Origin of the sequence: Paenibacillus sp. 2003, assembly GCF_031455635.1 — a bacterium.
Lineage (GTDB): Bacteria > Bacillota > Bacilli > Paenibacillales > Paenibacillaceae > Paenibacillus > Paenibacillus amylolyticus_B.
This window is the reverse complement of the sequence record NZ_JAVDTB010000014.1, coordinates 1-57,671: the sequence shown is the minus strand read 5'-3', so window position 1 is coordinate 57,671 and position 57,671 is coordinate 1. Positions and strand designations below refer to the sequence as shown.

57 protein-coding genes and 1 riboswitch (1 of these 58 running past the window's edge) are annotated in these 57,671 nt (G+C 47.2%); of the genes, 54 read left to right on the top strand and 3 right to left on the bottom strand.

The features are described from left to right. Positions 1–467, top strand: the 3' portion of a protein-coding gene (locus tag J2X75_RS29205; RefSeq protein ID WP_310343041.1) for a tRNA1(Val) (adenine(37)-N6)-methyltransferase. 313 nt of this gene lie to the left of the window's left edge; the window shows 467 of its 780 coding nt (coding positions 314–780); its start codon lies beyond the left edge, outside the window; its stop codon occupies positions 465–467. Then, positions 468–1,352, top strand: coding sequence for a 16S rRNA (cytidine(1402)-2'-O)-methyltransferase (gene rsmI / locus J2X75_RS29200; RefSeq protein ID WP_307540904.1), 885 nt, complete (start codon positions 468–470; stop codon positions 1,350–1,352). Positions 1,353–1,581: 229 nt separating this feature from the next. Here the strand turns inward: rsmI and J2X75_RS29195 are convergent, their stop codons facing one another. After that, positions 1,582–1,836, bottom strand: coding sequence for an AbrB/MazE/SpoVT family DNA-binding domain-containing protein (locus tag J2X75_RS29195; protein ID WP_024633700.1), 255 nt, complete (start codon positions 1,834–1,836; stop codon positions 1,582–1,584). A 317-nt stretch (positions 1,837–2,153) separates the two neighbouring features. Here J2X75_RS29195 and J2X75_RS29190 point away from each other — a divergent pair, with 317 nt between their 5' ends. The 14 genes from J2X75_RS29190 (at position 2,154) to J2X75_RS29125 (ending at position 15,111) form a co-directional block, all read left to right on the top strand. After that, positions 2,154–3,431, top strand: coding sequence for an HD domain-containing protein (locus tag J2X75_RS29190; protein ID WP_310343037.1), 1,278 nt, complete (start codon positions 2,154–2,156; stop codon positions 3,429–3,431). A 332-nt stretch (positions 3,432–3,763) separates the two neighbouring features. After that, positions 3,764–4,534, top strand: coding sequence for a TatD family hydrolase (locus J2X75_RS29185; protein ID WP_190945000.1), 771 nt, complete (start codon positions 3,764–3,766; stop codon positions 4,532–4,534). Positions 4,535–4,775: 241 nt separating this feature from the next. Continuing rightward, positions 4,776–5,029: riboswitch (cyclic di-AMP (ydaO/yuaA leader) on the top strand. A gap of 273 nt (positions 5,030–5,302) precedes the next feature. Beyond that, the gene (locus J2X75_RS29180) at positions 5,303–6,487 is read left to right on the top strand and encodes a resuscitation-promoting factor (protein WP_124118798.1); all 1,185 of its coding nucleotides are present in this window, start codon (positions 5,303–5,305) and stop codon (positions 6,485–6,487) included. Between the two features lie 155 nt (positions 6,488–6,642). After that, a complete protein-coding gene (gene rnmV, locus J2X75_RS29175; protein ID WP_017691379.1) occupies positions 6,643–7,188 on the top strand; it encodes a ribonuclease M5 in 546 nt (181 codons plus the stop codon). Positions 7,189–7,192: 4 nt separating this feature from the next. Further along, the gene (gene rsmA / locus J2X75_RS29170) at positions 7,193–8,095 is read left to right on the top strand and encodes a 16S rRNA (adenine(1518)-N(6)/adenine(1519)-N(6))-dimethyltransferase RsmA (RefSeq protein ID WP_310343029.1); all 903 of its coding nucleotides are present in this window, start codon (positions 7,193–7,195) and stop codon (positions 8,093–8,095) included. Positions 8,096–8,154: 59 nt separating this feature from the next. After that, positions 8,155–9,051, top strand: coding sequence for a sporulation peptidase YabG (yabG, locus tag J2X75_RS29165; RefSeq protein ID WP_091018332.1), 897 nt, complete (start codon positions 8,155–8,157; stop codon positions 9,049–9,051). 153 nt (positions 9,052–9,204) lie between these two features. Beyond that, on the top strand, positions 9,205–9,480 hold the full coding sequence (veg, locus tag J2X75_RS29160) for a biofilm formation stimulator Veg (RefSeq protein WP_017691376.1): 276 nt from the start codon (positions 9,205–9,207) through the stop codon (positions 9,478–9,480). A 250-nt stretch (positions 9,481–9,730) separates the two neighbouring features. Beyond that, complete coding sequence (locus J2X75_RS29155) at positions 9,731–9,907, top strand: small, acid-soluble spore protein, alpha/beta type (RefSeq protein ID WP_310343024.1); 177 nt, start codon at positions 9,731–9,733, stop codon at positions 9,905–9,907. Positions 9,908–10,056: 149 nt separating this feature from the next. Next, on the top strand, positions 10,057–10,911 hold the full coding sequence (gene ispE / locus J2X75_RS29150; protein WP_036606140.1) for a 4-(cytidine 5'-diphospho)-2-C-methyl-D-erythritol kinase: 855 nt from the start codon (positions 10,057–10,059) through the stop codon (positions 10,909–10,911). Between the two features lie 97 nt (positions 10,912–11,008). Further along, complete coding sequence (gene purR / locus J2X75_RS29145; protein ID WP_017691373.1) at positions 11,009–11,836, top strand: pur operon repressor; 828 nt, start codon at positions 11,009–11,011, stop codon at positions 11,834–11,836. A gap of 188 nt (positions 11,837–12,024) precedes the next feature. Next, a complete protein-coding gene (spoVG, locus tag J2X75_RS29140; RefSeq protein WP_017691372.1) occupies positions 12,025–12,309 on the top strand; it encodes a septation regulator SpoVG in 285 nt (94 codons plus the stop codon). A gap of 83 nt (positions 12,310–12,392) precedes the next feature. Further along, complete coding sequence (locus tag J2X75_RS29135; protein WP_124118801.1) at positions 12,393–12,587, top strand: hypothetical protein; 195 nt, start codon at positions 12,393–12,395, stop codon at positions 12,585–12,587. Between the two features lie 77 nt (positions 12,588–12,664). Then, positions 12,665–14,056, top strand: coding sequence for a bifunctional UDP-N-acetylglucosamine diphosphorylase/glucosamine-1-phosphate N-acetyltransferase GlmU (gene glmU / locus J2X75_RS29130; protein ID WP_260633062.1), 1,392 nt, complete (start codon positions 12,665–12,667; stop codon positions 14,054–14,056). A gap of 101 nt (positions 14,057–14,157) precedes the next feature. After that, a complete protein-coding gene (locus tag J2X75_RS29125; protein ID WP_017691370.1) occupies positions 14,158–15,111 on the top strand; it encodes a ribose-phosphate diphosphokinase in 954 nt (317 codons plus the stop codon). A 195-nt stretch (positions 15,112–15,306) separates the two neighbouring features. Here the strand turns inward: J2X75_RS29125 and J2X75_RS29120 are convergent, their stop codons facing one another. Next, on the bottom strand, positions 15,307–15,507 hold the full coding sequence (locus J2X75_RS29120; protein ID WP_024633712.1) for a hypothetical protein: 201 nt from the start codon (positions 15,505–15,507) through the stop codon (positions 15,307–15,309). Positions 15,508–15,646: 139 nt separating this feature from the next. Here J2X75_RS29120 and pth point away from each other — a divergent pair, with 139 nt between their 5' ends. The 37 genes from pth to J2X75_RS28935 all read left to right on the top strand — a co-directional run bounded on the left by pth (position 15,647) and on the right by J2X75_RS28935 (position 55,922). After that, positions 15,647–16,207: an aminoacyl-tRNA hydrolase gene (gene pth, locus J2X75_RS29115; protein ID WP_036606126.1), complete on the top strand. Its 561-nt coding sequence runs from the start codon at positions 15,647–15,649 to the stop codon at positions 16,205–16,207. Positions 16,208–16,305: 98 nt separating this feature from the next. Further along, entirely contained in the window at positions 16,306–16,536 is a 231-nt protein-coding gene (fin, locus tag J2X75_RS29110; RefSeq protein WP_210110415.1) for an anti-sigma-F factor Fin, read from the top strand. Between the two features lie 272 nt (positions 16,537–16,808). Beyond that, a complete protein-coding gene (mfd, locus tag J2X75_RS29105; RefSeq protein ID WP_310343018.1) occupies positions 16,809–20,336 on the top strand; it encodes a transcription-repair coupling factor in 3,528 nt (1,175 codons plus the stop codon). Continuing rightward, positions 20,320–21,468: a peptidylprolyl isomerase gene (locus tag J2X75_RS29100; protein WP_124118805.1), complete on the top strand. Its 1,149-nt coding sequence runs from the start codon at positions 20,320–20,322 to the stop codon at positions 21,466–21,468. The genes mfd and J2X75_RS29100 overlap by 17 nt, the downstream gene beginning before the upstream one ends. Positions 21,469–21,799: 331 nt before the next feature. Continuing rightward, on the top strand, positions 21,800–22,342 hold the full coding sequence (gene spoVT / locus J2X75_RS29095; protein ID WP_036606123.1) for a stage V sporulation protein T: 543 nt from the start codon (positions 21,800–21,802) through the stop codon (positions 22,340–22,342). A 166-nt stretch (positions 22,343–22,508) separates the two neighbouring features. Further along, on the top strand, positions 22,509–24,257 hold the full coding sequence (locus J2X75_RS29090; RefSeq protein ID WP_310343012.1) for a putative polysaccharide biosynthesis protein: 1,749 nt from the start codon (positions 22,509–22,511) through the stop codon (positions 24,255–24,257). 147 nt (positions 24,258–24,404) lie between these two features. Further along, complete coding sequence (gene yabN / locus J2X75_RS29085) at positions 24,405–25,898, top strand: bifunctional methyltransferase/pyrophosphohydrolase YabN (protein WP_310343010.1); 1,494 nt, start codon at positions 24,405–24,407, stop codon at positions 25,896–25,898. 309 nt (positions 25,899–26,207) lie between these two features. Beyond that, complete coding sequence (locus tag J2X75_RS29080; protein WP_017691362.1) at positions 26,208–26,480, top strand: HU family DNA-binding protein; 273 nt, start codon at positions 26,208–26,210, stop codon at positions 26,478–26,480. Further along, positions 26,480–26,758, top strand: a complete 279-nt coding sequence (locus tag J2X75_RS29075) for an RNA-binding S4 domain-containing protein (RefSeq protein ID WP_017691361.1) — start codon at positions 26,480–26,482, stop codon at positions 26,756–26,758. Before J2X75_RS29080 ends, J2X75_RS29075 begins: the two co-directional genes overlap by 1 nt. A 173-nt stretch (positions 26,759–26,931) precedes the next feature. Continuing rightward, the gene (gene yabP, locus J2X75_RS29070) at positions 26,932–27,216 is read left to right on the top strand and encodes a sporulation protein YabP (RefSeq protein ID WP_105602444.1); all 285 of its coding nucleotides are present in this window, start codon (positions 26,932–26,934) and stop codon (positions 27,214–27,216) included. Then, complete coding sequence (gene yabQ, locus J2X75_RS29065; protein ID WP_076329917.1) at positions 27,213–27,782, top strand: spore cortex biosynthesis protein YabQ; 570 nt, start codon at positions 27,213–27,215, stop codon at positions 27,780–27,782. Before yabP ends, yabQ begins: the two co-directional genes overlap by 4 nt. Positions 27,783–27,793: 11 nt before the next feature. Next, positions 27,794–28,129, top strand: a complete 336-nt coding sequence (locus tag J2X75_RS29060) for an FtsB family cell division protein (protein WP_076254642.1) — start codon at positions 27,794–27,796, stop codon at positions 28,127–28,129. A 198-nt stretch (positions 28,130–28,327) separates the two neighbouring features. Continuing rightward, a complete protein-coding gene (locus J2X75_RS29055; protein ID WP_017691357.1) occupies positions 28,328–28,858 on the top strand; it encodes a S1 domain-containing RNA-binding protein in 531 nt (176 codons plus the stop codon). 473 nt (positions 28,859–29,331) lie between these two features. Then, the gene (spoIIE, locus tag J2X75_RS29050) at positions 29,332–31,839 is read left to right on the top strand and encodes a stage II sporulation protein E (RefSeq protein WP_310342999.1); all 2,508 of its coding nucleotides are present in this window, start codon (positions 29,332–29,334) and stop codon (positions 31,837–31,839) included. A gap of 85 nt (positions 31,840–31,924) precedes the next feature. Then, positions 31,925–32,677, top strand: a complete 753-nt coding sequence (locus J2X75_RS29045) for a VWA domain-containing protein (RefSeq protein WP_310342997.1) — start codon at positions 31,925–31,927, stop codon at positions 32,675–32,677. Continuing rightward, the gene (locus tag J2X75_RS29040) at positions 32,661–33,608 is read left to right on the top strand and encodes a serine/threonine protein kinase (protein ID WP_310342994.1); all 948 of its coding nucleotides are present in this window, start codon (positions 32,661–32,663) and stop codon (positions 33,606–33,608) included. The genes J2X75_RS29045 and J2X75_RS29040 overlap by 17 nt, the downstream gene beginning before the upstream one ends. Before the next feature lie 44 nt (positions 33,609–33,652). Next, positions 33,653–35,092, top strand: coding sequence for a tRNA lysidine(34) synthetase TilS (tilS, locus tag J2X75_RS29035; protein ID WP_310342992.1), 1,440 nt, complete (start codon positions 33,653–33,655; stop codon positions 35,090–35,092). A 52-nt stretch (positions 35,093–35,144) separates the two neighbouring features. After that, positions 35,145–35,684, top strand: a complete 540-nt coding sequence (gene hpt / locus J2X75_RS29030) for a hypoxanthine phosphoribosyltransferase (RefSeq protein WP_017691352.1) — start codon at positions 35,145–35,147, stop codon at positions 35,682–35,684. 100 nt (positions 35,685–35,784) lie between these two features. Next, entirely contained in the window at positions 35,785–37,830 is a 2,046-nt protein-coding gene (gene ftsH, locus J2X75_RS29025) for an ATP-dependent zinc metalloprotease FtsH (RefSeq protein ID WP_036606115.1), read from the top strand. A 297-nt stretch (positions 37,831–38,127) separates the two neighbouring features. Then, positions 38,128–39,066, top strand: a complete 939-nt coding sequence (nadA, locus tag J2X75_RS29020) for a quinolinate synthase NadA (protein ID WP_017691350.1) — start codon at positions 38,128–38,130, stop codon at positions 39,064–39,066. Positions 39,067–39,101: 35 nt separating this feature from the next. After that, positions 39,102–40,742, top strand: a complete 1,641-nt coding sequence (nadB, locus tag J2X75_RS29015) for an L-aspartate oxidase (protein WP_310342987.1) — start codon at positions 39,102–39,104, stop codon at positions 40,740–40,742. Then, on the top strand, positions 40,739–41,605 hold the full coding sequence (gene nadC, locus J2X75_RS29010) for a carboxylating nicotinate-nucleotide diphosphorylase (RefSeq protein WP_310342984.1): 867 nt from the start codon (positions 40,739–40,741) through the stop codon (positions 41,603–41,605). The genes nadB and nadC overlap by 4 nt, the downstream gene beginning before the upstream one ends. Positions 41,606–41,611: 6 nt before the next feature. Further along, complete coding sequence (locus tag J2X75_RS29005; protein WP_026081372.1) at positions 41,612–42,382, top strand: type III pantothenate kinase; 771 nt, start codon at positions 41,612–41,614, stop codon at positions 42,380–42,382. A gap of 102 nt (positions 42,383–42,484) precedes the next feature. Then, positions 42,485–43,375 carry an Hsp33 family molecular chaperone HslO gene (hslO, locus tag J2X75_RS29000; RefSeq protein ID WP_310342980.1) on the top strand — a complete coding sequence of 297 codons (891 nt, stop codon included), beginning with the start codon at positions 42,485–42,487 and terminating at the stop codon, positions 43,373–43,375. Between the two features lie 23 nt (positions 43,376–43,398). Next, a complete protein-coding gene (locus J2X75_RS28995) occupies positions 43,399–44,349 on the top strand; it encodes a peptidyl-prolyl cis-trans isomerase (protein ID WP_310342978.1) in 951 nt (316 codons plus the stop codon). A gap of 345 nt (positions 44,350–44,694) precedes the next feature. Next, on the top strand, positions 44,695–45,633 hold the full coding sequence (gene cysK, locus J2X75_RS28990) for a cysteine synthase A (RefSeq protein WP_036668448.1): 939 nt from the start codon (positions 44,695–44,697) through the stop codon (positions 45,631–45,633). Between the two features lie 140 nt (positions 45,634–45,773). Further along, a complete protein-coding gene (locus J2X75_RS28985; RefSeq protein WP_310342975.1) occupies positions 45,774–47,345 on the top strand; it encodes an anthranilate synthase component I family protein in 1,572 nt (523 codons plus the stop codon). Between the two features lie 50 nt (positions 47,346–47,395). Further along, positions 47,396–47,971 carry an aminodeoxychorismate/anthranilate synthase component II gene (gene pabA, locus J2X75_RS28980; protein ID WP_076320273.1) on the top strand — a complete coding sequence of 192 codons (576 nt, stop codon included), beginning with the start codon at positions 47,396–47,398 and terminating at the stop codon, positions 47,969–47,971. Between the two features lies 1 nt (position 47,972). Then, positions 47,973–48,857: an aminotransferase class IV gene (locus J2X75_RS28975; RefSeq protein WP_310342970.1), complete on the top strand. Its 885-nt coding sequence runs from the start codon at positions 47,973–47,975 to the stop codon at positions 48,855–48,857. Beyond that, positions 48,854–49,717, top strand: a complete 864-nt coding sequence (folP, locus tag J2X75_RS28970; RefSeq protein ID WP_310342968.1) for a dihydropteroate synthase — start codon at positions 48,854–48,856, stop codon at positions 49,715–49,717. The genes J2X75_RS28975 and folP overlap by 4 nt, the downstream gene beginning before the upstream one ends. Positions 49,718–49,836: 119 nt before the next feature. Then, positions 49,837–50,199 (top strand): dihydroneopterin aldolase, encoded by a 363-nt coding sequence (gene folB, locus J2X75_RS28965; RefSeq protein WP_150364151.1) that lies wholly within the window; start codon positions 49,837–49,839, stop codon positions 50,197–50,199. Between the two features lie 9 nt (positions 50,200–50,208). Next, on the top strand, positions 50,209–50,757 hold the full coding sequence (folK, locus tag J2X75_RS28960; protein WP_307540848.1) for a 2-amino-4-hydroxy-6-hydroxymethyldihydropteridine diphosphokinase: 549 nt from the start codon (positions 50,209–50,211) through the stop codon (positions 50,755–50,757). Further along, a complete protein-coding gene (locus J2X75_RS28955; RefSeq protein ID WP_036668438.1) occupies positions 50,718–50,912 on the top strand; it encodes a helix-turn-helix domain-containing protein in 195 nt (64 codons plus the stop codon). Before folK ends, J2X75_RS28955 begins: the two co-directional genes overlap by 40 nt. A 96-nt stretch (positions 50,913–51,008) precedes the next feature. Next, the gene (gene dusB / locus J2X75_RS28950) at positions 51,009–52,028 is read left to right on the top strand and encodes a tRNA dihydrouridine synthase DusB (RefSeq protein ID WP_310342962.1); all 1,020 of its coding nucleotides are present in this window, start codon (positions 51,009–51,011) and stop codon (positions 52,026–52,028) included. A gap of 246 nt (positions 52,029–52,274) precedes the next feature. Continuing rightward, on the top strand, positions 52,275–52,754 hold the full coding sequence (gene greA / locus J2X75_RS28945; protein ID WP_076216743.1) for a transcription elongation factor GreA: 480 nt from the start codon (positions 52,275–52,277) through the stop codon (positions 52,752–52,754). A 115-nt stretch (positions 52,755–52,869) separates the two neighbouring features. Continuing rightward, positions 52,870–54,381, top strand: a complete 1,512-nt coding sequence (gene lysS, locus J2X75_RS28940; RefSeq protein WP_310342957.1) for a lysine--tRNA ligase — start codon at positions 52,870–52,872, stop codon at positions 54,379–54,381. A gap of 203 nt (positions 54,382–54,584) precedes the next feature. Then, positions 54,585–55,922, top strand: coding sequence for a TrkH family potassium uptake protein (locus tag J2X75_RS28935; protein ID WP_150364149.1), 1,338 nt, complete (start codon positions 54,585–54,587; stop codon positions 55,920–55,922). Positions 55,923–56,006: 84 nt separating this feature from the next. On the opposite strand, the gene J2X75_RS28930 is transcribed toward J2X75_RS28935, so the two are convergent. Beyond that, on the bottom strand, positions 56,007–56,597 hold the full coding sequence (locus J2X75_RS28930; RefSeq protein WP_310342953.1) for a TetR/AcrR family transcriptional regulator: 591 nt from the start codon (positions 56,595–56,597) through the stop codon (positions 56,007–56,009). An 86-nt stretch (positions 56,598–56,683) separates the two neighbouring features. Between J2X75_RS28930 and J2X75_RS28925 the strand changes: the two genes are divergently transcribed. Beyond that, a complete protein-coding gene (locus tag J2X75_RS28925) occupies positions 56,684–57,235 on the top strand; it encodes a hypothetical protein (protein WP_310342951.1) in 552 nt (183 codons plus the stop codon). Positions 57,236–57,671: the final 436 nt, after the last annotated feature.

Genomic DNA, 57,671 nt, shown 5'->3' with positions numbered 1-57,671 from the left:
GTGATTTGCGAGAACTGGTGAAAGAAACAGGACATGCTGTATACGATGCAATAACGGTTAATCCTCCATACATGCCTCTGAATGGCAGTGATCTTAAAATGAACACACATCAGGCAATGGCACGTCATGAGATCGGATGTACTCTGGAAGAAGTGATACAAGCTTGCAGTCGACTTGTACGTAATGGCGGCAAAGTATCGATGGTTCATCGTCCACAGCGCCTTGCAGAGATTATCTCGCTCATGCGCGAATATAAGCTGGAACCTAAACGGATTCGGTTGGTACATCCCCGTGCTCATCTGGAAGCCAACATGGTGTTAATTGAAGGAATGAAAGATGGCAAACCGGAAGTAAGGATGCTTCCTCCACTCATTGTCTACAATGAGGAGGGGAAATACTGCGAAGAGATTATGGATATTTACTATGGTCAGCAACATGCTGAGCGTACTACGAAAGGAGGGCTTTAGATGACTTTGCATATTCAAAAAAGCTATGCGGAGCAGCCTGAAGGATCAGGCAAGCTCTATCTGGTTGGAACACCCATTGGTAATCTGGAGGATATGACCTTCCGGGCCATCAAGACATTGCAGAGTTGTGACATCATTGCAGCAGAAGATACACGTCAGACCCGAAAGCTGCTTACCCATTTTGAAATTACACCTTCGATGCTGTTTAGTTATCATGAGCATAATAAGGGGGCGAGTGGACCTGAACTGATACGCTATATAATAGAAGGAAAAAATTTGGCACTTGTCAGCGATGCTGGTTTGCCAGCTATTTCGGACCCTGGTTCTGACCTTGTACAGCTTGCACTGGAGGCCGGAATAACGGTCATTCCCATCCCTGGACCCAACGCTGCGTTGTCTGCTCTGATCGTGTCCGGATTACCGACCGAGCGTTTTACATTCGGCGGTTTTTTGCCGCGGGAGAAAAAGGATATGCGAAAAGTGCTGGAGGCTTTTGACGAATCCAACGGGACTTTGTTATTTTATGAATCGCCTCACCGTATTCGGAAAACATTAGTCCACCTCGAAGAAATTCTGGGTGATCGCTCGATTGTCCTGGCTCGTGAACTAACCAAGCGTCATGAGGAATTCGCAAGGGGCACCGTGAAGGAATGTATAGACTGGCTTGAAGAACATCCGCCTCTTGGCGAGTACTGTTTGCTGGTAGAAGGCATTAAGGAAGAGGAGCGTAAGGCTGAGCGCGAAGCATGGTGGCAGCTCATGTCACTCGCGGATCATGTCAGCCATTATGAGGGTGAAGGACATAACCGCAAAGATGCAATGAAAAAAACGGCTACCGATCGCGGTCTGACGAAACGGGATGTATATAATGCATTAATCGAGTAGTAATCTAACCAAATATCTTCTGTTGAATAACCTGAAAAGAAGCTTATATCCAACCTTAGTGGAATATTAAAAAGAGCAGAGTGGCTCAAAAAAAATTCCAAACAAATTTCATTCTCTTCCGGGCAAAAAAAATACCTTCCGCGGTGGGGTTCACACCGGGAAGGTCATTAAGGAATATTAAAAAGGTTAGAAATAACAATTTAGATAAGTCCAGTATACCTGGTTTTTCTTATTTTGTCACAGGTGCAGGGATTTCGGAAATACATTCGTTACAAACAATTTTACCTTTGAAGTAAGTAACGTTCTCTGCATTACCACAGAAGATACAAGCAGGCTCGTATTTTTTCAACATGATGCGCTCGCCGTCAACGTAGATTTCCAGAGCATCTTTTTCACCAATACCGAGCGTACGGCGCAATTCAATTGGAATAACTACCCGTCCCAGTTCGTCCACTTTTCTTACAATACCTGTTGATTTCATCATTATAATCAGTGCTCCTCTCAGCTAACTATCATTGTCATTATTCGACATTATTTTATGTTTTATGATACCCATCATACCAACGATTCCCAAATCAGTCAACCTTAAAATTAGCTTAAAATTAAGGATGTTTTTCACAAGGTTACTGGTGGTAAGGGATTGGCAGCCGTTTTTCGCATTTAAACCTCAATGTCAGCTTTGTCGATTTGGAAAACGACAAAACTACTTAATTCGACAAAGTTCGTCATATAGTGTCGAATCTTAGGTGAATCGCAGAGCTCAAAGCGTTAATATAAAAGAGATTAAAGGAGTGAGTCGACATGGAACAACGTTTAACGGAAGAGAAAGTATTCAAAGATCCGGTACATAATTATATCCACGTGCAAGATCCGGTTATATGGCAGTTAATTAACACCCCGGAATTTCAGCGTTTACGCCGGGTTCGTCAGCTGGGCACATCTTACCTTACCTTTCACGGAGCAGAGCATAGTCGGTTCTCACATTCACTAGGTGTTTATGAGATCACACGCAAGATCATTTCTCAATTTGAAAGAAGTCATTATTCGGATTGGCCGAAGGAAGAAAAGATTGTAGCTCTGTGTGCAGCTCTACTTCATGATCTCGGGCATGGGCCATTCTCTCACTCCATCGAGGAAGCTTTTGACATGAATCACGAAGAATGGACTTGTCGCATTATTACAGGTGATACCGAAGTAGGGGCGATCTTAAGACGGTATGCTCCTGATTTTCCTGAGAAAGTAGCGTCTGTCATTCAAAAAACGTATGAAAAGCCGATTGTGGTGAACTTGGTGACCAGTCCGCTTGATGCAGACCGAATGGACTATTTGCTCAGGGATGCCTATTTTACAGGTGTAAATTACGGCACGATTGACCTTGATCGTATCCTTCGGATGCTGCGTCCTTATCATGGGCGGATTGTAGTCAAGGAGTCAGGCATGCATGCTGTGGAGGATTACCTCATGTCTCGGTATCAGATGTATTGGCAGATTTACTTCCATCCGGTAACTCGTAGTTCTGAAATTATATTGCGGCAAATATTCAAGCGAGCAAAAACACTCATACAACATGGTTTTAAATTTCGCTTCATGATTGATCCACTCCCTCAATTATTTGCAGGAGAATTATCCGTAGATGAATATTTGCAGTTGGATGAAGCCTTAATTCAGACGGCATTTACGCAGTGGCGCAAGGAGGACGATACTGTTCTAAGTGAGTTATGCGAACGTTTTATGGATCGCAAGTTATATAAGTATGTAGAGCTTGAACAGGTCGACTTGACAATGATGGAAGAGATTCGGGAAGCTTTTGTACAGGCTGGTCTCGATCCCGAATATGATCTTGAAATTGATTTTCCCTCGGATAATCCGTATGATGTGTTTCGTCCGGATGAATCTACAGATAAGCAGATTCTTCTTCTGGATCGACAGGACAATTTACGTGAGTTGTCAGAAGTATCTGACATTGTCCGTTCCATCAGTGGGCTTCACCGAGGGAAACATCATTTGTATTACCCGCAAAACAAGGTGGATGCGATTATTCACGAATTACCGTCACATATACGCCCCTATTTCTTGTAATCGTGTGGGTATAATCCGATGAAGAATTTCGATATCAAAACACTTTCTAAAAGAGCTATTTTTCATGATACAGTAATCTGCTTTAATGGGGCGTATATGTAGATCGACATAATTTTGTAAATGCAAGCAGGAAGAATGAGCACAATTAGCAATATATAGATCAGAATATCCGTATATCTTCTATATATTGTAGTTGTGAAGAAACAAACGTAATGATGTAATACACAGATACCCAAAATGTTTTATGTATGAGTCATTGAATTATTGAATTTTACAAATTTGATTTTGAAAAAGAAGATAGTCGTTATTTCGACATGAAGGGAGATACAGACATGATGCTGTTCGACACACATACACATCTGGATGCACCACAATTCGACGAGGACCGCGAGGACATGATTCAGCGTGCTGTGGATGCAGGAGTTGGTCGCATGATCAACATTGGTTTTAACCGGGAGACAATTCCAACCACAATGAAACTCGCTGAAACATATGACTTTATATATGCAGCTGTAGGGTGGCATCCCGTAGATGCGATCACAATGCAGGAGGGCGATTTGGAGTGGATTGCATCTTTATGCAAACATGAAAAAGTGGTTGCGATCGGTGAGATTGGATTGGATTATCATTGGGATACATCACCAAAAGAAATACAGCATCGCGTATTACGACAACAAATTGCTTTGGCGCGTGAAGTGAACATGCCGATTGTCATCCATAATCGGGATGCACATGAGGATATCATAAGAATTTTGCGTGAAGAGAAGGCGGGTGAGGTTGGTGGTGTAATGCACTCGTTCTCGGGCAGCTGGGAAACAGCGAAAAGTTGTCTAGATATGGGCTTCCATCTCTCTTTCGGAGGACCGATCACATTCAAAAATGCAAAGCAGCCCAAAGAGGTGCTGGCGAAGGTTCCTATGGACCGGTTTTTCATTGAAACAGATGCTCCATATTTGACACCTCACCCTTATCGTGGGAAGCGAAATGAGACAGCGCATGTACGTCTGGTTGCAGAGGCAGCAGCGGAAATTAAAGGCATTTCGGTGGAGGAAATTGCTGCAATAACAACCAAAAATGCCATGGAACGATTTGGAATTCGTTAAAAAAACGAGCAAATGAGGTGAAAAAGGCAGGTAAGCGGAGGTAATTTGCCCTTTGATCCAAATAAATCAAGAATATTACAATATTTTAACCAAATATTCAGAAAAACGTACTTGATCAACGCTTTACAACATGCATCAAAACAGGATATCATCTTTTCAGTGAATTGTTGTGCGGAAAATTGGACAGATGTTCGGGGGATGAACAAAGGGACACTTTCCGATGAAACAACATTACTTTCATGAATCAGTCTCGCTGAGTCTCCGTTAACGGAGAGCGGGGGAACCAATAGGGCTTAAACATCGGTGTATTTGGCCGATGCGCAACGTTCGCTGACCCAAAAGCAGCGAAGGGAACTGCGAAGCCGTATTTGATTTCTTCTTTGGGTCTCGGGGTGAATTCAAGGGCGTCCGCCATGAGCGGGTGACCTAAGATAGGGCGGCTCTCTTTCGCCCGAACCCGACAGCTAACCTCGCAAGCGGAAAAAGAGAGGCAACCTCGTGCATGAATTTCCGATATTCAAAATCATTCGGAAGCCACGAAAGAGTTCCTCTTACACTCTTTCTTTGGCTTTTTTGTTTTTGAATAAAAGAAATATTGTCATCATACGGTAGGTATTCAGGAGGATGACATCATGTTGCGAAGATTGATTCATGGTGCAGAACCGGATTATGTTGGTCCAATCTGTGTTCTGTAGAAAATTTGGTATAGTCACGTCAAAGACATCATGCATTACTTTAGACGGCGAGGCTATGAAGGAGGACGGAGAAGTGGGCACATTCCAACCAGAAGAGACCCATGAGTCACGATCATCCAGTAAGTCTTTCGCGTTGCGGTGGAAGCATGAGAACATGCGTCAAATGGCATTGATCGCGATTTTCTCAATTGCGCTTACAATCATGATCTTGTTAGTCGTTTACGGTCAGGCCGGGAAACAAATTTCACTGGTTATTGATGGCAAAGCTCAGGTGGTAGAGACTCGTACAGGAATGCTTCAGGAAATGCTGGAGGAGCAGTCGATCACAGTCAGCCCTCACGATAAGGTATCCATGTCCATGAACGGGGCGATTACAGATGGAGACCGAATCGTTATTGAGCGGGCCGTTCCAGTCAACATTACGGCAGACGGAGACACCAAGACTCTGTATACAACCGATTCATCGGTAGAAGATGCAATTCAAAAATCAGGTATTCAAGTTGAAAGTAATGATAAAGTGTATCCGGCGCTTGGAACTTCGATCAAAGCGGATATGAAGATTCGTGTAGTGCGCGTAACAAAGCGTACAGTGGATGTAGAACATCCGATCGCTTACAAAGTAATTAAAACGGCTGACCCTAGCTTGTACAAAGGGGATAACCGTGTCGTTGTGAACGGCAAGGAAGGCAAACTTGTACAGCACATCGAAAAGGTATTTCAGGATGGGGAATTGGTCTCCAAAAAAATGGTCGGCAAATCTGTCGCGAATAATCGTGTAGATAAAGTGATTGCTGTCGGCACCAAAGCAAAACCGGTCGTGAAAGAACCAGAGATTCAGACCGTATCGGCTCAAACTTCAACAACCAAAAAGGCTACAACAACGAACTCGAAGAAAACATCTGCCTCGGGCAGCAAAGTAATTACCGTATCCGGGACTTCTTTTAAATACTCCAAAGTACTTAAAAATGTATCCATGACTGCCTACTCTTCCGAAGAGCCTGGCATTGGAACTAAAACAGCTTCCGGTACTCGTGTAACGGAAGGACGCACCATTGCGGTTGATCCCAAAGTCATTCCAATTGGCTGGTGGGTATATATCGAAGGTCTGGGATTCCGTCGTGCGGAAGATACAGGCGGTGCCATTAAAGGCAACAAAATTGATGTGTATTATGACAGTGTGAAGCATGCCCTGAATTTTGGACGTAAGAAAGGCAAGACGGTCTACGTGATCGGTCCGGTGAAGCCGGAAGCGAACTAAAATCGTTTTACTTTGAAATGGGAATGCTATAAAATAGTTGCATGAATGATTCATGCGGAATATGCGGCGGAGGAGTCTGAATTCAGTCTCCCCCGCCGTTTGGCAGAGAAGAGGATATTCCTCTTCTTTTTGCGTTAGAAAGGAAGAAATGGAACATGATAAAAGAAGTCATTGTGGTGGAAGGCCGTGACGATACGGTAGCCATCCGTCGTGCCGTTGAAGCCGATACAATAGAAACAGGTGGATCAGCCATCAACCAACGCATTCTGAAGCGGATTGCGCTTGCTCAGGAGAGACGGGGAGTCATTGTACTGACAGATCCGGATCATGCTGGCGAACGCATTCGTAAAATTATTGCGAATAAGGTCCCTGGCTGCAAACATGCCTTCATTCCGGAAGCCGATGCGACGCGCAAAGGAGACATTGGAGTGGAGAATGCCTCACCAGAGGCGATCCGTCATGCTCTGGCGCGTGTACATACTTCATACGAAGGTGCTCCGAGCCTGATCGATTGGGAGGACCTGATCGCGGCAGGACTTATTGTGCATCCGCAGGCTGCTGCACGTCGCATGGAGATGGGCAATCTGCTGGGCATCGGATATTGTAACGGGAAGCAGTTTCACAAACGTCTCAGTGTATTTCAGATTACACGGGAAGAGTTCTCTACAGCATTAGCGCAAATTGAACGTGAAGGATTGTGAGCATATGAAGGACATGGAAGAGACGATAGAAATTGCAACGCCCAAGCGAACCAAAGAAATTATTCAAAGACACGGATTCTCATTTAAGAAAAGTCTGGGCCAGAACTTTCTGATCGATCAAAATATACTGAACAAAATCGTTAATGCAGCCGATTTAGACCAGTCCAAGGGTGCACTGGAGATCGGTCCGGGTATTGGAGCCCTTACGGAACGACTCGCTCGGGTAGCTGGTCCTGTCACAGCCGTAGAGATTGATCAGCGCTTGATCCCCATCCTGGGAGAAGTGATGCAGCCTTATTCGAATGTACGTGTTCATCATGGGGACGTGCTGAAGCTTGATCTGGCTGAGTTGTTTAATACGGATTTTGCATCCGTGGACAAAGTCAGTGTCGTGGCTAACCTGCCTTATTATGTAACGACTCCAATCATGATGAAACTGTTGGAAGAGAAGCTGCCGGTAGACAGCATTGTTGTCATGATCCAAAAAGAAGTGGCTGAACGCATGGCTGCTGCACCAGGATCAAAAGACTACGGCAGTCTGAGCATCGCAGTTCAGTACTACAGTATGCCGGAGCTTGTGTGTATTGTGCCTCCTACAGTCTTCATTCCGCAACCTAATGTGGAATCAGCTGTTATTAAGCTGAAAGTGCGTGAGCAACCGCCAGTGGAGATTCCGGATGAAGCACACTACTTCGAAGTGGTACAGGCTTCTTTTGCCCAGCGGAGAAAAACAATCTCAAACAACTTGAAGGCACGCTTCTTCACAAAGGAGAACCGGGAACAGGCAGACATTCTGCTGGAGCAGGCAGGTATTCAACCGTCCCGACGCGGAGAGACATTGAGTCTGCAGGAGTACGCTACACTCAGCACCGTAATGTGGGAAGCAGGGGTACGTGCAGCGCTGTAAAATTTGAATGAACCAAACCGGGTCTTTGCCCATACGATGGGGTAGAGGTGATTACGTTGATGAATATCGGAGACTTGGTCGTTCGGAAGTCATACGGTGGCGATGTGACTTTTCGGGTGGAAGGCCTCCAGTTGGATGCTGCGGTCATTAAAGGGACTGAGTTCCGGCTGCTTGCCGATTCCCCAGTGGACGATTTGATACAGGTTCCCTATGAACCGCAAAGCGCCAAGACCAGACAGGCGCATGTTAAAGCACATCAGACCCTGTCTCGCCTGCAGCAGAATCGTATGGAACAGGCTGAGCGGAATCGTGAAGGTCTGGTACAGGATTGGTCTGCTCAGCAGGAACCGGCTTATTTTGAAATGCCTGGAAAGGTGCTTCATCTGGATGGAGATCCGAACTATTTGAAAAAAAGTATGGATCTCTATGAGCAACTTCGTGTGCCCGCAGAGGGACAATATGTCCATGAATCGGCAATGGCAGATACCTTATACCGCTTATTACCCAAAGTACGTCCGGATATCGTAGTTATTACGGGTCATGATGGGGTGCTAAAGACACGTCAGCCCTATGACTTATATAGTCTTGGTAGCTACAAGAACTCGCAAAATTTTGTGTCGGCCATTCAGGTGGCCAGACAATATGAACGCCATCTGGACGCACTCACTATTGTGGCAGGGGCCTGTCAGTCCCATTTTGAGGCACTGCTGCGCGCTGGAGCGAACTTTGCCAGTTCTCCAGGCAGAATTCTCATTCATGCACTTGACCCGGTCTATGTGGCAGCCAAGGCCTCCTTCACATCTGTGCGTGATACGGTCAATATGAGTGATGTTCTGCACAATACCATCAGTGGTAGCCAGGGTGTGGGTGGTGTCGAGACACGGGGGAGTTACCGGGTAGGTCTGCCTGGGCTGAATGATTTATCTACGTTAAAAGTGAACCCGTCGGCAGTCTGATGTAGGCCATTTAAAGTCCCAATTTGGGGCTTTTTTTGTTTGCAAAAAAATTCATTGACAACAACTTTTTGATGCTGATATAATAATTAGTTTTGATTTGACAATGACTGTAAAATCCGGTATAATGGACAAGAAAAGAGGTGGTCGTCGACAATGGCTAAAAACACGCTGTTGGATATCAAACGCAATCTCGATGCACATATTGGTCAGAAAATTATGTTGCGGGCTAATGGTGGCCGCCGTAAGACCATTGAGCGTACGGGTGTATTGGAAGAAACGTACCCTTCTGTTTTTATTGTTAAGCTTGATGAGGAGCAAGAAACCTTCAAGCGAGTATCTTATAGTTATGCGGATATACTTACGGAGTCGGTGGAAGTCATGGTTTATGACCCGGGCAGCCAGACGCATAGCTCCTATATGGAGACGTAAGTATCGATTTACAGGCGATTCGCCCCACAAGGCGGATCGCTTTTTTGTTTTTTTAAACACCAATTCGTCCTCTAACGTAACCCATACATACTCAGGAATGAGCGAGGAACGGTCGCGGCATACTATATGGACAGGTGAAGGGACAGTTTCTTAAAGCAATGCAGGAAACTGAATATAGCCTGATGACAAGATGTCCAAAACGTGAACGAACTCATCACATTATGAAGGATACTTTGGAGGAGGATGGTTCATGAGTCGCAGAAGAAGAAGTGTCATGTCAGAGGATCTGAAGAATGAGCTTGCGAAAGATCTTGGCTTCTATGATACGGTCCAAAAGGAAGGCTGGGGTGGAATCAAAGCCAAGGATGCAGGAAACATGGTGAAAAGAGCCATTCAACTTGCTGAGCAGGCTGCCCGCAAATCTTAATCCGGTTCAAGCAGACTGAAAAGCGGGGAAATCCGTCAGGAACAACCCCGCTTTTTCCCCTTAGATGCGGAATAGAAATGACTTGACAGCCCCATTTTGATATAATATGTTAAGTTGTCTTAGGGAAAAGGTGAGGACGGGTGAACGCCTTGAAAATTTACGAAAAAGCGCCTGCTAAAATTAATTTGATGCTGGACGTTTTACATAAAAGAAGCGATGGATTCCATGAAGTTGAAATGATCATGACCATGGTCGATCTGGCTGATCGGCTGGAAATGTCGGAGCTGCCGCGAGATACCATTTTCATCTCCAGTCAGGCGGGTTATATTCCGCTGGACGAGAAGAATCTGGCTTTCCAGGCAGCCAGACTCATTAAGGAGCGCTATAACGTGCGTACGGGCGTCCATATTCATCTGGATAAAAAGATTCCTGTTGCAGCCGGACTTGCCGGGGGCAGCAGTGATGCAGCAGCAGCGCTGCGTGGATTGAACCGTCTGTGGCGGTTGAATATACCGGATCACGAACTGCAGGAGCTTGGAGCTGAACTTGGGTCGGATGTTCCATTCTGTATCACAGGAGGGACTGCACTTGCTACAGGCCGTGGTGAGAAGTTAACTCCCATTCCTAATCCGCCGCAATGCTGGGTGATTCTGGCCAAACCTCCGATCAATGTGTCTACAGCCGATGTGTACGGACGGTTCCGCAGTGACAAGATTGTTCGTCATCCGAGTGCGGCTAAAATGGAGCAGGCTATTCGTAACCAATCATTTACGGAAGTATGTAACCAAATGGGCAATGTACTTGAAGATGTAACGTTGAAACTGTATCCGGAAGTTCAGCATCTGAAGGATGCCATGATTCGATTGGGTGCAGACGGCGTGTTAATGTCCGGTAGCGGTCCAACGGTATTTGGTCTGGTCTCCAAAGAATCAAAGGTTGCCCGGATATACAATGGTCTGCGTGGTTTCTGTAAAGAAGTGTACGCTGTACGTATGTTGACGTGAAATTCGCTTTTATAATGTACAAACACGTATAAAGGTGGTATATTTTTAAATAATTATTCGGATTTGGATGTTTCCGTGATCGTGAGGATGGATCTCTGTGAAGAAGTTAAAACGAAGCGCAAGGCTGGTTGAAATGACGCAATACTTATTGTCCAGACCGCATACGGTTATTCCGTTGACCACTTTTGCCGAACGTTATGGTGCCGCAAAGTCTTCAATTAGTGAAGATTTGGCTATTATCAAGGAAGTGTTCGAAGAAGGTGGGTCAGGAGAACTGCATACACTGGCTGGAGCAGCCGGGGGAGTAAGATGGATTCCGAAGGTATCCCGAGAACTGGCACTGGCATTTGCGGAGCGGCTCTCGACCCAGCTCGCGCAACCTGATCGGATCTTGCCTGGAGAATACCTGTACATGTCCGATTTGCTTGGTCAGCCCGCATTGATGAATGAAGCCGGCAAGATTTTTGCAACGGCCTTTGGCAATATGAATATTGATGTGGTTATGACGGTAGAAACCAAAGGAATTCCACTGGCTTATGCGACCGGAGCCCAGCTCAACCTGCCTGTCGTGCTCGTACGCAGGGACCATCAGGCTACAGAAGGATCGGCCGTAAGTATCAATTATGTATCCGGGTCCCATAAAAGTCTGCATACCATGTCCCTGTCTCGTAGGGCGATGCGTGAGCATTCCAGAGTACTTATTGTGGATGACTTCATGAAGGCCGGGGGTACGGTGCAAGGAATGATCGATCTTTTGGCCGAGTTTAATGCTACAGTTGCGGGGGTAGGGGTACTGGTGGAATCTGGTTCTGTAGATTCAGAAGAACGTCTGCTAACAGATTACGTATCTCTGGCGAAACTTACAGCGGTTGATGCCAAGAGCAGACAGATTTCCGTCAAGCCTGGTAACTATTTTGACCTGTAGAAAGATGACGAATGTTATGTCGTTAAAAGGTCTTTTCCATCGACCTGGCATGAACGTTGTCGAATTGTGTATTAAATAAAAAAATTCCTGAAATTAGGAAATTTTTGTGGTTATAAAAAGAAGGAGTTCGTATATGCTGTGTGGAATTATACACCAAGTTCTGATGGAAAAAGGTGGTGAACACACACATGCAAATTACGGATGTCAGACTCCGCCGTGTTAACTCGGAGGGGAGAATGAAGGCTATCGCATCCATTACCATCGATAACGAATTCGTCGTTCATGACATTCGTGTCATTGATGGTAACAACGGAATGTTTGTTGCTATGCCGAGCAAGCGTACTCCTGATGGAGAGTTCCGTGATATCGCCCACCCGATCTCTTCCGGTACGCGTGAGAAGATTCAGGCAGCAGTTTTGACTGAATACGATCGTGCGGCAACTGAGGAAGAAGTCATTGAAGAAGGTGCCTGAGAACATTATTGGGGTTCGAAGGAAAAGAGAGCCATGTCTTATGGCTCTCTTTTCTTTTTGACCGGAATAAGATATATTCAGTATTGAGTTTATTAGCAGAGAACAAAAAGCGCATCGTGCGCTTGGTGGCAGGGCGGCATCTTAGGAATCATTGGGATTCGGTTAAGCTCGCAGGTACACGGCGTATACATATAGGTCACGATTCGTTGGTGTCCGCGTTGTTACGTGTGATTACAGAGACAGCAGGCGATGAACAGGACCGGCTTGAAGCCGGCTGAACGATACTCATTGGATATAGATCAGCAATGCATTTCAATGGGATTTTCAGAACAGGAGGTCGTTAATTTTGAAACGAATGGCAATCGTTCTTGCCGCAGGGCAAGGCAAACGAATGAAATCAAAATTGTACAAAGTACTGCATCCCGTATGCGGTAAACCTATGGTTGGACATGTGCTGGATGCAGCACTCAGCGCAGGCGTTGAACGCAGTGTAGTTGTAGTCGGTCATGGTGCCGAAGCGGTGCAGTCATTTTTGGGTTCCAGAGCGGAGTATGCACTCCAGGCGGAACAACTGGGTACAGGTCATGCAGTGAAGCAGGTTAAATCTTTGCTTGGCGGAGAGACAGGTTCTACAATTGTGGTCTGTGGAGATACACCGCTTGTGACCAGTGAGACGTTGGAAGGTCTGATGAAGTTGCATGAGAGCAGCGGAGCAGCAGCGACAGTTCTTACGGCTCAGTTGGACAATCCCAAAGGTTATGGCCGCGTTATTCGCGGAGAAGATGGATCTGTACAACGGATTGTGGAACAAAAGGATTGCACAGAGCAGGAAGATGCTGTGAATGAGATTAACACGGGCACATACTGTTTCGATAATGCAAAATTGTTCGCTGCCCTGGAAAAAGTGACGAACCAGAACGCTCAGGGAGAGTATTATCTCACAGACGTGGTTGGCATTTTCCGCAATGATGGAGAAGTGGTTGAAGCTTACATGTCGGATGACATCGCAGAATCCATCGGGGTTAACGACCGACTTGCACTTTCGCAAGCCGAAGCCTTCATGCGTGAACGTCTTGCCGTACGCCATATGTTGAACGGTGTGACAATCATTGATCCGTCATCGACATATATCGGAGCGGATGTTACGATTGGATCAGATACAGTTTTGTATCCGGGGACGATCCTCAAAGGCACAACTTCCATCGGTGAAGCATGTCATATTGGTCCTCAGGCAGATGTGGAAGACAGCGTTATTCAGGACGGAGTTACAATTAAACATTCGGTAGTATCCAATGCCGAGGTTGGTTCTGATGCAACGGTAGGTCCATTTGCTAATTTGCGTCCAGGGACCAAACTGGGTCGCAACGTAAAAATTGGTGACTTTGTTGAAGTGAAAAATGCTACAATTGATGAAGGTTCCAAAGTATCTCATCTCAGCTATATTGGAGATGCCAAAGTAGGGAAAAACGTAAATGTTGGATGCGGGGCAATAACTGTCAATTATGATGGTTATAATAAAGCTGTGACAACGATTGAAGATGATGCTTTTGTAGGCAGCAACGTCAATCTGATTGCACCGATTACGGTAGGAAAAGGCGCTTATGTGGTTGCTGGTTCCACCGTTACCCATTCCGTTCCCGAGAATGATCTGGCCATTGCTCGTCCACGTCAGGAGAATAAACCTGGTTATGCGGAGAAGATTCGCGGACGTGCCAAAGCCAAGAAACAAAATGCCAAACCCCAATAAGGGGTTTTGATAACAAGATTGCCTCCCGAAGATCGGGGAGGTGCCGACATGTCGCAGACGCTTATTGATTCCAATGAACCAGCACGGAGGGTTTTTATTTTATGACTTATTTTGATTCGAAATTAAAAATATTTACTTGCAATTCTAACCCCAAGCTTGCCCATCAAATTGCTGATTATATCGGGATCCCTATGGGTGAATCTCACACAACCAGCTTTAGTGATGGCGAGATTCAAGTGAAACTCTCCGAGAGTGTTCGGGGTTGTCACGTTTATATCGTGCAGTCCACTTGCTTGCCGGTTAATGATAACCTGATGGAAATGCTCGTTATGATTGATGCACTCAAACGGGCATCTGCCAAGACGATTAACGTCGTTATTCCTTACTATGGCTATGCAAGACAGGATCGCAAGGCACGTTCGCGTGACCCGATTACAGCGAAACTGGTTGCTAACCTGATTGAAAAAGCGGGTGCAACCCGTGTCATCGCGATGGACTTGCATGCAATGCAAATTCAGGGATTCTTCGACATTCCGGTTGACCATTTGCTCGGCGTGCCAATTCTGGCTCAATATTTCCGGTCGAAACAGATCGAAAATCCAGTTGTCGTGTCGCCTGACCACGGTGGCGTAGTGCGCGCACGTAAACTGGCTGATTTCCTGAATGCACCCCTGGCGATTATCGATAAACGTCGTCCTGAGCCAAATGTGAGCGAAGTGATGAACATTATCGGTAACATCGAGGGTAAAACAGCCATCCTGATCGATGACATTATTGACACGGCGGGAACGATTGTACTGGGAGCGAATGCTCTGATGGAAGGCGGCGTAAAAGAAGTATACGCGTGCTGTACTCACCCGGTATTGTCCGGACCTGCGATGGAACGTTTGGAGAATGCACCATTGAAGGAAGTCATCGTAACGGATACCATTCCAATTACGCATGCTAATCCGACAAGCAAACTCAAAGTGTTGTCTGTAGCGCCTTTGCTCGGAGAAGCGATTATCCGGGTTCATGAGGAATTGTCAATCAGCAAGCTGTTTGAAATTGAATAAGGATGTCTGCATAAAGTAGTAGAGGGGTTACGTTTTCCGGTTCAATGGAAAATGTAACCCCTGTCGGCGTGCCGTTTTATTAAAAGTGAAACAGACGCTGGTCAGTCCATATAAGTTTGAACTACTAATTTACACCGGAAGATGTTTCTGCACGCGCAGTGATCCAGTGTAAAATGGTTCGTTCATCTTATATGGTTAATACCCGGGGCGGGAGATAAATCGGAAACGACGCCGATGAAAAAGCGTGTCGGCAATTTCGACGAATTGATTATCGAAACGTGTGATTAGACCAATCTCAATATGGGTGTCGCGGTCGTATACCTGTACAGGTACGTGATATTCGAGATGATAGATAAAATCGCTATGTTGAGTCAGTTGTCCATTGTCTTCGCGCAAAACCCGCTCACCTTCCTGGGTCGATAAAATATGAACTGTAAATACTACAGTAAATCGATCTTTACTTTCCTGATATTATATGAAATATAAGATTCGAAGTCTATGCCTCACCTCAGGCTAATCCGAAGGAGGGAACAAGATGAAGTGGATTGTCGGACTTGGAAATCCAGGCTCGAACTATGCCAAAACCCGTCATAATATCGGTTTTATGGCACTGGATCGGTTGGCTGATCGTCATAATATCTCCATTACACAGAATAAATGTAAAGCGCTGATTGGAGAAGGCAATATTGGCGGCGTGAAAACTGTATTGATCAAACCAATGACCTATATGAACTTGTCTGGTGAATCGGTTCGAGCATATATGGATTTTTATAAAGTTAGTCTTGAAGATCTGATTGTTGTGTACGACGACATGGATACAGAGATTGGCAAAGTCAGATTGCGTTACCAAGGTAGTGCAGGCGGACATAATGGAATCAAGTCCATTATTCAGCATACCGGTACACAGCAGTTTAACCGGGTGCGCATGGGAATATCCCGACCTGAACCAGGACATGCCATTGTTGATTATGTACTGTCGACATTCATGAAGAAAGAAAAAGAAGCCCTTGATCAGACCATTGAGCAAACATGTGATGCTCTGGAGCATAGCTTGACTCACACGTTTGAACAAACAATGGCGAAGTTTAACGGTTAATTTTGTTAGACATACTGGTAAAATGATCATAAAAGACGGGTTCGATTCAGCCATACTGGACATACTGGATGTATAAACCATGTTCAGGAGGCATAAACATGTCAGTGAATTACGTATGTAGGCATTGCCGTACCTTTATTGGACGAATCGATTCTGCCCAGATAACGGAAGTAGAGCTCGGCTTTCATTTCTTGACCCCCGACGAGCGGAGGGATATAATAGCGTATAATTCCGGTGGTGACATTACCGTTCGGATTACATGTGATTACTGTAAGGAAGCCCTGGAGCACAATCCGGAGCTTAGCCTGCTCGCGAGTCCGCTTCAATAGACATCGCCTGTACAGGATCGAATGACAGTTGAGGGCGGTTGCGTAATAACGCTCCACCTTTTATAGCCTTGGCAGCCTGCTGAGGCTTCTTTTCAGTTGGCATGAAAGCCATCGCTATCTCGAAATCAGGCTCAGCCGCATCAACAGATGTGGCAATGTTGCGAGTAATCCGATATGATGAAACAGGACAAAAAGGAATTTGTATCCATTTTAATAGTGATGCTACGCGTATGCGTGAGATAATCAAGTAAGTTATAAGAGAGGTGCCCCTTTTGTTACAAGCACTTATACAGGCTTTTTCCAAAGATCCGGACTTCGGGTCCATTACAGCCGGAATCAAGTCCGGCATGAAGGAACAATTGGTTTCGGGTCTATCCGGCTCGGCGCGTCAGATTATGCTGGCTGCCTTGCATCAGGAAATGAACCGACCATTGCTCGTAGTAACACATAATATGTTTTCAGCTCAAAAAATTGCAGAAGATTTACAGGAAGCGCTTTCACCTGATCAGGTGTTGATTTATCCTGCCAACGAACTTGTCGCTGCGGAAGCTGCTGTTTCCAGCCCGGAAACATTGGGTCAGCGTATTGATGTGTTGGTCCGCTGCGCCCAGGGATTCAGGGGCGTTGTTGTTATTCCCTTTTCTGGCGTAAGACGTTATGTTCCGCTTCCGGAAGTGATGGCCAATGCTCGAATTTTGATTAAACAGGGCAACACACTTCAACTGGACTCCTTCCTGCTGGAGATGGTAAAGCTCGGATATGAGCGTGTGGAACGCGTGGAATCTCGTGGTGAGATGAGTGTACGCGGAGGTATCATCGACTTCTATCCGGTTACTTCATCGATCGCATATCGGGTGGAGTTATTTGATGATGAGATCGACTCCATTCGGACATTTGATCCAGCGGATCAGCGTTCGATTGAACGGATTGAGGAAATTACGGTTTTACCATGCAAGGAGTTAATTGCAGATCGTGAACGTATGGAAAAGGCTGCCGATGCGGCTGCTCTTTTGCTGGAGCAACAGCTGGAGAAAATGACGGATCGGCAGGCGAAGCTGCGTCTTCGTGAAGAAATTCACCGGGAGATCGAGCTTTTGCGGGAGCACGTGTATTTCTCCGAAATGTATAAATATATTTCTCCGCTCTATCCGGAGAACAAAACGATCTACGACTATATGCCGGAAGATACCCTGCTGGTTCTTGATGAGCCTGCCAGACTATCGGAGACATCGAAACAGCTTGACCGTGATGAATCGGAGTGGAATCTGCATTTGATGCAAAACGGAAAAACACTTCCGGATCTTCCTTTATCCGCAGACGGTGATGAACTCTTGTATGAGCGTCCATTCCAGACGCTGTTTATGTCAATCTTTTTGCGCCAAGTTCCACACACCCAACCACAGAACATTCTGAACTTCATCAGTCGTGGCATGCAGGATTTCCATGGACAGATGAACGTACTGAAGGCAGAGATGGAGCGTTGGCATAAGGCCGGAGTCCAAGTGCTCATGCTGGCGAACGGTGAGGAGCGACTCGAGCGGATGCGCCGGGTACTGATGGACTATGATATTCCAGAGCCAGAGATGATGATCGGTAATTTGCAAACGGGATTTGAAATGCCGTCCATTCATTTGGCTGTCGTGACCGAGGGCGAGATGTTCTCGCAAAAACAGCGTAAAGTACGCAAACCAATTCGGAATGTAGACAATGCTGAACGGATCAAATCCTATAGCGAGCTAAAAGTGGGCGATTATGTCGTTCATCAGAACCACGGGATTGGTAAGTACCTTGGGATCGGCACCCTCGAGGTAGGCGGTATTCATAAGGACTACATGCATATTCTCTATGCGGGTGGAGACAAATTGTCTGTACCTATTGAGCAGATTGATTTGATTCAGAAATATGTTGGTTCCGAAGAAAAAGAACCGAAAATATACAAGCTGGGCGGCAATGAGTGGACACGGGTTAAAAATAAAGTCCGCACATCCGTACAGGATATTGCTGATGATCTAATTAAGCTGTATGCAGAGCGTCAGACCTCCAAAGGGTTTGGATTCGACAAAGATTCTGCGGAGCAGCAGGAATTTGAGGACATGTTCCCTTACGATGAGACACGTGATCAGGTGCGTGCGATCGAAGAAATCAAGAAGGACATGGAACAAAACCGTCCAATGGATCGTTTATTGTGTGGGGATGTTGGTTACGGCAAAACCGAGGTGGCTATTCGGGCTGCATTTAAAGCAGCTATTGAAGGCAAACAGGTGGCTGTACTCGTGCCAACAACCATTTTGGCACAGCAGCATTTTGAGACGTTCCGTGAGCGCTTCTCCGGTTATCCGTTCAACATTCATGTGCTTAGCCGGTTCCGCTCCCGTAAAGAGCAGAATGAAACAGCCAAAGGCATCAAGGCAGGCACAGTGGATATTGTCATCGGGACGCATCGATTGCTGTCGCAGGACCTGGTGTTTAAGGACCTGGGACTGCTCATTGTTGATGAGGAACAGCGCTTCGGAGTAACTCATAAGGAAAAACTGAAGAAGCTGAAAACCAATGTGGACGTGCTGACGCTGACGGCAACGCCGATTCCGCGTACGCTTCATATGTCCATGCTGGGTGTGCGTGATCTGTCCGTTATCGAGACTCCACCAGAGAATCGTTTCCCGGTGCAGACCTATGTGGTTGAACACAGCCAGGCGCTTGTTCGTGAAGCCATTGAGCGTGAGCTTGCCCGTGGTGGGCAAGTATATTACCTCTACAACCGTGTTCAGGGAATTCAGGAGATGGCTGCCGAAATTTCTGAGCTTGTGCCTGAAGCCAAAGTTGGTGTGGGACATGGTCAGATGTCGGAAACAGAGCTGGAGAAAACCATTCTGGACTTCCTGGATGGTGAATATGACGTGCTTGTGAGCACAAGTATCATCGAGACCGGGGTAGATATTCCGAACGTAAATACACTGATCGTACATGATGCGGATAAAATGGGACTTTCCCAGCTGTATCAGCTGCGCGGACGTGTGGGTCGTTCCAACCGTATTGCGTATGCCTATTTTACGTACCAACGGGATAAAGTGCTTACTGAAGTTGCTGAGAAACGTCTGCAATCAATCAAAGAATTCACCGAACTGGGTTCAGGATTCAAAATCGCCATGCGTGACTTGTCGATTCGTGGTGCGGGAAATCTGCTAGGAGCGGAGCAGCATGGTTTCATCGCTTCCGTCGGGTTTGATCTGTATTCCCAGATGCTCGCAGAGGAGATCAACAAACGCAAAGTTACGATGCTTGGTGAAGAGCCGGTACCTTCAGACCAGTGGAACACAACCCTGGATCTCAGTATCGATGCCTACTTGCCGTCCGATTATATCTATGACAGTATTCAGAAGATTGAGATCTACAAAAAAGTGGCGGTCATTGCATCCTTCGACGATGCGATGGAGCTGGAAGACGAATTGGTTGACCGATTCGGTGATCTTCCGGAAGCCGTCATTAACTTGCTGGCTGTTGCGCGGATGAAAGTATACGGCAAAATCTACGGTATTGAGTCCATCTCCCAACGTGGTGAGGACATTACCGTGAAGTTCTATGAAGGGCGTGAACATGCCTTTGAACTCTCAAAAATCGCGCACATTGGAAATCAGTTCGAAAGACGTGTACAATTTGAACAAGGACCCCATATGCTGATTCACGCTAAAGGCAAGGGGCTTGGGGATAAGCAACTGATGGAGCTGGTAGAGAATATTCTGGAGTCCATGAAGACGGCTTTTAAATCAAAGGGGGAACTAAAGGATGTTACCAAAGTATAAAAAAGTAGGAAAAGTACTGTCTGTGAGCATGGTCGCAGTACTATCCTTATCACTGCTTGCTGCATGTGGCAAGAAGGAAGAAGCAAAAACACCGGAATCGACGGATACAAGTGCTGTAGTCGCTACGTATGATGGTGGTACTATTACAGCCAATGAATTTGACATGGAGCAACGTGTCATGAAATTCCTCTATCCGGAGTATGCACAAATGATGGATATGGACGATTTCAAAGAGTATCTGGTGAAACAGGAAGTTGCTTATGAATATCTGAGTGGCAAAGCAAGCGAAGATGCCAAAACAGCCGGTACAAAAGCGGCAACTGAGCAATTCGATAAAATGAAAGCTTCTGTTCAGGCAGATCAGTGGACAGAAATGCTGAAAGCTCAGAACCTGACTGACGATAACATTAAAGGCTACATGACTCGAATCATGACAGTTATCAAAGATAAAGAAACAGGCGTTACGGACGATGCAATCAAGGCTGAGTTTGAGAAAAACAAAGATCAGTTCACAACAGCTTCCGTTCGTCACGTGCTGATTAACTTCACAGATCCAAAAACGCAAAAAGAGCGTAAAAAAGAAGATGCACTGAAGATTGCAAAAGAAGTAAAAACCAAGTTGGATGGCGGAGCTGATTTTGCTGAAATTGCAAAAAAATATTCCGAAGATCCAGGTTCTGCTGAAAAGGGTGGACTGTATGAAAATACACCTGTAGGCAGCTGGGTAGAGGCATTTAAGGAAGCTGCAAAAACATTGCCACTGAACAAAATCAGTGATCCAGTAGAGACAGAGTACGGTTACCACGTCATGAAAGTGGAAGCTCGTACAGAAGCTGACTTTGCTAAATTGACGGCTGAACAAAAAGAAAGTCTGAAGAGCCAATTGGCAGCTGCTGAGATCGATACGTTCATGCAAAATGAGTTGGACAAAATCGTAAAAGAAGTTAAGTTGCCAAAAACAGAAAAAGCTGAAGAAGGCAAAACTGAAGGTACAACGGGTACAGGAACTGAAGGAGAGAAAACAACCGAACCAAAAACGGATGACTCCACAGGTACGGATACCAAGACTGACCAAGGTACGACTGGAACAGACAAAGATGCAACTACAGATGAAGGTACAAGCAGCAAGTAAGCTGGTAAAATTGCTGTGTTAGCATACGTTCAGGGTTGAATTCGCCCGAAATGAATGCCTTGTACTACGTAAATATGGACAACCATACAGAGAAGCAAGGGGAGGACTTAGGACCTCCTTCTTGCTTTTTCTTTTATATATTCAAGCCGTATGGGTACATGGTCGCCTTCTTCAAAAGTTACACAACTATATTCTCCGAAGCATGTATAAGGAAATGGGAACAGATGAATACTATGGTCAAGATATCACACTAAACGTTCTGGGACTTTCCTCTACCCATTAAGGAACAGTAGTTGAAAAATCTTCTCGAGAAAGTGGGGCAACATGTGAAATGAAAGCTACTGGTATTGTCCGCCGTATAGATGACCTTGGTCGTGTGGTCATTCCAAAAGAAATCCGCCGTACGTTACGTATTCGTGAAGGTGATCCACTGGAAATTTTTGTGGATCGTGATGGAGAAGTTATCCTTAAAAAATATTCGCCAATTGGCGAACTTGGTGATTTTGCCAAAGAATATGCAGAATCCCTGTATGAGAGTACAGGACATGTAACAATGATTTCTGACCGGGATACCATTATCACGGTGGCAGGCGGCTCCAAGAAAGAATATTTGGACAAGCAGGTGGGTCAACTGTTGGAGGGTTGTATGGAAAACAGAAAGACCATTTTGGAAACAAACAATGGTTCTTATGAACTTAGCAAAGATCATGACGAGACGTTATCTTCTTTTGTTATTGCGCCGATTATTTCAGGTGGTGACCCCATCGGAACGGTTATCCTGTTCAATAAGGATGAATCGGTGAAGATGTCTCAGATGGAAGTGAAGATGTCCGAGACGGCTGCTGGTTTCCTTGGCAAGCAAATGGAACAATAGACCGCAGATCAACTCCTGGTGCCCTGTCTTGGGCATACGGGAGTTTTTGCATTCTAAGGGACAACGAAGTTAATCCGGATGATTGTGATGGGGGAGGGTTAGTCTGTGTGCCTTCAGGCAGTTATAATAGCAAGGTATGCTTAAAAGGATTACGCGGGAGGGACTTATGAAACAGCCGTCTACAGGCTCAAGGCTGCTACAGGGTGCATTTGTTCTTGGGCTTGCCGCCATTATTTCCAAAATCATTGGTGCTTTTCAAAAGATTCCGTTGCAGAATCTGGGGGGAGACGGTGTTTTTGGCATTTACAATACGGTGTATCCGTTATATATGCTCATTGTTACGCTTGCTGCTGCCGGGCTGCCTCTGGCCGTATCCAAATTCGTAGCAGAGCAGAATGCACTTGGAAGACCGGACGAGAGCAGAAGGATTATTCGGTTATCTTCTGTGCTGCTTGGAGGAATTGGACTTATTATGGCGCTCTTGATGTATGCAGGTGCGCCGCTGATCGCTGACATGATTGGCAACCGCCATGTGGTTCCATCGATTCGTGCTGCTTCATGGGCTTTATTGTTCGTACCGGTGATGACAGGGCTGCGTGGATATTTTCAGGGATTACAGCAGATGGTTCCAACAGCGGTATCACAAGTGGTGGAGCAGACGATACGTGTCACCGTCATGATTGTTCTGCTTCTGTGGTTGATGAGACGGGACGCTTCGCTTGAGACTATTGCCGCTGGTGCAATGATGGGCTCCGTTGCTGGTGGAATGGTTGGGCTGTTAACCATGTTAGGCTACATGGTGCGTCATCGGCGGAAAGACAGGGAAGTGGTCACGGGGCAATTGGATTCGGAATGGAGCAGTAATGGCGGAGAGGTTGGATCAGAACGTCAGGAGCATCAAGAGCATAGACCGGTTACGCCACAGAGGAAAATGGTGAGTGCTGTTAGCCCCGCTCTGGCAGAACGATCACGATCCAATGGTGAGTGGATCAAGACGCTGCTCATGTACGCCATTCCCGTCTGTCTCGGATCGCTGGCTGTACCGCTGATGAATCTGGTAGATACCTTCACCGTGCCCCGGTTGCTGCGGGGAGAAGGACTGGATGAGCTTCAGTCGATGGTTTCCTTCGGGATCTACAACCGTGGATTGCCGTTGGTTCAACTGGTGACGATGCTGGCTACGTCACTGTCTGTGCTGTTTATTCCGGCGATGGCGGAAGCCCGGTTAAAGGGCGGGCCAGAAGCCGTCCGGCAGCAAGCAGGCCTCGCGCTGCGCTGGTTCTGGTTAATCGGCCTGGCGGCATCCGCGGGTCTCGCGGTGCTGGCGGAGCCGATTAACCGCATGCTGTACGGAGATGCCGCAGGCACCGAAGCACTGCGGTACATGGCGCTGACGGCTGCGGGCAGCACCGTCAGCATTATTGCGGCGGCGCTGCTGCAAGGTCTCGGCGCCGTGCGCGCACCCGCGTTCAGCATGCTGGCCGCCGCAGGCGTCAAGGCGCTGCTGAACGTCATGTTTGTGCCGGCGCTGGGCATCAGCGGCGCGGCTCTGGCAGGCGCAGTCGCCTACATGCTGGCGGCTGGCCTGAATGTGGCGCTGCTGGCGCGACTTGTCGCCCTGCGCCCTGCCCCTGGCGCCGTCCTGGCGAAGCCGGCGCTGGTGATCGCCGCCATGAGTCTGGCGGCGGTAGGCACGGCCTGGGCCGCCGAAGCGGTACTCGGCGGCATGGGTGTCGCGGCCGATCGCAGGCTGGCCGCGATGGGCGTGAGCCTGCTGGGCATTGCCGCAGGCTCGGCCGTGTTCTTGCTGGCGGCGGCCCGGACAGGACTACTGACCGCCGCAGAGCTGGCGGCCGTGCCCAAGTTAGGGCCTCGCCTTGCCAAGCTGCTGCGCAGACTGCGTGTACTGCGCTAGCTCCATGCTCACGGTGCTTCTACACCCAGCACCACCAATATGCAATTATAGGATATCGAATGATTCTGGTATAATACATGTAATTAGTCCTGTTCAGACACGATGATTATGAGCCTGGACAGGGTAGTCCGGATGGAGGTTTATGTAATGAGTGCAGCTCTAACAGTAGTGGGTCTTGGATCTGGAGATGCAGACCAACTGACCGTAGGTATTATCAAAAAAATGAAACAGGCAGCTACGCTGTATGTACGTACCCTGGATCATCCCGTATTGAATGATCTGAAGCAAGAGGGACTAGAGGTGACATCATTTGATGGCATCTATGAGGCGAAGTCCTCCTTCCCCGAGGTGTATGATGAGATCGCGAATCAACTGATAGAAGCCGCTCGCAAGGGTGAGGCCGGAACGGAGATTGTGTATGCCGTACCCGGTCATCCGATGGTAGCAGAAGCAAGTGTACGCCTGCTCAAAGAACGTTGTCCGCAGAAGGGTATCTCATTGCGTGTCATGGGCGGGGAGAGCTTTCTGGATGAAGCTTTTATACGACTTGGATTCGATCCAATCGAAGGGTTTCAACTCCTGGATGCCAGCAGCCTGAACACAGAACTGGTACAACCACAGCTACATACGTTGATCGGACAAGTCTACGATGTGTTCACTGCTTCGGATGTGAAGCTATGCCTGATGGAGGTTTACCCGGATGATTATCCGGTATTTGTTGGTCACGCGTTGGGTGTACAGGGCCAGGAGGTCATTCACAAGATTCCATTGCACGAACTGGACCGGATCGAAGGGTACGGCAATCTGTCACTGATCTATTTGCCGAAGAACACTGATGATGCCCTGCGTCGCAGATCCTTTGCGCGTTTGCATGAGATCGTCAATATTCTTCGCAGTCCGGGTGGCTGTCCATGGGATCAGGAGCAGACACATCAGTCCATTCGCAAAAACCTGATTGAAGAGACCTATGAGGTCATTGAGACGATCGATGAGGATGACCCCGACCATATGAAAGAAGAGCTGGGTGATCTGCTGCTGCAGATTTTATTGCACTCCCAGATGGAAGAAGAAGTGGGCACATTTAATGTGTATGATGTCATCGAAGGTTTGAATGATAAGTTAATCTTCCGCCATCCACATGTTTTTGGAGATAATCAGGCAGAAGATGCGAATGAAGCTCTTCAGAACTGGGAACAGATGAAGGCAGAGGAGAAGAAGCGAAAAGGCCAGGATCAGCAGAAGGTTTCCGTGTTGGATGGTATACCGCGTGACTTGCCTGCATTGATGAAGGGATACAAGTTACAGAAGAAAGCAGCCAAAGTAGGCTTTGACTGGGATGATGTTGAAGGCGTGTTTGCCAAGATCGAGGAAGAACTGGCGGAGTTGAAAGAAGCGGTGCAACAAGGCCAGTCTGCGGAAGAACGGAAGCTCGAACTGGGTGATTTATTATTCGCAGCCGCGAACGTTGCAAGATTCATCGATACGGACCCGGAAGAGGCGCTTGCTGCGACCAACCGCAAGTTCGTCGGGCGGTTCCAGTACATCGAGGAGCGTTTGCGTGAACAGGGAAGAACACCAGCAGATAGCAATGTAGAAGAGATGGAGCAATTCTGGCAGGATGCGAAGAAGGCAGGATTATAACGGGTTCAATTTTCTGGGAAAAGCCAGATAACTTTATTCCATTCATGCTATGCAGTGTGTTATGATAATACGAACATGTGTTCATCTGTGTAAACTGGAGTTGGTGTTTAGCGACAGATGGTTTCGGGTACTGGTCTTAGACTGTTGCCTGCGGACCATCGACAAAAAGCTAAAAAAAGTCGCGGACCAAGGCAGGATTTCAGATACCAAGCCAGAATACATGTGTAGTGACCTAACGCGAATCAGCGGCAATCGATGCATTGTCAGGAATCGCAGATACTTTTTTTTCAATTTGGGAGGCTTTTAAAAATGAACAAAACAGATCTGATTAACAACATTTCAACCAAAAGTGGTTTGACTAAAAAAGACGTTGAGTCCGTATTGAACGGCTTTTTGGGAGAAATTACAGATGCACTTGCCAGCGGAGACAAAGTACAATTGATCGGCTTTGGCACTTTTGAGACCCGCAAACGTTCCGGTCGTACCGGACGTAACCCACAAACAGGGAATGAAATCGTGATTCCTGAGTCCACTGTTCCTGCATTCAAAGCAGGCAACAAACTTAAAGAAGCCGTAAAATAATGCGTCTTGATAAATTCCTTAAGGTCTCCCGGCTAATCAAACGCCGCACTGTGGCCAAGGACGTCTCTGAACAGGGACGTGTTCTGGTGAACGGACGTGAAGCAAAGCCCAGCGCCGCTGTCAAAGTGGGCGATGAGCTGACGGTTCAGTTCGGTCAGAAACTGGTCACCGTGAGGGTGGAACGAATTGCCGAGAGTACCAAGAAGGATGAGGCGAGTAGCCTCTACACCTTGGTGAAGGAAGAGCCGATCGCCAAGGATAACGGAATGAACTGGTAACAGTACATCTGGTATTAAATATTCATTCAATGCAAGTTGAATCGAAACGTCCTCCTGTAACAGGGAAGGGCGTTTTTGTTTTTTACTGGATACCGGGTTATTTGTTCAACAACGCTGGTTCTATTCCAACCTCCTCATCCATAAGCTAGGTGTAAGAAGGAGGGGTACATGCCATGGTTGAGCACGGTAAGGCCAAACAGCATCATCTGAGCATGCAGAATCGGAAACTGTTGGATCTGACGGGTGTCTCCAACGTGGAGAGCTTCGACAGTGAGGAATTTTTGCTGCAGACTGAACTTGGGCATCTGACCATCCGGGGGCACAATTTACATATCAAAAACCTGAGCCTGGAGGAAGGTCTCTTATCCATTGAAGGCACAGTCAGTTCTCTGCAATATCTGGACCCCGGTTCCCAGAACAAGAATAGTAAAGGCCTGTTTGGCAAGATGTTCCGATGAGTCCGGATACTCAATGGATCACATTGATGTGGATGCTTACTTCGGGGGTCGTGATGGGAATGGCCTACGACAGTTACCGGGTACTGTCCGGACAGCTGCGGTTTCCGAGATGGAGTATTCACACGCTCGATCTGTTGTACTGGGTTGCTTCCGCGCTGTTCGTTTTTCGGATGCTATACGCCGGAAACCACGGACAGTTGCGGTTTTATGTCTTTTTGGGGCTGATTATAGGGGTTTGCTTCTATTTTTGGCTTTTAAGTGTTACAACCCAGCGTTTTGTGGTAATGTTAATTAAACTCGCAAGAACGCTGATTCATTGGTGTGGACATATCCTTAACATCCTGATCGTTATGCCGGTTAAAGGAATTTATAAGTTCATTCGCGTATTATTCGGTTTTGTAATTGCGATACTATTATTCCTGGGCAGGCTGGTACTGCAGTGTTTGGTACCTTTCGGCAAGTTGTTCCGCTGGATGTTTAGGCCGCTCCTGAAACATTGGGTAACGCCACGCTTCATGATCCGTGTGGGTACAAGAATTGCAGCGATGTGGAAACGCTGGTTTTAAGGAGGTCCGTAATGGGTAAAACACCTGTGGGCAGATCAAAGGCTCCAACTAACCAAGGAAAATCTGCCGGTGCAAAAAGGCGCCTCATGCTTTGGATGACGTTTATGATTGTATTTGTAATATGGGCAGGATATACATTCCTTGTGCAGAATGCACAAATTTCGGACAAGAGTTCTCATCTGGCCACTCAGCAAGCTTCAAAGGAAGATACGTTGAAGAAGCTGGAACAGTTGAAGTACGAAGTCAGCCGGTTGAATGACCCTGAATACATAGGACAGCTGGCACGGAAAAAAGGATATTATCTTCCTGAGGAAACGCCGATCCAGGTTGAAGAGTCAGGGAACTGATGGAATTCGGTCTATTACCGAGCTAGGTTTGTTATCCGTGTGTCTGAAGCCGTTAAACCGGAAAAAATAGGCTCTCTGATGGGGTAGTGTTCAGTTGACCTTGGTTTACGGCATAAGGTATAATTACATTAGCGCAGCATTGATTTTGGCATTCAAAAAATCGGGTTGTATATTTTTAAGGGAGGATCATTTTATTCTATGGCAATTGAAGTGGGCACCAAGTTAGAGGGCAAGGTGACAGGAATCACGCATTTTGGAGCATTTGTGGATCTGTCAGGAGGTGTCACGGGTCTCGTTCACATCTCGGAAATCGCCGACAATTACGTCAAAGATGTCAACGACCACCTGAAGCTGAATGACCTCGTTACAGTGAAGGTTATCAACGTTGACAAGGATGGCAAGATCGGACTTTCCATTAAGCAAGCTGTTGACAAACCGGTTGAGCAACAAACCCAATCTAGACCCCCGAGAGCTCCTAGACCGGAACGCAGTGGAGGAGATCGCGAACGATTCAGCGGCGGAGGCCCAAGTGGTGGCCAAGGTCGTGGTGGTGGCGGCGGTGGATTTAACCGTGGTGACCGCGGAGGCCGTTCTTTCAAGCCCGCAGCAGGCAAACCTTCATTTGAGGATAAAATGTCACGCTTCCTGAAAGATAGTGAAGAGCGGATCTCTTCGCTTAAGAAGAACACAGAAGGCAAACGCGGAGGCCGTGGAGCCAAGCGTGTGTAATCTGTCACAACCTGATCTAAACATATAAGTAAAACCGTTAGCCTATGGGCTAACGGTTTTTTTGCGTTTCTTTCACAGATGAGTAGTTGAATAGCTTTTTTTGTAAGGTGAAGCTCCATATCCCCAGTTTTTCTGCACGGCAAAATGGAACCATAAGAACATTTGTCGTATACCATTTTTTACCGACAGGTTTCCGTGGCATTCCACAGTTATCCTGCTCAAATGGTGGCGAGACCAAACCATCTCCGGTTCAAAATCAGACATTCCGATTGTCGGAATCAAGTAGGAGAATGAATGAAACTACAATAAGGCCGGGGGTTTCGCTCCACCGCGCCAGGCTCGTTTCTTTTGTCGTAAACTTTTTGGACCATGCCCACCTATTCTGACAAACTACGTCTTCTAATCTATCTATAATCAGAACCATCGAGAACGAAACACGAAAATTTAAATTAATCGAATGGGGTGCCTTGAGGATGATGGAAAAGTGGAATGTCATTCAATTTCCGGGAATGAAAGCAGGTAAAGGAGGTACGGAAGCTCGGGAGGAGCTGTCGGTACGTCTGAAACAATGGCTTGGCTCCCGCAAGGCTGTCCAGATGGTTGCTTCCCGCAAATGGGTACTGCTGCTTACGTTTATGGGGTTCCTGCTCGGAAAGGCGATGATTCTGAATGAGTTATCTCCCTTTGCCATTGCTTACTTCGCCGTAATTGCTTTCATGCGCAGGGATTACATCATTCCGGTAGGCGCCGCTCTACTCGCAGGGAGTCTCTTTGCACCGTTTCCGGTACCACTTATTGTTGCATCGGAGATCGCCATCTTTTATCTGCTCTTCCGTGGTCTAGAGTCATATGGTCGTGCTGAATTATCTTATGCGCCAACGATGGTGTTTACGACTACATTTATGGTCAAATTATTCGCGGTTGTGATCGGGCCATCCTTCAGTTGGTACGCCATGCTGATGCTCACGATGGATTCCGTACTAAGCTTTGTGCTCACCCTTGTTTTTATACAAGCCATACCGATCTTCACTTACCGCAAAAAAAAGTTCAGCCTAAAGAACGAGGAGATCCTCTGCCTGATCATATTGCTCGCTTCCGTTATGACGGGAGCCGTAGGGTGGACCATTCAGTCCTTATCCGTGGAGCATATGCTCTCCCGTTATCTCATATTAATCTTTGCGCTGGTGGGCGGAGCCCCCCTCGGAGCCTCAGTTGGGGTCATTACCGGCTTGATTCTGAGTCTGGCTGACATGTCAGCAGTGTATCAGATGAGCCTGCTTGCTTTTGCCGGGATGCTGGCGGGTATGCTTCGAGAGGGCAAACGTGCGGCGGTTGCACTGGGCATGCTGCTGGGTTCGTCCATTCTATCCATATATCTGGGCGGACCGGGCGATGTTATGAACTCGTTATGGGAGACGTGTGCAGCTATCGTACTATTCATGTTGACACCTAAAAGCCTGATGACGGCGATATCCAAATATGTACCGGGTACGCAGGATCATACGAAATCCCAGCATGAGTATGCCAAACGGATACGGGATATCACGGCAGAACGGGTAACCCGGTTCTCGCAGGTATTCCGTCAATTGTCACGCAGCTTTGATCAGATGTCCGGTGCAGGGGAGCAGGTACAGAAAGAAGGTGGAATGGACCATTTCATGAATGCGGTTGCCGAGGGCACATGTGCCAGCTGCTTCAAGCGCACACAATGCTGGGATGCGAAGTTTATTCAAACCTACAAATATATGACGGACGTGATGAGTACAATTGAAGGAAACCCGGAGATCTCAGGCAAGCAGATTCCAGTGGACTGGAACAGGGTGTGTGCGAAACCGGAAGAGGTCCTTGAAGTCATGCGTGCCCAGTATGGACTGCATCAACATAACATGCAATGGAAGCGCCAAATTATCGATAGTCGGCAGCTGGTTGCAGAGCAATTGTCCGGTGTATCTCAGGTCATGGAGGACCTGGCCAAAGAAATTCAGCGGGAAAGTGAGGAGATGGTACAGCAGGAGGAGCAGATTAGGGACGCACTGGAGTCACTGGGCTTGTCCATTCACTCCATTGAGATCATCAATCTGGAAGCGGGCAACGTAGAGATTGAAATTGTACATGCATATACACGTGGATTCGATGAGTGCCGGAAAATGATAGCTCCGCTGATCTCGGATGTACTGGACGAGCATATTGCCGTCTTGCATGAGACCATGACCGATCCTCGTCAGGGACTGGCAACCGTCACGTTTGGTTCGGCCAAAACTTTCGAGGTTACCACGGGTGTTGCCGCCGCCGCCAAAGGAGGAGATGTGATGTCAGGCGACAGCTTCAGTACGGTTGAGTTAGGCAACGGTACATTTGCGGTGGCGCTCAGTGATGGAATGGGCAACGGAGAACGGGCACGGATGGAGAGCAGCGCAGCGCTGAACATACTGGAACAGTTGCTACAGTCCGGCATGGACGAGAAACTGGCGATCAAATCCGTGAACTCCGTTCTGATGCTGCGCTCCCCTGAAGAGATGTATGCCACAGTGGATATGGCACTGATTGATGAATATACGGCAGAGACAACGTTTATGAAAATCGGATCGACGCCAAGTTTTATCAAACGAGGACAGGAGGTTATTCAGGTTTCGGCCAGCAATTTGCCAATCGGTATTATTAAAGATATTGAAGTGGATCTGGTGACGGTACAGCTTCAGCCGGGGGATATCCTCATTATGATGACGGATGGCATCTATGATGCACCGGGGTATGCGGTGAACAAAGAGTTATGGATGAAACGGCTCATTCAAGAGATTGATACAGATGATCCGCAAGATTTGGCCGATTGCCTGCTTGAAAGTGTCATAAGATATCAGCAGCATGAGATATTGGATGATATGACCGTCGTTGTTGGAAAAGTAGAGCATTTCCGCCCTGAATGGGCCACACTGCGTGTGCCTGGCATCAACCGAATGGAGCGTCCACGGACCGTCAGTTAATTGCATATTCTTCTGTTTGAAGTCTCTTCATTCTGGCAATGCTAGTCATAGAGTTGGAGAGTAACGAATAACGGAGGGATATCGGATGAAGCAAATCTTATTGATCACCGACGGTTGTTCCAATGTAGGACCAAGTCCGGTGCTGGCAGCGGCCGAAGCACGGGAAGAGGGGATTACGGTTAATGTGGTTGGCGTAATTGATTATGGAACCATTGGTGAGCTGGGCAGCCGGGAGATTGAGGATATTGCCAGAGCCGGAGGTGGAATCAGCCAAATTGTAGGTACACGGCAGCTTGCCCATACCATGCAGATGATGACAAGGAAAACGGTGGTTCAGACCATTCAGCAGGCGGTTAATAGAGAGTTAACACAAATTTTGGGAGAGAAGGAGCCCAAAACGGTAACCGATCTGGAGCCTGCACAACGCGCCCGGGTCGTGGAAGTGATGGATGATATGGCTGAAACTACAGCCTTACAGGTTATATTGCTAATAGACGTCAGTGCCAGCATGAAGCCCAAACTGGCTGCGGTGGAAGAAGGCATTCGTGATTTAATGTTAAGTTTGCAGGCGCGTATAGGTCAGAGCAAGCTTTCCGTATTTCATTTTCCGGGGCGACACAGTGGAGAAGATGCGGTAATGGATATTGACTGGACAACGGATCCAGGCCGTGTTCGGTCCCTGTTTGGAAGGTTGCAGATGAAGGGTGCAACGCCGACAGGTCCTGCAATTCAGAAGGTGATTGATTTTTACCGTTATGGTACACTGGAGAAACAGCAGGAAATAGAAGGGAACTATCGCATTGAAAGAGAAGGGATGCTCGGTGACAACGTTGTCTGACGCCTCTTTCCCGCCAGGAACCGTGGTTACAGGGAAATGGAATCGCAGTCGTTACACGATTCGGAAGCTACTGGGCAAAGGAGCTAATGGCATCGTTTTTCTTGTCCAACGGGGTGAAAATGGCAAACACTACGCGCTAAAAATGGGATTTGATCCGGTTGATCTGCAATCGGAAGTCAATGTGCTCAAATCTTTTCAACTACAGCGTAATCATGAGGCCCTTCGGCAGAGCGGCATTCCTTCCTATCTTAAAGATGTGGATGATTATGCCGTTCGTGGCCGGGATATTCCCTTTTATGTGATGCGTTACGTTCGAGGTGAGGCACTCCATCACTTCATTCGGCGTCAGGGGACAGACTGGACACTTCTGGTGGGACTTAGACTCTTGCAGAAGCTGGCACAATTGCATCAGGCGGGATGGGTGTTTGGTGATCTCAAACCTCAGAATGTGTTGGTATCCGACTATGGGCAGGTGGAATTGATCGACTATGGCGGAGTTACGTCTATTGGTCGAAGCGTCAAACAGTTCACCGAATGGTATGATCGGGGCTTCTGGAATGCAGGCAGCCGTACGGCAGATGGTACATATGATGTATTTGCATTTGCACTATTGTTGATTCATGTACTTGAAGCAGACGCGCTCAAGGCACTGGCAGCCGAAGGATTACCGCAACTGCGAAGTGTGAATCAGCTTGTAGCGCTGGTGGAACGCAGTGAACGACTGGGTCCTTTTCGCAATTGGACGAATCAGGCTTTACGAGGTCAGTTTCGTGATGCAGGTCATGCGGCACACGGGTGGAAGGAAATGATGGCACGCCCCACGCCTCTCCGCCGTCGTTCCAAAAGTACAACACCGCGCTGGCTTAAAAACGCATTTGCTGTATCTGTGATATTACTTATTGGAGTGCTCATCTATGCACTACTTTTCTGATCTGTGAGAGTGCATATACATAACGCAAGGAATGAGGAACAGGTATGGAGGCTTTACGCTGGAACATGCTGGTGAAGAACGTGCTGGATGCAGCGGAAGAGCATCAGTTATGGGTTCCCGGGGATCGGATTGTCGTCGCAGTATCGGGCGGGCCGGACTCGGTAGCTTTTTTGCATATCATGCACGAGATCAGCAAGCGGCATGTGCCACTTGAATTGATCTGTGCCCACGTGCATCATGGCTTCCGGAGTGAATCTGATGACGAAGCGGAGAAAATGATGGAACTGGCACAGCAGCTTGGTATTACATTTGAATGGACCAAGGCCGATGTACCTTCATATATGGAGCTTACGGGTCAAGGACCACAGGAAGCAGCCCGCAACAAGCGATATGCCTTTTTGCACGAAGTCGCTTCCAAATATAATGCGGCAAGCATCGCTTTGGCACATCATGCCGATGATCAGGCGGAGACGGTTATGCTTCATTTGCTTCGTGGAACCGGCTTGTCGGGACTCTCAGGAATGAAGTTTAAAAGACGAGAAAAAAATGTGGAACTTATTCGTCCATGCCTTCGTATAAACAAGACAGACCTTGTAGAAGCTTGTAATACCCAGGGTTTTATGTATTTCAATGATGAGAGCAACGCCCTGCGTAAATATCGGCGTAATGCCATTCGCTTGGATGTGCTTCCTTTTTTGGGGCAGTATAATGGACAACTCACGCCGTCATTGAATCGGCTTGCCGAAATTGTGGGTGATGAAGACGATTTCATGGAGCAGAGTGCATATGACACATACAGGTGTCTAGTGCAGGTGAACGGCGGAAGGCAAACCTTTGAGGTGCCTTCCTTCTTGAAGTTACATGTCGCTTTACAACGAAGGTTGATTAAACTAATATTGAATTATCTGCCTTTGGACAGTGATTTTGTCGACTTTACCCGTATAGAAACCATTCGGCACAAGGTCATGGAGACCCATGTGACGACCTGGAGCCTGGATATAGGACAGACACTCGCCTGCACTCGGGAGTATAATCTGATTTCTTTTGGCATACGGACGGACGTACAGGATCAATCTTACGAGTATCGTCTTGCGCAATGGAGTGGAACTTATGAGCTTTCACTCACCCCAATTAACCGGTATATTCGGTTGATGAAGGTGAGTCCCGAGGACTATCATGTACCGGAATCGGCGGATCAAGCCGCGTTTGATGCGGATCAACTGCTTATGCCGCTGGTTGTGCGTTCACGGTTACCTGGAGATACCATGAAAGTGATGGGATTAAACGGAAGCAAAAAGGTGAAAAATATTTTCATCGATGAGAAAATCCCCCCATCTGTCCGTCCACGTATTCCTGTGGTATGTGATGGAGCAGGTCATATCATCTGGTTACCGGGTGTTCGACGGTCCAATGTGGCTCCTGTCAGGGAGGGCACTTCCGCAATCCTGTACATGACTGTAGGCGATTCAGCGATTCAGGGGTAGTGGTTATGGTTCAGGTAAGGCTTTCATAGTATAACTTAGGAGGTTCGCACAGTTGCAGAACGACATTCAGGAAGTATTGATCAGTGAAGAAGAAATTCAGAGTAAAGTCAAGGAATTAGGCGCAACACTAAGTGCCGAATATGCAAATCGCAATCCTTTGGTCATTTGTGTGCTCAAGGGTGCGTTTATATTTATGGCTGATTTGGTTAAAAACATAACGGTACCTGTTGAAATGGATTTTATGGCGGTATCCAGTTACGGCGCTTCCACCAAGTCATCAGGTGTTGTCAAAATCATTAAGGATCTGGATGTATCCGTTGAAGGACGGGAAGTTCTGATTGTCGAAGATATTATCGACAGCGGACTTACACTCAGCTATCTGATTGAACTGCTAGAAAACCGCGGTGCCGAGTCGGTGCGTGTGGTTACGCTGTTCGACAAGCCTTCAGGCCGTAAAGTTGAGTTGGAAGCTCATTACACAGGCTTTGACATTCCTGACGCGTTCATCGTTGGTTACGGTTTGGATTTTGCGGAGAAGTACCGGAACCTGCCCTATATCGGGATTTTGAAGCCGGAAGTCTATAGTAGCTAATATCCTGCCCGACCCAAGCCTTGAGCTGTTCTTGGCTTCTGTTGAGAAGCCATGTCGGGCTATGTTAAAATAATTAAAGTGTCTCGAGAGGAGGTAGGGGATGAATCGGTTCATCCGGAATTCTGGTTTTTATTTGATTCTTTTTTTAGTTGTGGTGGGGATAGTCCAGTTCGTCAGCAATGGCGGCGAAGCCACCGATAATCCTAGATATGATCAGTTGCGTGCAGCGATCAAAGCCAACAATGTCTCTGAATTGACGGTTCAATTCAACGGTCAAACGTATCTCGTGACCGGTCAATACAAGAAGGCACCTGATGGCGCCAAATCAGAAAATTTCTCAACGTATATTCCTCCTACGGATGAGGCAATTAGTGAGCTTGTAGCTGCAAGTGAAACTAACAATTTCCAATATCATCAGGAGCCAATGAAAGGTGACAGCATCTGGTTGACGTTGCTGACTTCCTTTATTCCTTTGATCATTATGTTCCTGCTGTTCTTCTTCCTGTTTAATCAGGCTCAAGGCGGCGGCGGTAAAGTAATGAACTTTGGTAAAAGCCGTGCTCGTCTCTACAACGAAGAGAAGAAGCGGGTTACATTTGAAGATGTTGCAGGTGCTGACGAAGAGAAACAGGAACTTGTTGAGGTTGTAGACTTCCTCAAGGACCCTCGTAAATTCGCAGCAGTAGGTGCGCGGATTCCTAAGGGCGTATTGCTCGTAGGGCCTCCAGGTACCGGTAAAACATTGCTCGCTCGTGCCGTAGCCGGTGAAGCGGGTGTACCATTCTTCACTATTTCAGGTTCCGACTTCGTGGAAATGTTTGTCGGTGTCGGTGCATCACGTGTTCGTGATTTGTTTGAAAATGCGAAGAAAAATGCCCCATGTATCATCTTTATCGATGAGATTGATGCTGTAGGACGTCAGCGTGGTGCTGGTCTCGGTGGTGGTCACGATGAACGTGAACAGACACTCAACCAGTTGCTCGTTGAGATGGACGGATTCGGAGTTAACGAAGGTATTATCATCATTGCCGCAACGAACCGTGCAGATATTTTGGACCCTGCCTTGCTGCGTCCAGGACGTTTTGACCGTCAAATTACGGTTGACCGCCCTGATGTAAGAGGTCGTGAAGCTGTCCTGAAAGTACATTCCCGTAATAAACCACTGACCAAAGATGTGAAGATGGATATTATCGCGAAGCGTACAACAGGTTTCTCTGGTGCGGATTTGGAGAATCTCTTGAACGAAGCGGCATTGCTTGCAGCGCGTCGTAACCGTAAAGACATTTCCATGAAGGAAGTTGACGAAGCGATTGACCGTGTCATCGTTGGTACGGAGAAGAAAAGCCGTGTCATCAGTGATCGCGAGAAACGAATCGTTGCTTATCACGAAGCAGGTCATACCATTGTAGGATACTTCCTCGAACATGCTGATATGGTACATAAAGTGACCATTATTCCGCGCGGACGTGCGGGTGGATATGTAATCATGTTGCCAAAAGAAGACCGTATGCTGGTTACCAAGCAGGAATTGCTGGATAAAGTAACCGGACTTCTCGGGGGTCGTGTAGCTGAAGAATTGTTCATCGGAGAAATTGGTACTGGTGCATACAGTGACTTCCAGCAAGCGACAGGTATTGTTCGCAGCATGGTTATGGAATACGGTATGAGTGAGAAATTGGGACCTATGCAATTCGGAAGTTCACAAGGACAGGTATTCCTTGGTCGGGATATCGGTCATGAACAGAATTACTCGGATTCCATTGCTTATGAGATTGATCAGGAAATGCAACGCTTTATCAATGACTGTTATGAGAAGTGTAAGGACTTGCTTGTTAAACATTCAAAAGAGATGCACCTGATCGCTCAAACTTTGCTTGAGGTAGAGACTTTGGAAATGGATCAGATCAAGCAATTGATCGAAACAGGTTCTTTGACTCCAAAAGCAGAGAATGACAATGATGGTGAAGGCACACCAACTGAAGGCGGAGAGCCAATCATCGACACCATCGGTGATGTGCGTGTTCGTATTCAAGGTAAAGATGAAACGCCTGAGCCACCAGCCGGAGATATTCCAAACGAAGCTCCGAATCTGGAAAAGGGTAATAACAATAACCCGGATGATGGCGGAACGAAGCCAACGTCTTAATGACAATACATCTGGCTATGATAGCAGGTAAAATCAAGAGAGCCCTCGGGCTCTCTTTTTTTATCCATTATTTTAAAAGAGGATAGATAAAGATAAACGGGAGTTAGATGGCGAACCAGTTAGCAAACAGGTGGTTACAGCGCTGTTCCGGGCCTTTTTCATTTATTGACAGAGTCGTGAACGTTGTGTAAATTAGTTGTTAAACCGCTTGTGATTCGTTTCTCAAGCGAAGATAACGACTTAGGTTAGCCCACGAAACAGCGCATGACGCTGTCCCGATAAAGGAGAGGATCACAGGTGGAAGCTCTGGCTTTAGAGCGCAAGGCTGAGATGAACCGCGAGCTGCGTGAGCGGCTTATGGAGTTGAAGAAGGAACGTAATGCCATTATTCTTGCCCATTATTATCAACGTGACGAAGTACAGGAGGTTGCCGACTTCCGTGGAGATTCATTTCTGTTAGCCCAGAAGGCAGCACAGACAGATGCGGATGTGATCGTTTTCTGTGGTGTTCATTTTATGGGTGAAAGCGCTAAAATTCTGGCGCCAAATAAAACAGTTATTATCCCGGACGAACGTGCGGGCTGCCCAATGGCAGATATGGTGAATGTGGATGGACTACGCAAATTGAAAGCACAACATCCTAATGCCAAGGTGGTTACGTATATCAATTCCTCGGCTGAGATCAAAGCAGAGACTGACATCTGTTGTACATCAGCGAACGCAGTCCGGGTTATTCAATCGGTGGATTCCGACGAAATTATCTGGGTACCGGATAAAAACCTGGGACATTATGTGCAGCAGCATACAGACAAGAAAATGATTATCTGGGAAGGTTACTGCAACACTCACGATATGCTTACAGTCAAAGATGTGGTGGAGATGAGAGCCAAGCATCCAAATGCAGAGTTTGTTGTCCATCCAGAGTGTCGCCCTGAGGTTGTAGAAATGGGTGATTTTGTAGGCAGCACAACAGCTATTCTGGAGTATTGCAAAAATTCATCAGCGAAGGAATTTATCGTAGGTACCGAAGATGGTACAGGATATCAGCTTCGTCTGGATAGTCCGGATAAACAGTTCCACTTTGCTACCAAGTTCCTCGTATGTCCCAACATGAAGGTGAACAACTTGAAGAAACTGGTGAAATGCCTGGAAACGATGAAGCCGCAAATCTACGTGCCACCGGCCGTTGCCGACAAAGCCAGAGAATCACTAGAGCGCATGTTGTTGGTAAAGTAGGATGCGCTACTCTTGCTCCAAGACAGGTGAATAACATGATACCGCAATATTTAGTTGATTTTGATCTGTCTGCGCTACCCATGGTAGAGACGGATGTGCTGGTTATAGGCTCAGGGATTGCTGGTTTGTTTACTGCCATTAAGGCAAGTGAACAACAACGTGTATTAATGATCACAAAGAAGTCATTACTTGAAAGTAACACCAGATATGCGCAGGGAGGCATCGCTGCGGTTATTGCTGAGGATGATTCACCTGCGTACCACTTGCAGGACACACTTGTAGCAGGAGCGGGCTTATGCCGCTCCGAAGCGGTAGAGGTATTGGTGAATGAGGGGCCGGACGGAGTGAAGGAACTGATTCGTTTGGGTACTTTATTTGATCTGGAGAACGGCGAGTTGGCGTTGACGCAGGAAGGTGCGCATAGCCACCGCCGTATTTTGCATGCCAACGGAGATGCAACAGGATATGAGATTGTACGTGCGCTTGCTGTTGAAGTGAATGAGCATCCCGGGATTGAAGTATGGGATGAGCATTTTGTTGTTGACCTGATTACAGATCGAGATCGAGGGGAATGCATTGGCGCTCTGGTTCAGAAGGATGACGGATCGCAAGTGTTCGTGAAGGCACAGGCAACCGTTCTTTGCTCTGGTGGGGCAGGACAACTGTACCGATACACGACGAATCCCGATGTAGCTACTGCCGATGGTGTAGCCATGGCTTATCGGGCTGGGGCTATTGTTCGTGATATGGAATTTATCCAATTCCACCCCACCTCTCTTTGTTACCCTGGAGCCCCGCGTTTCCTTGTGTCAGAAGCCGTACGCGGCGAAGGAGCATATTTGCGCAATGTGAAGGGCGAGCGCTTCATGGATCGTTATCATGCCCAGCTTGAACTGGCCCCACGCGATATCGTGGCACGAGCGATTGTTAGTGAGATGGAGTCCACCAACAGTACCTTTGTGTACTTGGACATTACGCATGAACAGCCAGAGATGATCAAGCATCGGTTCCCTACCATATATGAAACTTGTATGCGTTATGGATTGGACATGACAACGGACTGGATTCCCGTTGCACCTGCTGCCCATTACATGATGGGTGGAGTGAAAACGGATTTAAGTGGAGAGAGCAGCATCTCCCGATTATTTGCTTGTGGTGAGGTGTCTTCTACAGGAGTGCACGGAGCTAACCGTCTGGCAAGCAACTCTTTATCAGAAGCGATTGTATTTGGGCGGAGAATTGTTGATCGTATTCAATCTCTCCCTCCGCTTGGTTTATTACAAGCAAGAGGGGGGGCGCCTTCGTCTGTGGGCATGAATAACAAGATCAACAAGATCACGGAAGAGCACAGGCCGGTATCCGAAAGACGCTTACGATTACAGAAAATGATGGTTCGTCAGGTAGGCTTGCGCCGGAATGGTGAGGACCTGCAGAAGGCCATGATCAAGCTGCAACAGGAATTGCAATTTTTTGATCAGACTCTCACTCATAAGGAAGAGCTGGAGTATGCCAACCTTCTGACCTGTGCCTGGTTAGTTACCAGCGGAGCATTACACCGCGAGGAGAGTCGGGGGGCTCACTATCGTGAGGATTTCCCGGCACGTGATGATATCGTGTGGCAGAAGCATAGTCTGCAGCAGCGAGAACAAGCGATTGTGGAGGAATTGATGTCATGATACTAAACGGATACAATGAAGGGCTTATCGAATCAATCAAAAACTGGCTTCGTGAAGATGTCGGTGCAGGTGACGTTACAACGAGTGTGACGATCCCGGCAGGCAACCAATCCAAGGCCATTATACACGCCAAAGACAATGGTATTATTGCAGGCATGACCGTAGCCGAACTTGTATTTCAGGTCGTTGATCCTGATCTAGTATTTACACCGAAGGTAACAGACGGAGACAAGGTTACCCATGGCACGATTTTGGCCGAGGTAGAGGGAAGTACACATTCACTGCTTACAGGGGAACGACTGGCACTTAACTTGCTGCAACGTATGTCCGGAATAGCTACGCGTACGCGTGCCTACGTGGATGTTCTGGATGGTCTTGAGACCAGACTTGTGGATACACGTAAGACAACGCCGGGCCACCGATTACTTGAGAAATATGCAGTGCGCGTGGGTGGCGGAGCGAATCATCGATTTGGACTGTACGATGCCGTTATGATTAAGGATAACCACATCAAGGGTGCAGGCGGAATCACCGAGGCGGTACAGCGTGCGCGAACCGTTATCCCACATACGATGACGATTGAAGTGGAGACTGAAAATTTGGAGCAGGTGAGAGAAGCCTTGCAAGCCGGGGCAGATATCATTATGCTGGATAACATGCATCCAGAGCGGATGCGTGAAGCAGTTGAGCTTATTCGTGAACAGGCTCCTCATGTGAAGGTTGAAGCATCCGGTAACGTGTCCCTTCAGACCATTCGCGGTATTGCAGAGAGTGGTGTGGATGTAATTTCGGTTGGCAGGTTAACCTATTCCTTTGAGAGCCTGGATATTAGTCTGGATTTATATGAAAAGAAAGAGGGGTGAACCTCTTTGATTTTAGTTGTAGACGTGGGGAACAGCAATATGGTGCTCGGCGTATATCAAGGCCGGGAATTGCTGCACCACTTTCGTCTGAGTACATCACGTCAGTCAACAGTGGATGAATACGGCGTATTGATTTATAATTTATTTCATATGTCCGGCATCAGGGCAAGTGACATCGAAGGTGTCATCATCTCATCTGTGGTTCCGCCACTGGTGAATGTTATCGAAGCGATGTGCGAGAAGTATGTAGGCAAAAAAGCTTTGCTCGTTGGGCCTGGTATCAAAACTGGCTTGAATCTGCGATACGAGAACCCTCGTGAAGTGGGTGCAGATCGTATTGTTAATGCAGTGGCAGCCGTTGAGAAGTATGGCGGCCCTCTCGTCGTGGTCGATTTCGGTACTGCAACGACCTTTGACTGTATTGACGAGAAAGGCCACTACTTGGGGGGAGCTATTGTACCTGGCATTCAGATTGCCACTGAAGCGCTCTATGAGCGGGCATCCAAGTTGCCTCGTATAGAGCTGGAGAAACCTAAAAAGGTCATTGGTCGTAATACTATTCATGCCATGCAAGCGGGTATTATATTTGGCTATGCGGGCCAGGTAGATGGTATTGTAGAACGTATTCGCGAGGAGATGGGAGCGAAGCCCCGAGTTATCGCGACGGGTGGTCTCGCTACACTTATCGCAGAAGAAACCCGTAGTATAGAGGAAGTTGATCCGCTGCTTACGCTTGAAGGGCTGCGTATTATATATGAGCGGAACCGGGAAAGGTGAGCATAGAGACGGCATACAGCGGGCTGAGATTACAGCTTAAGTGTTGTGCCGTTTTTTCTGTGTAATACTATTATGGCGATACGCCAAAGGAGGCTGAATGACTTGGAAAACAATAAGAAGCATGACCGGTTAATTCGTGGTACAGCAATGAATGGAAAGGTAAGAGCCTTTGCTATCCAGACTACGGAACTGGTTGAGGAACTACGCAGAAGACACGATACGTTTCCCACGGCTACAGCTGCCATGGGGCGTACGGTTACAACAGCAGCCATTATGGGTGCAATGCTCAAAGGTGAAGAGAAGTTAACGGTACAAGTCAACGGTGATGGGCCCATTGGACAGATTGTAGCTGATGCCAATGCGAAAGGCGAAGTACGAGGATATGTTTCTAATCCGCATGTACATTTGCCAAGCAATAGTGTGGGTAAACTGGACGTTGCAGGCGCGGTTGGAACGGAAGGTTTCATCAACATAACGAAGGATTTGGGACTGAAAGAACCATATCGTGGCAGTGTGCCTATTATTTCAGGAGAACTGGGCGAAGACTTCACGTACTACTTTGCGCAATCGGAGCAAACACCTTCTGCTGTAGGCGTTGGTGTGCTCGTTGATACGGATAATTCCGTTATTGTCTCAGGTGGATTCATTATGCAGCTGTTGCCGGGATTGACAGATCCAGAGATCACGGCGATCGAAAACGCCATTAGTACGTTGCCGCCAGTGACGACGTTGCTGGAGCAGGGACTTGAATTGGAAGAGTTGCTTCGCCGATTGTTGCCAGATGTACAAGTGATGGAAGGATTGGATATTCATTTTAGCTGTGAGTGTTCACGTGAGCGGGTAGAGAAGACACTAATCAGCCTGGGCCAAACGGAGATGGAGCAATTAATTGAAGAAGAGGGCCAGGCTGAAGTGGTCTGCCAATTCTGTAATGAAGCCTATGACTTTAACAAAGAACAACTTGAGACCATCCTAGAGCAAGCCAAGAACTGATCTATGCGGGGACGGGATGCGGAATGACAAGACAGGAAAAAGGATTGTGGACGGCTGTAATTGTCTTGACGCTAGGTATGCTGGTCATGGGTAGTGTGATGGCTATGCATGGTCTCAGACAGGGCAAAGACGAGGCAGATGCGTCTCATGATGCCAATACGGAAGAAGGAAGCACCGTAGCGACGATCAACGGAGAAGTTATCACGGACAAAGAGTGGACCGATGCGCTGAAACGACGTTACGGCAGTGAGTTATTACTCCAGATGTTAAACCGTAAAGCAGTTTATGCCGAAGCAATTGAACGCAAGCTGATCGTCACTCCCCAAGAGATTGCAAGAGAACTTGCCGCCGCGATGGATGGGTACGATTCAGAGAAATCATATTTTGACGAAATGAAGTCTCAATTGGGCCTGTCAAAACAGGAACTTGAATTGGAAGCCGGCTACAGGCTACTGCTTGAGAAAATCGCAACGATTGGCATACAGATCAAGGATGCAGATATTGAGCATTACTGGACTGAACACCGTGAGGATTACGTTTCCCCCGAGAAATATGACTTGTCCATCATCGTAGTGAAGGAAGAAGAGGAAGCCGATTCCTTACTGGATGCGTTGGAGAAGGGGGAGGACTTTGAAGAAGCTGCTCGCAAGCAATCGACAGACAGCTTCTCTCGTGATGCTGGTGGGAGGCTGGGATGGATTGAGCGGAATGATCCATTCCAGTCAGAAGAAATCCTTCAACTTGCTGCAGGGCTGGATGTAGGCGATATTGCCGGACCGGTTCGAGTGGAAGAAGGTTATGTTATTATCAGACTTAATGATAAAGAAGAACGCCAGGTGCAATCGGTCGAAGAAGTCCGTGAGGAGATTCGAATGGAACTGGCTCTGAGTCAGGCTGATCCGTTGCCGCAGGTAGAGCAAATGCTACGTAACAAGTATGAAGCCGTAATCCTGTCCGAGATTCCTGCCTCCTGAATGCAATGGAAAAGATTGTATCGTACTGCTGCATCTTGATAAAAATACTCTGTCTGCGGTCTTAGGGCCGAAGGCAGAGTATTTTTTTTGAGTACTCATATTGACAATGAGGGTTAACGTTGATAAGATGAAAATAATAAATACCTACTCGTTTACTCGGATATAAAAGATTTACTTATGAACAAAGAAACTTTCGGAAACCTCCGCCCTGTCTAGAAATCTTAGCAGTAAGGGATAGGATCAACAGGATTTCCGCAGTTCTTCTATAACAGCTAGAGGCTACCGGCCGCACAGTATAGGTTAACAGGACTTAAGTTTTATTCATCCACTAAGGAGGGCATTCATATGGCTAAAGTAGTTAATAACGTAACAGAACTCATCGGAGGTACTCCGCTTGTTCGTCTGAACCGTATCGTACCTGAAGGCAGTGCTGAAGTATTCGTGAAGCTGGAGTACCAGAATCCAGGTTCAAGCGTGAAAGACCGTATCGCAATTAGCATTGTGGAAGAAGCGGAAAAAGAAGGCAAGCTAAAACCAGGTGATACCATTATTGAAGCAACAAGTGGTAACACGGGAATTGGACTCGCGATGGTGGCTGCAGCCAAAGGCTACAAGTCCGTTATTGTAATGCCTGAGACGATGAGCTTGGAGCGTCGCAACTTGCTTCGTGCGTATGGTGCTGAGCTTGTGCTTACACCTGGAGCTGAAGGTATGAATGGTGCTGTTAAAAAAGCCGAAGAACTGCTGAAAGAAAACCCTTCCTATTTCATGGCTGAGCAATTTAAAAATAAAGCCAACGTGAAGATCCACCGTGAAACGACTGGCCCTGAGATTGTTGAAGCAATTCAATCTGTAGGCGGTACGTTGGATGCTTTCGTTGCGGGAATCGGTACAGGTGGAACAATTACAGGTACAGGCGAAGTGCTGAAAGAAGCTTTCGCTGGTATTAAAATTGTTGCGGTTGAGCCAGCAGCTTCGCCAATTCTGGCGGGCGGCAAACCAGGACCACATAAGATCCAGGGGATTGGTGCCAACTTTATCCCTGAGATTCTGGATCAGGAAATCTATGATGAGATCATTCACATTGAGAATGATGATGCATTCGAGACGGCTCGTCAGGTAGCGAAGGAAGAGGGCATTCTGTCTGGGATTTCTTCCGGTGCGGCGATCCGTGCAGGTCTTCAGGTAGCGAAACAGTTGGGTGAAGGCAAGCGCGTTGTCGTAATCGTGCCGAGTAACGGCGAACGTTACCTCAGCACACCTCTTTACAACTTCGAAGGCTAAGTCTACAAATGACAAAACCAATCCTCCTTGCCCGTATGACGGGTATGGAGGATTTTTGGCGTAATGCTTTTAAAAGGGGCGGCGCTTTAGTATACTATCAGACAATAGAACTAGCGACAGATGGAGGGCGGCACACCGCAATGACACACCTGATGACAACATACGCCGACTGGATGGAGTGGGCTGAACAAGGCTGGACCATGATGCCCTATATCACGAAGTCGGATGAGGGACCGTATCATGGCGGTTTACCGTTATCGTGGGAGGTAGCCTGGGAGCAGGCGTCACCATACGCAATTGTGCTGGAGAATGGCAAAGGCGGGAGATATACATTTCTGGGGTTAGACCCCGTATCCGTAATTTCAGGTAAAGGTCAAGAAGCGGTTATTCATGATGTGACGCAAGGAACCACCTCGACGGACAGCGGCAAGCCACTTGATGTATTGAAGAGATGGACTGCCTCGTATAGCGCACCCAAGGTTAATGGGGCTCCAGACTTTGGGGGTGGATACGCAGGTTATCTCAGCTACGATGTAGCAAGATCATTGGAGAAGCTTCCAGCCTTGGCTGAAGATAATCCTTCTCTGCCGGATTATTGGTGGATGCGCTTTGAAGAAATATGGGCGTATGACCATGAGCAGCAGGCGCTTTTCTGCATGGTTCATCTGGATATAGAGCCTAACCGGAACGAAACTGATATCCATAGCCTATATGCAACGGCCGAAGCACGAGCGACAGCGATGCAGCAAAGATGGCTTCACATTATGGGGGCTGCACAGGCTGAGGAACAACAACAGGCACTGGAACGCCGCAACAAGCAGGTCAATCGTACCCCGCAGCCTGAAGATGCGGAAAGGGAATTGGAAGGATGGGAAACCTCCTTTCCCCAGGAGGACTTTGAACAGGCTGTACGTACGGTACAGGAATATATCAGGCAGGGCGATGTGTTCCAGGTGAATCTGTCCTTGAGACAGGAGAAGAGGCTTCATTCGAGCGCTGAGCATATTTATGAATGGCTGCGCCTTGTGAATCCATCACCGTATATGGGTATGCTGCGTAGTCCAGACTTTCAACTGGTAAGCGGATCTCCCGAACTTCTGGTCAAAGTGGAGAATGGCAAAGTCAGTGCACGTCCCATTGCAGGGACCCGAAGAAGGGGCCGTGATGCAGCAGAAGATAATGCTATGGCGGATGAACTGCTCAGCAGTGAGAAGGAACGGGCGGAGCATATTATGCTCGTTGATCTGGAACGTAATGATATTGGACGGATTGCGGCCTATGGTTCGGTTCATGTGCCTGAATTGATGACCATCGAGAAGTATTCCCATGTCATGCATCTCGTTTCCCAGGTGGAAGGCAGGCTGGCAGAAGGGTTATCGGTATTTGATGTGATCGCTGCGACATTCCCGGGTGGAACAATTACTGGAGCCCCGAAAGTCCGCACCATGGAGATTATCGAGGAACTTGAGCCTGTTCGTCGTGGACCTTATACGGGTTCCGTCGGGTGGATGGATTACAGTGGAAATATGGAATTGAACATCGTCATTCGTACGCTTGCCATTAAGGAAGGTATTGGTTATGTACAGGCCGGTGCAGGAATTGTCATTGATTCCGATCCATATCGGGAATACAAGGAATGCCGCAACAAAGCAAGAGCCATGATGAGAGCTGTGAATTACAGCGAAAAGGCGGAAGCTGTTAAACTAAAATAAAACGAAGCAACCGTCACTTGCATTGACGGAAGATGAGGAGGAGCAGGCATATGATACTGGTTATCGATAATTACGATTCCTTCACGTACAACCTGGTTCAATATTTGGGTGAACTGGGTGAGACGGTGGAAGTTCGCCGCAACGACGAGATTGATCTGGCAGGCATAGAGGCACTGGCACCTGATCATATTCTGATCTCTCCGGGCCCGTGTACACCGAATGAAGCAGGCATTAGCTTGGCAGTCATTAATCATTTCAAGGGAAGCATTCCGATCTTTGGTGTTTGTCTGGGACATCAGTCCATTGGACAAGCGTTTGGTGGCAATGTCATTCGTGCGGAGCGCATGATGCACGGCAAAACATCTGAGATGCACCACAATGGGACATCGGTCTTTGCCGGATTGCCATCTCCATTCACAGCTACCCGTTACCACTCCCTGATTGTCGAGCGCAGCAGCTTGCCTGACTGCCTGGAGATTACAGCGGAGACAGCTGAAGGTGAAATTATGGGTCTGCGCCACAAAGAATATGCGATTGAAGGTGTTCAATTCCACCCGGAATCCATTATTACAGACCATGGTCATCAGATGCTTCGTAACTTTTTGTCCCAACAAGTGAAGGTATAACATGCAATATGCCGTGATAAACGGAGAGTTGGTCAATATGGCGGCGGCCGTGGTTCCTGTAACGGATCACGGCTTTTTGTACGGACTTGGACTGTTTGAGACGTTCCGGACGTATCGAGGTGTCCCATATCTTTTGGAACGGCATTTGGAGCGCATGGCTTCGGGGTGCAAGGAACTTGGCATTCCTTTTACAACGACTGCGGCAGAGGTGACAGATTGGATTCAACGTTTGATGGATGCGAACGGACTTCTGGATGCGTATGTACGTTATACGGTATCAGCCGGTGAAGCACCGCTAGGCTTACCTTCTGGTGATTATTCGAAGCCAAATCATATTTTACTGGCAAAAGCATTACCTGAACCTTCTCCCTCTTTATATGAGAGCGGCAAAATGCTCCAACGGTTGTCTACACCTCGCAACACGCCCGAAGGAGAAGTTCGGTTCAAGTCGCTACATTACATGAACAGCATTCTGGCGAAACGGGAGCTTAATGGATACGGGCAGCATGTGCAGGGTGCGGAAGGGTTACAATTAACCCGGGATGGTCATATAGCGGAAGGGATCGTCAGCAATGTATTTTGGGTACGGGAAAAAGTAATCTACACGCCAGCACTCTCAACGGGCATTCTGCCGGGTATCACAAGAGCTGTGGTAATGGAGATTGCCTCGCAGCAAGGAATCCCCTACATAGAAACGCTAGCGGCTTGGGAGGACCTCCTTCAAGCAGATGAAATATTTCTAACCGGCTCGGTGGCCGAACTGGTTCCGGTGACGACTCTGCGGGATCAGGACGGAGCCGAAACGATAATTAGCAACCGACATATTGGCCCGGTTACAGCAGTCCTTCTGGGTATGTACCGGCAGAAAGCGGGGTATACTTCATGACACTTACACCTGTCATCTATGAACGGAACTATGCATGGGGGCCAGCTGAATTGAAGCTGGGTACAAGAACACAGATTATGGGCATTCTTAATGTCACGCCTGACTCGTTTTCAGATGGGGGACGTTATACCAACGTGGAGCGGGCGGTTGCTCATGCCAAACAGATGATGGAGGACGGGGCGGACCTGATTGATATCGGCGGGGAGTCCACCCGGCCAGGTTCAGATGTCGTGGGCGCCGATGAAGAGCTCAGCAGGATTATTCCGGTTATTGAAGCATTGCATCAGCAAGCCCCGCATATTCCGATATCGGTAGACACGTATAAGGCCGATGTTGCACGTCAGGCTATTCTGGCAGGTGCTCATATTATTAATGATGTGTGGGGTGCCAAGGCAGATGCAGATATGGCCCGCACGGCAGCAGAGCTGGGGTGTCCCATCATTCTGATGCATAATCGGCAGGAGCGAAACTATACCGATTATCTGAGTGATGTTGTCAGTGATTTGCAGGAGAGTATACAGATTGCATTAACAGCCGGCGTGAAAGCAGAGCAAATTATCCTGGACCCGGGCATTGGTTTTGTGAAGGATCTCGGAGAAAATCTGAAGCTCATGTCATCGCTCGGTTTGCTCAATGAAATGGGATATCCCGTTCTGTTAGCCACCTCACGTAAAAGATTCATCCAGAATACCCTGAATGTCGGGGCGGATGATGCGCTGGAAGGAACCGCTGCGACCGTAGCATTTGGCATTGCCCAAGGCTGCCAAATGGTTCGGGTTCATGATGTGAAGCCGATTCGGCGGACGGCAGACATGTGTGATGCCATGTTATATGCTTCTCCGGGTCTACGGAGGAAATAATGCTGGCGGGTCCCGAGTGACCCGGCCAGTGGAAGCGTAGCGTTTTTCAAAGGCAAAGCAAAAGGATATCTTCAAATAGATTAGGATTTCAATATATATATAGAGGGCAGGCGGATCGTATGGATAGAATGGTTATGCATCGAATGGAGTATTACGGATATCACGGTGTATTTGCCGAGGAGCGGAAGCTAGGGGCACGTTATTATATTGATCTGGAGATTGACATGGACCTGGGTGAGGCTGGGCGTAACGATGATCTGACCAAAACGATCAATTATGCGGAGATCCATGAGCTGGTAAAACAGATTGTTGAGAATAAATCGTTCCAGTTAATTGAAGCTTTGGGCGAACATATTGCATCTTCTTTACTAGACACTTATACTATTATCAATGCATTGACAGTCAAGGTGACGAAGCCACATCCGCCATTCGATATTCATTTTGAGGGCGTAACGGTAGAGCTTCGCCGCACAAGAAAGTGAGAACCGATCATGATTGCACATTCGACCTCTGAATCTTCAGAGGCTTATATTGCTTTAGGGGCCAATTTGGGTGACCGGGAACAGACGCTGCTTGAAGCATTGTCTTTGCTGGATGAACACCCTCATATATCCGTTCTGCGTTGTTCTGCACTATATGAGACGGAGCCTGTAGGATATGTAGATCAGCCTGCATTTCTGAATATGGCAGTCGCCGTACAGGTGATGCTGACACCGGAACAGTTGCTCACGGAATTACTGGATATCGAGAACCGGCTTGGACGTGTTCGTGATATTCGCTGGGGACCGCGCACCGTTGATCTGGATCTGCTCTGGATGCAAGGTGAGACGCGAGATACCGAATTGCTTCAATTGCCTCATCCCCGTATGGGAGAACGGGCTTTTGTACTGGTACCATTGTCGGATATCGTACCGGAGGGCGAGATTTCAGGTTTGTATACCTTTGTACACTCATCGTTGTCTGTACTGGATGGAAAGGATGGAATACAGCTTTGGAAAACATGCAATTGGCCAATCGAATCCGGGCATTCCGGAAGCTGAAAGGTTTAACACAACATGAACTTGCGGCCGAGACCGGCATCTCGCTGGCCATTCTGGGAACCATTGAACGGGGAAACCGTAAGGTATCACAGCAAGAGCTCGATCGAATTGCTGGTGTGCTGGCAATCAGTATCGAGGAGTTGCGGGGCAACTAGGACTGTTTCGGTTTCGTCATGTTACAACAACCAAGATATCAATCGAACTTAATATCGTGATATATACAGAATTAAAAAAGGAGTGGAACGACTACCGTGCTTAACATTGGTGGCATTGAAATGAAAAACCAGGTCGTACTTGCGCCGATGGCTGGCGTATGTAATCCGGCTTTTCGTTTGATCGCAAAAGAATTCGGAACAGGCCTCGTATGCGCGGAGATGGTGAGTGGCAAAGCCATTGTCCATGGCAACCAGCGTACACGTGAGATGTTATTTGTAGATGAGCGTGAGAAACCGCTGAGCCTTCAAATTTTTGGGGGAGATCGTGATTCCCTTGTAGAAGCAGCCAAAATCGTGGATCAAGAAACCAATGCAGACATTATCGACATTAACATGGGATGCCCTGTGCCTAAGGTAACGAAATGTGATGCAGGTGCACGTTGGTTGCTAGATCCGAACAAGATCTATGAGATGGTATCCGCTGTAGTAGATGCGGTTGAGAAGCCGGTAACGGTCAAGATGCGTATTGGCTGGGATAACGAGCATATCTTCGCGGTGGAGAATGCGCTCGCGGTTGAACGTGCGGGTGGACAGGCGGTAAGTGTGCACGGCCGTACGCGTGAGCAACTCTACACAGGCACAGCTGACTGGTCACACATCAAAGATGTAAAAGAGGCTGTCTCTATTCCAGTGATCGGCAATGGTGATGTCCATACACCAGAGGATGCTCGCCGTATGCTGGATGAAACGGGTTGTGACGGAGTTATGATTGGTCGTGCTGCCCTGGGTAACCCATGGATGCTGTATCGTACCATTCAATACTTAAGCACGGGGGAATTGCTTCCTGACCCGAATGGCGAAGAGAAGATCCGTGTTGCCATCCTGCATATGGATCGCCTGATTGCACTGAAGAATGAGACGGTTGCTGTACGCGAGATGCGTAAACATCTGGCTTGGTATTTGAAAGGCTTGAAAGGATCTGCTCGCATCAAGGACGTTATTATGGAAGGTACCAAGCGTGATGAGATGGTACAGATTCTGGAGAACTTTGTGAGTCAGCTGAAACGCGAAGGCAATTTGGAGTCAGAACCGGTAATTGCCGGAAGTGCATCGTAATTAAGACTGTAAAACGTTTACAGCTATAGAGGACGTAACATTGACTTTTCGAGATCGTTCCCCTATACTTTCACAGTATAAATTCGCCATGTGCGTTAATTAAAGGCTAGTCATCAGGAGGAATATTCTATTTCTCTGGAGAACTTCATATAGTTTTGAAGATGTATGCGGGCGGAGCTATGTAATTAGCACTGATTCCGTTGCCGTACAATCCAAATTATTCCCATGACAGGAGAATCGGTTGAGATGAGCGACAAGGAAGTTATCCTTACACCAGAGGGACTTAAGAAGCTGGAAGAAGAACTGGAAACATTGAAATCAGTGAAGCGCCGCGAAGTGGCTGAACGGATTAAGGTAGCCATCGGGTATGGAGATATCAGTGAGAACTCTGAATACGAAGATGCCAAGAACGAACAGGCCTTCATTGAAGGTCGTATTATTACTTTGGAGAAAATGCTTCGGAACGCACGCATTATTAACAGTGATGAGATTGACACCGATGTTGTGAGTGTAGGTGCAACAGTCACTGTGGAAGATTTGGAATTCGGCGACATCACAGAGTATACAATTGTAGGTTCTGCTGAATCAAACCCGCTTCAGAACAAGATTTCTAACGAAAGCCCTGTCGGTAAAGCGATCTTGGGCAAGAAAAATGGTACAGTTGTTGATGTAAGTGTGCCTGCTGGCGTAATTCAATATAAAATTGTAGATATTAAAAAGCTATAGTAACGAAGCAGTTGGGCACGGTAAACAAAAGCTTCCTTAGGGAAGCTTTTTCAACATTGAGGAAGAGTGTCCTCACGCGATGCCTGCAATGTAAATAAGGAGATGAATACAGATCATGACGGATGAAGTCTTGAATCAGGAAACCGAACTTAGCGAGCTTTTACAAATTCGCCGTGACAAATTGGACGAGCTCCGCAAATTGGGAATCGACCCTTTTGGCCAAAAATACGTACGTACCGAAGAAGCCGGCTCCATTCTGAAGAAGTATGAAGAACTGACCAAGGAAGAGCTGGAAGAGAAGCACATCGAAGTCAGTATTGCCGGACGGATTATGGCGAAGCGGGGAATGGGTAAAGCAAGCTTCGCACATATTCAGGACCTGAGCGGCAGAATCCAGATCTATGTTCGTCAGGATAGCGTGCCTGAAGACAAGTATGCGGCATTTAGCCTGCTGGACCTTGGCGATATCGTTGGGGTAACGGGTGTGATCTTTAAGACCAAAACAGGTGAAACTTCTGTCAAAGTGAAAGATCTTGAAGTGCTGTCCAAATCGCTCTATCCGCTTCCGGATAAATTCCATGGTCTCACCGACGTAGAGTTGCGTTACCGCCAGCGTTATGTTGACCTGATTATGAGCCCGGACGTACAACAGACCTTTATCGCACGTTCCAAAATCATTCAATCGATGCGCCGTTACCTGGATTCCCTTGGATATTTGGAAGTGGAAACACCTACGTTGCATACGATCGCAGGAGGAGCTGCAGCACGTCCGTTTATTACGCATCACAATGCGCTGGATATGGAACTGTACATGCGGATTGCGATTGAACTTCACCTGAAACGTCTGATTGTTGGCGGACTGGAGAAGGTATATGAGATCGGCCGTGTATATCGGAACGAAGGTATGTCCACACGTCACAATCCGGAATTCACAATGATTGAATTGTATGAGGCATATGCCGACTACAAAGATATCATGCATTTGACGGAGAACCTGGTTGCTCATATTGCACAGGAAGTACTGGGTACGCAAGTGATCCAGTATGGAGATTATGAAGTAGATCTTACGCCGCAGTGGCGCCGTGTTACGATGGTGGATGCAGTTAAGGAAGTTGTGGGCGTGGACTTCTCCGTACATATGACGGATGAGGAAGCACATAACTTGGCGAAGGAACATAAGGTTCCGGTTGAAAAACATATGACATTTGGTCATATTCTGAACGCGTTCTTTGAGGAATTTGTGGAAGAGACGTTAATTCAACCGACATTCATCACGGGTCATCCTCTTGAAATCTCACCGCTGGCGAAGAAAAATGATGTAGATCCGCGCTTCACGGATCGTTTCGAATTGTTCATCGTTGGACGCGAGCATGCCAATGCCTTCACGGAGCTGAATGATCCAATCGATCAACGTCAGCGCTTTGAAGCACAGATGCTGGAGAAAGAACATGGGAACGACGAAGCTCATGAGATGGATGACGACTTCATCCGTGCGCTCGAATATGGTATGCCACCAACAGGCGGATTGGGAATCGGGGTTGATCGTCTGATCATGCTGCTTACCAACTCCCCGTCGATTCGTGACGTACTGCTCTTCCCGCACATGCGTCCTCGTACGCAAGATTAAATAAGGAACGTAGGATACGTTCATAATAGAAGAGGAACCTGCCGTTCAGTATCATGCTGGGGCAAGTTCCTCTTTAGGTTTACATAGACGCTAAAAATAAAGTTTTTCAGAAGGCCCTTGCTCGCAGCAACCATTAGGGTAGCACCGCGTCTTGAATTTGTTAGATTAACCTGTTCGTATTTTTGTTAAAAGAGGTACCCTTCATGAAGTTCAGGCTTCACTTTGCCAAATTCTTATCTCCTCCGTTAATTCTGGTCGGTGGTTTTCTGCTTATCATTGCGATTGGAACCGTGCTTCTCATGTTGCCAATCTCCAACCAAAGCGGTAAACATTTGGCGTTTATTGACGCGCTCTTTACATCAACCTCTGCCGCATGTGTGACTGGATTGGTTGTTGTGGATGTAGGGACAACGTTTAATTTGTTTGGTCAGATCGTCATTATGGTATTAATGCAGCTTGGTGGACTCGGCTTCATGACCATGGCTACCCTCTTTGCGCTTGTATTGGGCAAGCGAATCTCCCTCAAGGACAGGCTATTACTCAAAGAAGCCATTAATGCAGACAGCATGGAAGGGATTGTACGCATTATCCGCAAGGTGTTGATTTTCTCCTTTACCATTGAAGGGGTGGCTGCTGTAATACTGGCGCTGCGCTGGGCAACGGAGATGCCATTGGGTCAGGCTGTATACTATGGAATATTTCATTCCGTTTCATTGTTTAATAACGGCGGATTTGATCTGTTTGGTAACAGCTTTCAATACTACACTGGAGATTGGATATTCAATGTGACCGCTTCTGTGCTCGTTGTCTCTGGTGGACTTGGATTTGTTGTATTGAATGACCTGTTTGAGTATCGCAAACGCCGCCGTCTATCTCTTCAGTCCAAACTGGTGCTGTCTGTATCTGGAGCGTTGATCGGTATAGGAGCGATTGTGTTGTTTGTTTTCGAATTCACCAATGGACATACACTGGCTTCGCTCACCTGGAGCGAGAAGATCTATGCGTCCTTCTTCCAGTCTGTCTCTACACGTTCGTCGGGAACAAGTACAATCGATATCACGGAGATGAGGCAGGCTACCCAATTCTTCTTCATTCTGCTGATGTTTATCGGGGCTTCCCCGGGATCGACCGGGGGCGGGATCAAGACAACTACATTCCTGATCATGATTGGTGCAGTGTATGCCATGATTCGGGGAAATAAGGATATTGTATTTTTCCGCCAGCGTGTTCCGAAAGAACTGCTGATGAGGGCGTTGACCATTATTATGGTTTCTCTGATCATATTCATGATCGTGGTGATGCTTCTGCTTACGACAGAGGATGCGCCATTCCTTTCACTGATGTTTGAAGCTGCATCGGCTATTGGCACCGTGGGTCTTTCTGTGGGAGTGACTGATGAGTTGACCAATTGGGGAAAAATCATTATTACCTTTACCATGTTTGTAGGTCGGATTGGGCCATTAACCATCGCGTATGCCCTTCGTCCGCGCAAAGAGAAGAAACTGTATCGTCATCCGGAAGGCCGGATCATTATCGGATAAAAAGAAAAACCGTCAGACATTCAGAACTAACTCCTGTTATCGTAACGGGCCTTAGTCACACGAATGTGCTGCGGTTTTTTTGGTTTAACGGCACAAGGAAGCAAGATGCAAAGTGAGAACATCGTCCATAAGTTTGGCATTCATCTGATCCGGTCTAAGCACGGTATGTATGCCTAAGCCATCCACGAGTGCATACAATCTTTCAATCTCCAGTTCTTTGTCCAGATCGGTTCTGGAGAGGTCGAGCTTTATCAGGTAGGTGATAACAGAGCCTACAGCTTGTCTGAATTCATCATATACGGTATTAGCAAGTTCTTTGAGTGTAGGATCGGTTTTCGATCTGGCTGTAAAAGCGTACCACACCTCCATTTCGGCCAGTTTTTCTTCCGTGTTTGGTAAGAATTCGAGCAATAGGCATTTCATATTGTCCATGGGAGAGCCGGTAAAGGACATTTTTTGGACTCGATGGGATACCCGTTCGGATACCAGATTCATGGCATATAGTAGTAGTTCCGACTGTGTAGAGAAGTAGTGACGCATCGAACCGACCGAAACTCCAGCTTCTTCAGCGATATTCCGAACAGAGGCTTGTTCCATGCCATCTCTTCGTATAATACGCCAAGCTGCCTCGGCCACGAGCACGCGCTGTTTATCATGATCAACAATTTTAGGCATAGGCATATTATATCACTATTGATTATTATAGTACATACGTGCTAAATTATATTTAATACATATGTATCAAAAAAGGAGGGGCTGAAATGATTGGTTATTTCATTATAGGTTGTGAGATTGCCTTTTGGGTGTTTGTGTTCACGGGTCTGAGTGTCAGGTATCACCTTGGCATGAAGCGGTTAGGCATCGGTTTGTTAATGGCAACACCGGTTATCGATCTGTTATTGCTGGTAGCTACAGTCATGGATCTACAGCGAGGAGCTACAGCAAGTATGATTCATGGTATAGCTGCGGTGTATATAGGAGCAAGCATTGCATATGGTCACCAGATGATCGCTTGGGCGGATCGATATTTCCTATATTGGTTCAAGGGTGGAGAGAATCCTCGCAGCAACAAGTTATATGGCAGAGAACATGCGAGTCGTGAACGTAGTGGATGGTTTAGACATCTATTGGCTTGGGCTATAGGAAGTGCTTTTTTATTCGCCATGATATGGTGGATTGGAGATGCTGAACGTACAGCTGCCTTCAATAATCTGATCAGAGTGTGGGGAATGATACTCGGAATCGATTTTCTGATAAGTTTTAGTTACAGTTTATGGCCAAGAAAGGTTCCTGCTAGGAATGTTAAACATTAAAGTGAAAATGGACGTGCGTATGAACTTGCTAAGTTGGGAGAGTACCATATGTACGTCTGTATTAGATCAAACCGCTTGTTAATGTAGTTTCAAAAAAAGACTTGCATTCAAAATCTGTACATGGTATATTCTAAGTCCGGCCAAGAAAACACGGTTTACACGGTGCGGCAAGCAAACGAAATAAGCTTCGAAAGAAACTTAAAAAAAGAGCTTGCAAAGTTGGTTCGGATGTGATAAGATATAAAAGTTGCTGAAGAGAACGACATTCGGTAATGAAATAAGTTTGATCTTTGAAAACTGAACAACGAGTGAGTAAAAATTCTGCTTGCAGAATGAACGCAAAAGTTTGAAACGAGCCTTGGCTTGGATCAACTGGAGCACAAATGAGATTTTTAATCTCGTCAGATTCAAAATGAGCTTATCGCTCTTTTCAATA

Bases quoted from the DNA above. Each gene is read 5' to 3' on its own strand.
- fin (WP_210110415.1), top strand. From the start codon at position 16,306: ATGTCAGTGAATTACGTATGTAGGCATTGCCGTACCTTTATTGGACGA.
- greA (WP_076216743.1), top strand. From the start codon at position 52,275: ATGAGCGACAAGGAAGTTATCCTTACACCAGAGGGACTTAAGAAGCTG.
- J2X75_RS29185 (WP_190945000.1), top strand. From the start codon at position 3,764: ATGATGCTGTTCGACACACATACACATCTGGATGCACCACAATTCGAC.
- J2X75_RS29055 (WP_017691357.1), top strand. From the start codon at position 28,328: ATGGCAATTGAAGTGGGCACCAAGTTAGAGGGCAAGGTGACAGGAATC.
- J2X75_RS29155 (WP_310343024.1), top strand. From the start codon at position 9,731: ATGAGTCGCAGAAGAAGAAGTGTCATGTCAGAGGATCTGAAGAATGAG.
- J2X75_RS29060 (WP_076254642.1), top strand. From the start codon at position 27,794: ATGGGTAAAACACCTGTGGGCAGATCAAAGGCTCCAACTAACCAAGGA.
- J2X75_RS28995 (WP_310342978.1), top strand. From the start codon at position 43,399: ATGACAAGACAGGAAAAAGGATTGTGGACGGCTGTAATTGTCTTGACG.
- J2X75_RS28985 (WP_310342975.1), top strand. From the start codon at position 45,774: ATGACACACCTGATGACAACATACGCCGACTGGATGGAGTGGGCTGAA.
- pth (WP_036606126.1), top strand. From the start codon at position 15,647: ATGAAGTGGATTGTCGGACTTGGAAATCCAGGCTCGAACTATGCCAAA.
- J2X75_RS29190 (WP_310343037.1), top strand. From the start codon at position 2,154: ATGGAACAACGTTTAACGGAAGAGAAAGTATTCAAAGATCCGGTACAT.
- spoVT (WP_036606123.1), top strand. From the start codon at position 21,800: ATGAAAGCTACTGGTATTGTCCGCCGTATAGATGACCTTGGTCGTGTG.
- rsmA (WP_310343029.1), top strand. From the start codon at position 7,193: ATGAAGGACATGGAAGAGACGATAGAAATTGCAACGCCCAAGCGAACC.
- spoVG (WP_017691372.1), top strand. From the start codon at position 12,025: ATGCAAATTACGGATGTCAGACTCCGCCGTGTTAACTCGGAGGGGAGA.
- J2X75_RS29125 (WP_017691370.1), top strand. From the start codon at position 14,158: ATGACTTATTTTGATTCGAAATTAAAAATATTTACTTGCAATTCTAAC.
- J2X75_RS29075 (WP_017691361.1), top strand. From the start codon at position 26,480: ATGCGTCTTGATAAATTCCTTAAGGTCTCCCGGCTAATCAAACGCCGC.
- rsmI (WP_307540904.1), top strand. From the start codon at position 468: ATGACTTTGCATATTCAAAAAAGCTATGCGGAGCAGCCTGAAGGATCA.
- J2X75_RS29080 (WP_017691362.1), top strand. From the start codon at position 26,208: ATGAACAAAACAGATCTGATTAACAACATTTCAACCAAAAGTGGTTTG.
- J2X75_RS29100 (WP_124118805.1), top strand. From the start codon at position 20,320: ATGTTACCAAAGTATAAAAAAGTAGGAAAAGTACTGTCTGTGAGCATG.
- tilS (WP_310342992.1), top strand. From the start codon at position 33,653: ATGGAGGCTTTACGCTGGAACATGCTGGTGAAGAACGTGCTGGATGCA.
- nadB (WP_310342987.1), top strand. From the start codon at position 39,102: ATGATACCGCAATATTTAGTTGATTTTGATCTGTCTGCGCTACCCATG.
- yabG (WP_091018332.1), top strand. From the start codon at position 8,155: ATGAATATCGGAGACTTGGTCGTTCGGAAGTCATACGGTGGCGATGTG.
- veg (WP_017691376.1), top strand. From the start codon at position 9,205: ATGGCTAAAAACACGCTGTTGGATATCAAACGCAATCTCGATGCACAT.
- J2X75_RS29090 (WP_310343012.1), top strand. From the start codon at position 22,509: ATGAAACAGCCGTCTACAGGCTCAAGGCTGCTACAGGGTGCATTTGTT.
- folB (WP_150364151.1), top strand. From the start codon at position 49,837: ATGGATAGAATGGTTATGCATCGAATGGAGTATTACGGATATCACGGT.
- cysK (WP_036668448.1), top strand. From the start codon at position 44,695: ATGGCTAAAGTAGTTAATAACGTAACAGAACTCATCGGAGGTACTCCG.
- yabN (WP_310343010.1), top strand. From the start codon at position 24,405: ATGAGTGCAGCTCTAACAGTAGTGGGTCTTGGATCTGGAGATGCAGAC.
- J2X75_RS28975 (WP_310342970.1), top strand. From the start codon at position 47,973: ATGCAATATGCCGTGATAAACGGAGAGTTGGTCAATATGGCGGCGGCC.
- pabA (WP_076320273.1), top strand. From the start codon at position 47,396: ATGATACTGGTTATCGATAATTACGATTCCTTCACGTACAACCTGGTT.
- folP (WP_310342968.1), top strand. From the start codon at position 48,854: ATGACACTTACACCTGTCATCTATGAACGGAACTATGCATGGGGGCCA.
- glmU (WP_260633062.1), top strand. From the start codon at position 12,665: ATGGCAATCGTTCTTGCCGCAGGGCAAGGCAAACGAATGAAATCAAAA.
- J2X75_RS28925 (WP_310342951.1), top strand. From the start codon at position 56,684: ATGATTGGTTATTTCATTATAGGTTGTGAGATTGCCTTTTGGGTGTTT.
- yabP (WP_105602444.1), top strand. From the start codon at position 26,932: ATGGTTGAGCACGGTAAGGCCAAACAGCATCATCTGAGCATGCAGAAT.
- rnmV (WP_017691379.1), top strand. From the start codon at position 6,643: ATGATAAAAGAAGTCATTGTGGTGGAAGGCCGTGACGATACGGTAGCC.
- lysS (WP_310342957.1), top strand. From the start codon at position 52,870: ATGACGGATGAAGTCTTGAATCAGGAAACCGAACTTAGCGAGCTTTTA.
- nadC (WP_310342984.1), top strand. From the start codon at position 40,739: ATGATACTAAACGGATACAATGAAGGGCTTATCGAATCAATCAAAAAC.
- J2X75_RS28935 (WP_150364149.1), top strand. From the start codon at position 54,585: ATGAAGTTCAGGCTTCACTTTGCCAAATTCTTATCTCCTCCGTTAATT.
- folK (WP_307540848.1), top strand. From the start codon at position 50,209: ATGATTGCACATTCGACCTCTGAATCTTCAGAGGCTTATATTGCTTTA.
- ftsH (WP_036606115.1), top strand. From the start codon at position 35,785: ATGAATCGGTTCATCCGGAATTCTGGTTTTTATTTGATTCTTTTTTTA.
- J2X75_RS29195 (WP_024633700.1), bottom strand. From the start codon at position 1,836: ATGATGAAATCAACAGGTATTGTAAGAAAAGTGGACGAACTGGGACGG.
- yabQ (WP_076329917.1), top strand. From the start codon at position 27,213: ATGAGTCCGGATACTCAATGGATCACATTGATGTGGATGCTTACTTCG.
- J2X75_RS28930 (WP_310342953.1), bottom strand. From the start codon at position 56,597: ATGCCTAAAATTGTTGATCATGATAAACAGCGCGTGCTCGTGGCCGAG.
- spoIIE (WP_310342999.1), top strand. From the start codon at position 29,332: ATGATGGAAAAGTGGAATGTCATTCAATTTCCGGGAATGAAAGCAGGT.
- J2X75_RS28955 (WP_036668438.1), top strand. From the start codon at position 50,718: ATGCAATTGGCCAATCGAATCCGGGCATTCCGGAAGCTGAAAGGTTTA.
- J2X75_RS29045 (WP_310342997.1), top strand. From the start codon at position 31,925: ATGAAGCAAATCTTATTGATCACCGACGGTTGTTCCAATGTAGGACCA.